The organism is Marinobacter bohaiensis (genome assembly GCF_003258515.1).
Lineage (GTDB): Bacteria > Pseudomonadota > Gammaproteobacteria > Pseudomonadales > Oleiphilaceae > Marinobacter_A > Marinobacter_A bohaiensis.
The window spans coordinates 1-57,671 of sequence record NZ_QGEH01000002.1; the positions used below are offsets into that span (position 1 = coordinate 1).

48 protein-coding genes and 1 pseudogene (1 of these 49 running past the window's edge) are annotated in these 57,671 nt (G+C 63.7%); 24 read left to right on the forward strand and 25 right to left on the reverse strand.

Annotated features, from left to right (window positions below):
- The 6 genes and pseudogenes from tssD to DKK67_RS22050 form a co-directional block, all read left to right on the forward strand.
- Nucleotides 1-227, forward strand: a 227-nt coding sequence (gene tssD, locus DKK67_RS12795) for a type VI secretion system tube protein TssD (RefSeq protein WP_162628833.1), incomplete at its 5' end; no start/stop codon positions are given.
- Between the two features lie 227 nt (nucleotides 228-454).
- A complete protein-coding gene (locus tag DKK67_RS12800; protein ID WP_111496893.1) occupies nucleotides 455-2,500 on the forward strand; it encodes a type VI secretion system Vgr family protein in 2,046 nt (681 codons plus the stop codon).
- Entirely contained in the window at nucleotides 2,493-3,269 is a 777-nt protein-coding gene (locus tag DKK67_RS12805) for a DUF4123 domain-containing protein (protein ID WP_111496894.1), read from the forward strand. Before DKK67_RS12800 ends, DKK67_RS12805 begins: the two co-directional genes overlap by 8 nt.
- 14 nt (nucleotides 3,270-3,283) lie before the next feature.
- Nucleotides 3,284-8,143 (forward strand): RHS repeat-associated core domain-containing protein, encoded by a 4,860-nt coding sequence (locus DKK67_RS12810; protein WP_162628834.1) that lies wholly within the window; start codon nucleotides 3,284-3,286, stop codon nucleotides 8,141-8,143.
- 15 nt (nucleotides 8,144-8,158) lie between these two features.
- Nucleotides 8,159-8,497: a hypothetical protein gene (locus DKK67_RS21615; protein WP_162628835.1), complete on the forward strand. Its 339-nt coding sequence runs from the start codon at nucleotides 8,159-8,161 to the stop codon at nucleotides 8,495-8,497.
- A 46-nt stretch (nucleotides 8,498-8,543) separates the two neighbouring features.
- Nucleotides 8,544-9,260 (forward strand): annotated as a pseudogene (locus DKK67_RS22050) (RHS repeat-associated core domain-containing protein); the annotation flags it as partial.
- A gap of 864 nt (nucleotides 9,261-10,124) precedes the next feature.
- Here the strand turns inward: DKK67_RS22050 and DKK67_RS12825 are convergent.
- From DKK67_RS12825 to DKK67_RS12845, 5 genes are all read right to left on the reverse strand, one after another.
- Nucleotides 10,125-12,092, reverse strand: coding sequence for a tannase/feruloyl esterase family alpha/beta hydrolase (locus DKK67_RS12825; protein WP_111496896.1), 1,968 nt, complete (start codon nucleotides 12,090-12,092; stop codon nucleotides 10,125-10,127).
- Nucleotides 12,093-12,614: 522 nt separating this feature from the next.
- On the reverse strand, nucleotides 12,615-13,229 hold the full coding sequence (locus DKK67_RS12830) for a DUF4202 domain-containing protein (protein ID WP_111496897.1): 615 nt from the start codon (nucleotides 13,227-13,229) through the stop codon (nucleotides 12,615-12,617).
- Between the two features lie 81 nt (nucleotides 13,230-13,310).
- Nucleotides 13,311-13,928 carry a glutathione S-transferase family protein gene (locus DKK67_RS12835; protein WP_111496898.1) on the reverse strand — a complete coding sequence of 206 codons (618 nt, stop codon included), beginning with the start codon at nucleotides 13,926-13,928 and terminating at the stop codon, nucleotides 13,311-13,313.
- Between the two features lie 89 nt (nucleotides 13,929-14,017).
- A complete protein-coding gene (locus DKK67_RS12840; RefSeq protein ID WP_111496899.1) occupies nucleotides 14,018-14,803 on the reverse strand; it encodes an alpha/beta fold hydrolase in 786 nt (261 codons plus the stop codon).
- A gap of 8 nt (nucleotides 14,804-14,811) precedes the next feature.
- Nucleotides 14,812-15,912, reverse strand: a complete 1,101-nt coding sequence (locus tag DKK67_RS12845; RefSeq protein ID WP_111496900.1) for a M14 family zinc carboxypeptidase — start codon at nucleotides 15,910-15,912, stop codon at nucleotides 14,812-14,814.
- A 201-nt stretch (nucleotides 15,913-16,113) separates the two neighbouring features.
- Here DKK67_RS12845 and DKK67_RS12850 point away from each other — a divergent pair, with 201 nt between their 5' ends.
- From DKK67_RS12850 to DKK67_RS12860, 3 genes are all read left to right on the forward strand, one after another.
- Complete coding sequence (locus tag DKK67_RS12850; RefSeq protein WP_111496901.1) at nucleotides 16,114-17,823, forward strand: GGDEF domain-containing protein; 1,710 nt, start codon at nucleotides 16,114-16,116, stop codon at nucleotides 17,821-17,823.
- Nucleotides 17,824-17,944: 121 nt separating this feature from the next.
- Nucleotides 17,945-18,409 (forward strand): GNAT family N-acetyltransferase, encoded by a 465-nt coding sequence (locus DKK67_RS12855; protein WP_111496902.1) that lies wholly within the window; start codon nucleotides 17,945-17,947, stop codon nucleotides 18,407-18,409.
- Between the two features lie 58 nt (nucleotides 18,410-18,467).
- On the forward strand, nucleotides 18,468-19,115 hold the full coding sequence (locus tag DKK67_RS12860; protein WP_111496903.1) for a SagB/ThcOx family dehydrogenase: 648 nt from the start codon (nucleotides 18,468-18,470) through the stop codon (nucleotides 19,113-19,115).
- A 24-nt stretch (nucleotides 19,116-19,139) separates the two neighbouring features.
- On the opposite strand, the gene DKK67_RS12865 is transcribed toward DKK67_RS12860, so the two are convergent.
- From DKK67_RS12865 to DKK67_RS12875, 3 genes are all read right to left on the reverse strand, one after another.
- Entirely contained in the window at nucleotides 19,140-19,715 is a 576-nt protein-coding gene (locus tag DKK67_RS12865) for an NnrU family protein (RefSeq protein WP_111496904.1), read from the reverse strand.
- Between the two features lie 131 nt (nucleotides 19,716-19,846).
- Nucleotides 19,847-20,563, reverse strand: a complete 717-nt coding sequence (locus DKK67_RS12870) for a YebC/PmpR family DNA-binding transcriptional regulator (protein WP_111496905.1) — start codon at nucleotides 20,561-20,563, stop codon at nucleotides 19,847-19,849.
- Nucleotides 20,564-20,715: 152 nt separating this feature from the next.
- Nucleotides 20,716-21,915, reverse strand: coding sequence for a benzoate/H(+) symporter BenE family transporter (locus DKK67_RS12875; RefSeq protein ID WP_228160630.1), 1,200 nt, complete (start codon nucleotides 21,913-21,915; stop codon nucleotides 20,716-20,718).
- A gap of 130 nt (nucleotides 21,916-22,045) precedes the next feature.
- On the opposite strand from DKK67_RS12875, the gene DKK67_RS12880 reads away from it, so the two are divergent.
- Together DKK67_RS12880 and DKK67_RS12885 are read left to right on the forward strand one after the other, a co-directional pair.
- Nucleotides 22,046-22,612, forward strand: a complete 567-nt coding sequence (locus tag DKK67_RS12880; protein ID WP_111496907.1) for a helix-turn-helix domain-containing protein — start codon at nucleotides 22,046-22,048, stop codon at nucleotides 22,610-22,612.
- Nucleotides 22,613-22,634: 22 nt separating this feature from the next.
- The gene (locus DKK67_RS12885; RefSeq protein WP_111496908.1) at nucleotides 22,635-23,699 is read left to right on the forward strand and encodes a beta-N-acetylglucosaminidase domain-containing protein; all 1,065 of its coding nucleotides are present in this window, start codon (nucleotides 22,635-22,637) and stop codon (nucleotides 23,697-23,699) included.
- Nucleotides 23,700-23,799: 100 nt separating this feature from the next.
- Here DKK67_RS12885 and crp read toward each other — a convergent pair whose 3' ends face one another.
- Nucleotides 23,800-24,441, reverse strand: a complete 642-nt coding sequence (gene crp / locus DKK67_RS12890) for a cAMP-activated global transcriptional regulator CRP (protein WP_111496909.1) — start codon at nucleotides 24,439-24,441, stop codon at nucleotides 23,800-23,802.
- A gap of 322 nt (nucleotides 24,442-24,763) precedes the next feature.
- On the opposite strand from crp, the gene DKK67_RS12895 reads away from it, so the two are divergent.
- From DKK67_RS12895 to DKK67_RS12910, 4 genes are all read left to right on the forward strand, one after another.
- Nucleotides 24,764-25,186 (forward strand): OsmC family protein, encoded by a 423-nt coding sequence (locus DKK67_RS12895; protein WP_111496910.1) that lies wholly within the window; start codon nucleotides 24,764-24,766, stop codon nucleotides 25,184-25,186.
- A 280-nt stretch (nucleotides 25,187-25,466) separates the two neighbouring features.
- Entirely contained in the window at nucleotides 25,467-26,261 is a 795-nt protein-coding gene (speD, locus tag DKK67_RS12900) for an adenosylmethionine decarboxylase (RefSeq protein WP_111496911.1), read from the forward strand.
- A 156-nt stretch (nucleotides 26,262-26,417) separates the two neighbouring features.
- Nucleotides 26,418-27,020 carry an FMN-dependent NADH-azoreductase gene (locus tag DKK67_RS12905; RefSeq protein WP_111496912.1) on the forward strand — a complete coding sequence of 201 codons (603 nt, stop codon included), beginning with the start codon at nucleotides 26,418-26,420 and terminating at the stop codon, nucleotides 27,018-27,020.
- A 41-nt stretch (nucleotides 27,021-27,061) separates the two neighbouring features.
- A complete protein-coding gene (locus tag DKK67_RS12910) occupies nucleotides 27,062-27,907 on the forward strand; it encodes a pirin family protein (protein WP_111496913.1) in 846 nt (281 codons plus the stop codon).
- Between the two features lie 722 nt (nucleotides 27,908-28,629).
- Here DKK67_RS12910 and DKK67_RS12915 read toward each other — a convergent pair.
- Nucleotides 28,630-29,496 (reverse strand): phosphoribulokinase, encoded by an 867-nt coding sequence (locus DKK67_RS12915; protein WP_111496914.1) that lies wholly within the window; start codon nucleotides 29,494-29,496, stop codon nucleotides 28,630-28,632.
- Between the two features lie 93 nt (nucleotides 29,497-29,589).
- Nucleotides 29,590-33,339, reverse strand: coding sequence for a DUF1631 family protein (locus DKK67_RS12920; protein ID WP_111496915.1), 3,750 nt, complete (start codon nucleotides 33,337-33,339; stop codon nucleotides 29,590-29,592).
- A gap of 215 nt (nucleotides 33,340-33,554) precedes the next feature.
- On the opposite strand from DKK67_RS12920, the gene DKK67_RS12925 reads away from it, so the two are divergent.
- Nucleotides 33,555-34,625, forward strand: a complete 1,071-nt coding sequence (locus DKK67_RS12925; RefSeq protein WP_111496916.1) for an aminopeptidase — start codon at nucleotides 33,555-33,557, stop codon at nucleotides 34,623-34,625.
- Here the strand turns inward: DKK67_RS12925 and argA are convergent.
- Genes argA through DKK67_RS12940 form a run of 3 tightly spaced genes read right to left on the reverse strand, consistent with a single transcriptional unit; the run spans nucleotide 34,596 to nucleotide 38,496 of the window.
- A complete protein-coding gene (gene argA, locus DKK67_RS12930) occupies nucleotides 34,596-35,906 on the reverse strand; it encodes an amino-acid N-acetyltransferase (RefSeq protein ID WP_111496917.1) in 1,311 nt (436 codons plus the stop codon). The genes DKK67_RS12925 and argA overlap by 30 nt on opposite strands.
- A gap of 33 nt (nucleotides 35,907-35,939) precedes the next feature.
- Complete coding sequence (argE, locus tag DKK67_RS12935) at nucleotides 35,940-37,112, reverse strand: acetylornithine deacetylase (RefSeq protein ID WP_111496918.1); 1,173 nt, start codon at nucleotides 37,110-37,112, stop codon at nucleotides 35,940-35,942.
- Nucleotides 37,060-38,496, reverse strand: a complete 1,437-nt coding sequence (locus DKK67_RS12940) for a hypothetical protein (protein ID WP_111496919.1) — start codon at nucleotides 38,494-38,496, stop codon at nucleotides 37,060-37,062. Before DKK67_RS12940 ends, argE begins: the two co-directional genes overlap by 53 nt.
- A 278-nt stretch (nucleotides 38,497-38,774) precedes the next feature.
- On the opposite strand from DKK67_RS12940, the gene DKK67_RS12945 reads away from it, so the two are divergent.
- Entirely contained in the window at nucleotides 38,775-39,215 is a 441-nt protein-coding gene (locus DKK67_RS12945) for a PilZ domain-containing protein (protein WP_111496920.1), read from the forward strand.
- 23 nt (nucleotides 39,216-39,238) lie between these two features.
- Here DKK67_RS12945 and argB read toward each other — a convergent pair whose 3' ends face one another.
- From argB to coaBC, 4 genes are all read right to left on the reverse strand, one after another.
- Nucleotides 39,239-40,135, reverse strand: coding sequence for an acetylglutamate kinase (gene argB / locus DKK67_RS12950; protein ID WP_111496921.1), 897 nt, complete (start codon nucleotides 40,133-40,135; stop codon nucleotides 39,239-39,241).
- Nucleotides 40,136-40,248: 113 nt separating this feature from the next.
- A complete protein-coding gene (locus DKK67_RS21955; RefSeq protein ID WP_111496922.1) occupies nucleotides 40,249-42,864 on the reverse strand; it encodes a phosphomannomutase/phosphoglucomutase in 2,616 nt (871 codons plus the stop codon).
- Between the two features lie 76 nt (nucleotides 42,865-42,940).
- Nucleotides 42,941-43,402 (reverse strand): dUTP diphosphatase, encoded by a 462-nt coding sequence (gene dut, locus DKK67_RS12960; RefSeq protein WP_111496923.1) that lies wholly within the window; start codon nucleotides 43,400-43,402, stop codon nucleotides 42,941-42,943.
- A gap of 95 nt (nucleotides 43,403-43,497) precedes the next feature.
- On the reverse strand, nucleotides 43,498-44,697 hold the full coding sequence (coaBC, locus tag DKK67_RS12965; protein WP_111496924.1) for a bifunctional phosphopantothenoylcysteine decarboxylase/phosphopantothenate--cysteine ligase CoaBC: 1,200 nt from the start codon (nucleotides 44,695-44,697) through the stop codon (nucleotides 43,498-43,500).
- 241 nt (nucleotides 44,698-44,938) lie between these two features.
- On the opposite strand from coaBC, the gene radC reads away from it, so the two are divergent.
- The 3 genes from radC (at nucleotide 44,939) to rpmG (ending at nucleotide 46,211) form a co-directional block, all read left to right on the forward strand.
- On the forward strand, nucleotides 44,939-45,622 hold the full coding sequence (gene radC / locus DKK67_RS12970) for a RadC family protein (protein WP_228160656.1): 684 nt from the start codon (nucleotides 44,939-44,941) through the stop codon (nucleotides 45,620-45,622).
- Between the two features lie 185 nt (nucleotides 45,623-45,807).
- Nucleotides 45,808-46,044: a 50S ribosomal protein L28 gene (gene rpmB, locus DKK67_RS12975; protein WP_092020087.1), complete on the forward strand. Its 237-nt coding sequence runs from the start codon at nucleotides 45,808-45,810 to the stop codon at nucleotides 46,042-46,044.
- Nucleotides 46,045-46,055: 11 nt separating this feature from the next.
- The gene (gene rpmG, locus DKK67_RS12980) at nucleotides 46,056-46,211 is read left to right on the forward strand and encodes a 50S ribosomal protein L33 (RefSeq protein ID WP_111496926.1); all 156 of its coding nucleotides are present in this window, start codon (nucleotides 46,056-46,058) and stop codon (nucleotides 46,209-46,211) included.
- 132 nt (nucleotides 46,212-46,343) lie between these two features.
- Here the strand turns inward: rpmG and DKK67_RS12985 are convergent, their stop codons facing one another.
- From DKK67_RS12985 to DKK67_RS12995, 3 genes are all read right to left on the reverse strand, one after another.
- Complete coding sequence (locus DKK67_RS12985) at nucleotides 46,344-47,201, reverse strand: endonuclease/exonuclease/phosphatase family protein (protein WP_111496927.1); 858 nt, start codon at nucleotides 47,199-47,201, stop codon at nucleotides 46,344-46,346.
- Between the two features lie 35 nt (nucleotides 47,202-47,236).
- Nucleotides 47,237-47,869 carry a thiol:disulfide interchange protein DsbA/DsbL gene (locus DKK67_RS12990; protein WP_111496928.1) on the reverse strand — a complete coding sequence of 211 codons (633 nt, stop codon included), beginning with the start codon at nucleotides 47,867-47,869 and terminating at the stop codon, nucleotides 47,237-47,239.
- A 180-nt stretch (nucleotides 47,870-48,049) separates the two neighbouring features.
- Nucleotides 48,050-48,658 (reverse strand): c-type cytochrome, encoded by a 609-nt coding sequence (locus DKK67_RS12995; protein WP_111496929.1) that lies wholly within the window; start codon nucleotides 48,656-48,658, stop codon nucleotides 48,050-48,052.
- A 212-nt stretch (nucleotides 48,659-48,870) separates the two neighbouring features.
- Between DKK67_RS12995 and yihA the strand changes: the two genes are divergently transcribed.
- The gene (yihA, locus tag DKK67_RS13000) at nucleotides 48,871-49,530 is read left to right on the forward strand and encodes a ribosome biogenesis GTP-binding protein YihA/YsxC (protein ID WP_111496930.1); all 660 of its coding nucleotides are present in this window, start codon (nucleotides 48,871-48,873) and stop codon (nucleotides 49,528-49,530) included.
- 303 nt (nucleotides 49,531-49,833) lie between these two features.
- Here yihA and DKK67_RS13005 read toward each other — a convergent pair whose 3' ends face one another.
- Nucleotides 49,834-50,538 (reverse strand): TetR/AcrR family transcriptional regulator, encoded by a 705-nt coding sequence (locus tag DKK67_RS13005; RefSeq protein WP_111496931.1) that lies wholly within the window; start codon nucleotides 50,536-50,538, stop codon nucleotides 49,834-49,836.
- A gap of 284 nt (nucleotides 50,539-50,822) precedes the next feature.
- On the opposite strand from DKK67_RS13005, the gene DKK67_RS13010 reads away from it, so the two are divergent.
- The 3 genes from DKK67_RS13010 (at nucleotide 50,823) to ggt (ending at nucleotide 54,822) form a co-directional block, all read left to right on the forward strand.
- On the forward strand, nucleotides 50,823-52,268 hold the full coding sequence (locus DKK67_RS13010) for a coniferyl aldehyde dehydrogenase (protein WP_111496932.1): 1,446 nt from the start codon (nucleotides 50,823-50,825) through the stop codon (nucleotides 52,266-52,268).
- A gap of 112 nt (nucleotides 52,269-52,380) precedes the next feature.
- Complete coding sequence (gene coaD, locus DKK67_RS13015) at nucleotides 52,381-52,863, forward strand: pantetheine-phosphate adenylyltransferase (RefSeq protein WP_111496933.1); 483 nt, start codon at nucleotides 52,381-52,383, stop codon at nucleotides 52,861-52,863.
- A 237-nt stretch (nucleotides 52,864-53,100) separates the two neighbouring features.
- Entirely contained in the window at nucleotides 53,101-54,822 is a 1,722-nt protein-coding gene (ggt, locus tag DKK67_RS13020) for a gamma-glutamyltransferase (RefSeq protein WP_111496934.1), read from the forward strand.
- A 6-nt stretch (nucleotides 54,823-54,828) separates the two neighbouring features.
- Here the strand turns inward: ggt and DKK67_RS13025 are convergent, their stop codons facing one another.
- The 3 genes in view from DKK67_RS13025 to ppk1 are tightly spaced (at most 5 nt apart) and all read right to left on the reverse strand, a layout consistent with a single transcriptional unit that may run on beyond the window.
- Nucleotides 54,829-56,121 carry a DUF945 family protein gene (locus tag DKK67_RS13025; protein ID WP_111496935.1) on the reverse strand — a complete coding sequence of 431 codons (1,293 nt, stop codon included), beginning with the start codon at nucleotides 56,119-56,121 and terminating at the stop codon, nucleotides 54,829-54,831.
- Complete coding sequence (locus DKK67_RS13030) at nucleotides 56,118-57,017, reverse strand: cobalamin-binding protein (RefSeq protein WP_162628836.1); 900 nt, start codon at nucleotides 57,015-57,017, stop codon at nucleotides 56,118-56,120. Before DKK67_RS13030 ends, DKK67_RS13025 begins: the two co-directional genes overlap by 4 nt.
- 5 nt (nucleotides 57,018-57,022) lie before the next feature.
- Nucleotides 57,023-57,671 carry the 3' portion of a polyphosphate kinase 1 gene (ppk1, locus tag DKK67_RS13035; protein ID WP_111496937.1) on the reverse strand. 1,457 nt of this gene lie beyond the right edge of the window, so the window shows 649 of its 2,106 coding nt (coding positions 1,458-2,106); the start codon falls outside the window, past its right edge; it ends in the stop codon at nucleotides 57,023-57,025.

Sequence of the window (57,671 nt, forward strand, 5' to 3'; positions counted from 1 at the left end):
GGTACCGCACCTCCGTTGAGGGCAAGCAGGAGCACTTCTTCTCCACCATCCTGGAAGACGCCACCATCATCAACATCGACTGCACCATGCCGCACTGCCAGGACGCGGCCAAGACCGAGTTCACCCAGTTGGTCGAAGTGTCCCTGGCCTACCGCAAGGTGACCTGGGAGCACGGCATCGCCGGCACCTCCGGTTCCGACGACTGGCGTTCCCCGGTCGAGGCCTAAGGCCTCGTCCCCATCCGGAGGCCGGCGCCTCCGGGTGATTCGGTTTGCCGTCCGGCCACAATCACTTACACAGCGGGGTGGCCGGATCGGTTAGACTCGATCCGACCGGGACGGATACCCGGGCATCAATCACGGTTTTCGAGAATCACGGGACAAGCCTGCATCCGCACCACGCAGAAGAACGGCTTGTCTCGTGGTTTTCCTGCGACGCTCAAGGATGAGATCCCATGCCCCAAGCCACCGGCCTGCAGTTCACGGCCCGCCTCGGCAGCCTGCCGGACGACACCTTCGCGGTGGTCGAGTTCGAGCTGACCGAGCGCCTGTCCCAGCCCTTTGTCCTGACCCTGAAGCTGGCCAGCTCGTTTGCCGACATCGAGGCCGTAGACGTGCTGGACCAGGCCGCCGACCTGGTGATCTGGCAGGACGGCGAGGCCCAGCGCGGGGTACAGGGCGTGGTCAGCGCCTTCCGCCGCGGCGCCAGCGGCCACCGCCGCACCCGCTACGAGGTGAAGATCGAACCCGCGCTGTGGCGCCTGGGGCTGATGCACAACAGCCGCATCTTCCAGCAGCAGGCCCCGGATACTATGCTCGGCACCCTGCTGGACGAACGCGGCCTGGTGGACAAGACCTTCAACCTGCAGCGCCGCCCCGCCGAGCGGGAGTACTGCGTGCAGCACCGCGAGAGCGACCTGGCCTTCCTCCAGCGCCTGGCCGCCGAAGAAGGCTGGCACTACCGCTTCGACGCCGCCACCGCCGGCCAGCCCATCGTCATCGCCGACCACCACCGGGACGCCCCGGAGCTGCCCGAGGTGGGCTACAACGCCACGTCCGGCGGCACCCACAAGACGCCCTGCGTGTTCAAGTTCGAGTACACCGAGAGCGTCGCCGTCGCCGGCGTGGCGATGAAGGACTACACCTTCCAGAACCCCGCCTACGCCTTGCAGCACGAATCCAACGCCGCGGATCTCAACAACCAGCGCACCGACTACGAACACTACGACTACCCGGGCCGCTTCAAGGCCGACCAGTCCGGCCAGGCCTACACCCAGGCAAGACTCGACGGCCTGCGCGCCGACGCCAGCGTGGGGGAAGGGGAAAGCAACCGCCCCGACTTCGCCGCCGGCTGCCGGGTCAGCCTCACCGACCACGACCAGGCCACCTACAACCGCGACTGGCTGATCACCGGGGTGACCCACACCGGCAAACAGCCCCAGGCCCTGGAAGAGGAAGGCGGCTCCGAGCCGACCACCTACAGCAACACCTTCAACGTCATTCCCGGCGACAAGACCTGGCGCCCCAAGACGCCGAACCGCCCGATCATGGACGGCCCGCAGATCGCGATCGTCACCGGCCCCGCCGGCGAAGAGATCCATTGCGACGCGCACGGCCGCGTCAAAGTCCGATTCCCCTGGGACCGCTACAGCCAAAATGACGAACACAGCAGCGCCTGGCTGCGGGTCAGCCAGGGCTGGGCCGGGGGCAACTACGGCTTCATGGCCCTGCCGCGCATCGGCCACGAAGTCATCGTCTCCTTCCTGGACGGGGACCCGGACCAGCCGATCATCACCGGGCGCACCTACCACGCCACCAACACGCCGCCCTACGCGCTGCCGGAACACAAGACAAGAACGACCCTGAAAACCCAGACCCACAAGGGCGAGGGCAGCAACGAACTGCGCTTCGAGGACGAAGCCGATAAAGAACAGATCTACGTCCACGCCCAGAAAGACCTGGACCTGCTGACCGAGAACGACCGCACCGAGGTGGTCCACAACAACAGCCACCTGACCGTCGACCAGGACCGTTACACCCAGATCCAGGCCAACGACCACAGCACGGTCACCGGCGAGAAGCGGGAGAAGGTCGGGGCCGATATGAGCCTGACAGTCGGTGGCACATTCCACCAGAAATCCGGCGCCTCCATCCTCAGCGAAGCCGGCAGCGAAGCCCATTACAAGGCCGGCGCCAAGGTCGTGCTGGACGCTGGCGCGGAACTGACCATCGCCGCCGGCGGCAGCTTCCTCAAAGTGGACGCCAGCGGCGTGACCCTGTCCGGCCCCAGCATCAAGCTGAATTCCGGTGGATCGCCAGGCAGCGGGTCCGGGCAGGCGGCTCTGGTGCCCGCTCTGCCCCAGGCCGTCGAACCCGCCGAGCACGAGGTGATCGATCCGCCCCAGTTGCCGCTGACACCGCCGCAGATCGCCAACCTCAAGGCGGACACACCTTTCTGCGAGGAATGCGTGGCCTGTCAGGACGGAGTCTGCGATGTCTGATCGTTCCGGCGTCAAGGCCGGCCTGGACGCCCTGCTGGAAACCCGCGGTCCCAGCGACAACCTGTACCTCGTGCTGAGTGGTACCAGCGAGTGCCAGCCCGTGCGGCACCACTTCAGCCAGGACGGCGCCAATGCCCTGCCCCTGTATATGGGCACGCCCTACGCGGGTTGGCAGGAAGTCATGCCCTATCTGGCGGCGATCACTCCGGACAGCCAATTCCTGGAATGGATCAAAACCGAGGCGGACGCCGACTGGGGCTGGGCGGCGCTTTCCAGCGCCTACATGGACCGCGTTTTCAGCCACCTGCGCAGCCTCACCCAGATCACCCTGGCCTCCGGCAAGGACGTCTTTTTCCGTTACTGGGACGCCCGCTTCCTCGGCCCGATCATCGACCAGCTGGATCCGAACCAGCAGGCCAGCCTGATGGGCCCAGTCACAGCCTGGGCCGATGCGCATGGCCAGTTGCGCCAGACGCCGCCGGCCCGGCTCGAAACAGAAGCCAAGCCTTTTCCCTGGTTCCATCTGCCCGCTTCGGTGGAAAAGGGCCTCGCGGCCAACAGCCGCGACCAGCTTGTGGACAACGCCCTGACGGCCCTTGAGAAGCTCGAGCCCTCACCCATCGCCCCCTATCCCAAGCCGGTGGCCCGCCAGAAGGTAGCCAGGCAGCTGCGCCGGTTGCTGGGAGACGCGCCGGTGAGCGAACTGGACAGCGCCACATTCAAGACATTGCGAGATCGCCTCCGGCACGAAGCCGGGCGACACGGATGAAGTAAGGATTCGCCATGAGCATTGCGCCAAGGATGGGACGGTCTGCTCCCAGCAACGGTCACCAGGACGTCACCAAACCCGATATCAACGCGCTGACCCGCGAGCTAAGGGAATCCGTTGTCCGCAACTACGATGACTGGAAAGACGACTGGTTCAAATCCGTATTCCTGAGCCACGAGCAGGTGCTGGAAGTGAACGGCGAAAGTACCAGCGAGGGCGCTGATGAAGACGAAGTGGTATCAGCCACCGTCGCCCCCTGTCAGGCGCAGCGCACGCTGAAAATCGCCCATTTCCACGAAAACGTAAAGAAGACACCGATTCCCAGTACTCGGTTTGAGGTTCAGGAAAAGGACGAAGGCTGGGTCTTTGACAGTTGGGAAACCGTGGCTTCCGGTACTACCGATGCCAATGGACTGGCGGAGGTCACCGTAAGCCCCGGTAAAGAATACCGCGTGGTCCTGTCCCCAGACATCTCCAGCGCCGACATGGACACGCTATACAGCAGCTACGACGGCTTCATCGAATCCTGCTGCGGTGTCCTGCAACAGGCCTGGGACGGTGGTATCAACAGCCGCTGGGAAAACTACCTAGCCCTTCCTGAAGATCAGCGCTCCGACGCCGTCTACGCCAGCGCTGTTAACGGCGTGGTGGACGGCTTCAGTGGCGTCGTCGACGATCTGAAGCGCATCTACGACGTGATCTGCGGGATGCTGGATTACGATTTCTCGGATATGCCGGACGATCTCGCATCACAGTTCGAGAAACTGAAAGAGGCCGACGACGCCTATCTCAAAGCCTGCCTGGTGGCCAACGACGAGATTTTCCTGTTCATCGTCCTGTACACCGTTCGCCAGTACTTCCGGTTGTTGACGCCCACACAGCTGGCTGAAGTGGCTGGCGAGCTGGTCGGTCAGATCCTGTTCGACGTCGTCGTGGGACTGCTCATCACCGGCGGCCTCGGCCTGGCTACCAAGTACGGTGCCCGCGTGGGCTCCAAAGCCGCCGCACGTGTTGTTGGCCGCGCCGAGTCCGATGCCGTCGACAACCTGAGTCTGGGCGACTTCATGGCCAGTCTGGCCAACGGTTTCCAGATCTACATGGACGACGTCGGCACCAACCACCGGCGCCTGCAGTTTGCCGGCGATGGTAACCTATCCCCATCGGGTACCGTCACCGGCGGCGCCTTGCAGCGCCAGCACCCAGCCTACGCCTCGGTGGCCAGTGACGACCGCGCCGCAGCGCTGGAAGCCACCCACCAACGCAGCGCCACGGTATCCGAGCGCGACACCGATTCGGCCGGCCCCAACGAAGACTCTCCGTCATCAACCGATCAGGGCGACGCCACCCAGGACATCGAATCGACCGCGCATTGCGGCGATCCGGTCAGCACCGTCACCGGCGAGGAAGTCCTGGAACTGGTGGACGCCCGCCTGGAAGGCCCGCTGCCGTTCGAGTTCAAGCGGGTCTACCGCTCCGGCTCCAGCGACCGCCAACTCCACATGGGCTACGGCTGGCGCCACAGCCTCAACCACAGCCTGACGTTCGACCGCGACGGCATCACCTGGCACGACCACGAAGGCAAGAACACCCGCCTGCCGTCGCTGGACTTGGCACCGTTCGCCAGCAACGCCCAGGCCGGCATGGCCGCCTGGCGCGACGGCAACACCATTGTCGCCTGCGCCGGCGAAAAAGCGCCGCGCTATCACTTCGAACGCCACGGCGACACCGGGCGGCTGGTGCGCATCAGCGACCGCTACGGCAACGCGCTGCGCATCGACCATGACATGCACGGCCGCGTGCAGCGGATCATCAGCGGAGCGGACCAGGCGCTGGCCTTCGAGTACCAGGACGAGCGACTGGTGCAGGTGGACCTGCTGCACCGCGAGCTGACCCACGACGGCCCGGCCTGGAGCGTGCTGCAAACGGCGCACCGATACGTCTACGACGACGCCGGCGACCTGGCGGAAGCCACCAACGCCGCCGGCGACACCGAACGCTATGCCTTCGACAACCACATGCTCACCCGGCGGACGCTGGCCAGCGGCTACAGCTTCCACCTGGTCTGGGACGAGGCCACGCCCAAGGGCCGCTGTGTGCACCAGTGGGGCGACAGCCCGGAAGTGGATACCCGCTTCGCCTGGGACGACGAGAAACACACCTGCACCGTCACCTACGCCGACGGCAGCGAAGAGCACTGGCAGTACGACGGGGCCGCCCAGTTGCAGACCAAGATCGACCCGGACGGCGCCGAGCACCTCAACGAATACGACGACCAGGGCCGCCTGACCGCCAGTATCGATCCGCTGGGCGCGAAAACCACCTACAGCTACGACGACAGCGGCCGCCTGATGAGCAAGGTGGGCCCGGACGATCAGCCGATCCAGTTCGCCTACAAACAGGGCCGGATCGCCAGCATTCACCGCCGCGGCCAGACCTGGCAGTTTGCCTACACCGCCGAAGGCGACCTGGCCCGGGAGACCGATCCCAAGGGCCGCGTCACCGCTTACCACTACAACCGGCAAGGCCAGCTCAGCCAGGTCGAATTGCCGGACGGCCGCTTCCACACCTGGCAGTGGAACGACAAGGGCCAACTGCTGGAAGAGCGCACACCCACCGGCGCCGTCGAGAAATACCGCTACGATGCCTTCGGCCGATTGCTCGCCCGCAAGGACGCCCGGGGCGCCATCACCCAGTACGTGCACGATTCGCTGGGGCGGGTGATCGAGGAACGTCTGTCCGGCAATCGTTCGCGTCGCTACGCCTACAACAGCTTCGGCAAGGTGACCCGGTTTACCGATGAGCAGGGCCGCGAGACCCGCTACGAGTACGATCGCAACCTGCACCTGCTGTCCCGTCGCATCAACCCGGACGGCAGCGAGCTCAGGTACCGCTACGATCACCACCGGTTCCTGCTGACCCAGATCGAGAACGAGCGCGGCGAAACCTACCGCATCGACTACTACCCGAACGGCCTGGTACGACAGGAAACCGCCTTCGACGGTCGCCGTACCGGCTACAGCTACGACCTCAACGGCCTCCTGCTGGAGAAGACCGAATACGGCACCGGCGACGAAGCACTGCAAACCACCGTCTACGAGCGCGACCCGCTGGGCCAGCTCAGCAAGAAGATCCTGCCAGACGGTCGCGAGATCGCCTACGCCTACAACCCCGACGGCCAGCTCACCGGCGTCGACGACGGCCACTGGCCGCTGGCGTTCCAGTACGACGAACAGGGCCTGCTGCGCACCGAACACCAGGGCTGGGCGACGTTGCAGTACCACTACGACGACGTCGACCGCCTGACCGGCCTCACCCTGCCCGACGGTCAGACGCTGGGTTACGAGCGGGATGCCGCCGGCCTGCTGGCAGGCATCAACCTGAACAGCGCCGTGCTCACGCGCCACCGCCTGTCGTCCACCGGCGAGGAAATGGAGCGCCAGCAGGGCGCCCTGTTCAGCGCTTACGAATACGACGACGAAGGCCGCCTGACCCAGCACCGCCTGCACCAGCAGAAAGCCCAGGGCATTCTCCAGCAGCGCGACTACCGCTACGACACCAGCGGCAACCTGCAGTCGATCAGCGACAGCCGCAAAGGCCTGCGGGAATACGTCTACGACCCGCGCGACCGCCTCACCGGCGTGCGCGGCGACGTCTACGAACGCCTGGTACACGACCCCGCCGGCAACCTGCTGGAACAGACGGAGAGCGCCGCCGGCCCGGCCCAGGCCAACGTGCAGGGCAACCGCCTGACCATGCATGGCGACTGCCATTACGAGTACGACGATTTCGGCAACCTGATCGCCGAACGGCGCGGCAAAGACCAGAAACTGGTCACCTCCTACCGCTACGACTGCGAACACCGGCTGGTGGAAGTCACCCGCCCGGACGGCCTCAGCTTCCGCTACGAGTACGACGCCTTCGGCCGCCGCATCGCCAAGGAAAGCGACCACCAGCGCACCGAATTCGTCTGGCAGGGCGACCGCCTGATCGCCGAGGAAACCAGCGAACACTACCGCACCTACCTGTACGAGCCGGACAGCTTCCGCCCGCTGGCCCTGTCAGAGGGCTACGGCCCGGAACACAGCCGCGTCTACTACTACCAGCTCGACCACCTGGGCACGCCCCAGGAAATGACCGACGCCAACGGCCAGCTAGTCTGGTCCGCCACCTACCGCGCCTACGGCAACGTGCTCCGACAAGACGTGACGGTGGTCGACAACCCGCTGCGCTTCCAGGGCCAGTATTACGATCCCGAAACTGGCCTGCACTACAACCGCCACCGGTATTACAATCCCGCTAACGGGCGCTTTATGACACCCGATCCGATTGGGTTGGCGGGTGGTTTGAACAACTACCAGTACGTGCCGAATCCGACCGGGTGGGTGGATCCGTTGGGGTTGGCTTGTGAGAAGGGGAGTTGTCCTGCAGGACAGCGTCCGTCACTGCCAAGAGTTGATCTCGACCATATACGTGGTGAAATCAACCAATCTAAGTGGATTCCCAAACTAAAAACCCGAATGCCCAGCGCGACAGGTGGCCACTATACAAATCCTAATCTAAGGGTCTTAGAGGAACTCACTCCCAGAAACTCCGCTGGAGTTTATGAAGCTAGGATCGAAATATTCGATCCCACGTCGCAAACTTGGGTTCCAAAGTTAAACCCTAAAGGGAAACTAGGAAAATCGACCATGTTCCCGGATGATTGGAACGAGGATCGTATCGCTACTGAGATTCAGCAGGCATATCAAAAGGCAGGGTCACCAACATCTGGAAAATGGCTTGGCCAATCCTCTTCCGGTCTAAAAATAGAGGGCTACGCTGATGATTCGAACCGTCCATTTGAAATACGTACGGCTTGGCCAGTACTTGAGTAAAGGTTATTAGATCTAGTGAACTATCGATTCTTTGTTAATCAATCAAATTACCCTGTATGTGTGGTTGAAGACTCCAAAGCATTCGGTTGGTTTTTATCTTTCGAATTCGTCCCTCGCAGACTGGAAGAGCTTGAGTCGGCCATTAAAAGAGCACAGCTTGGTCTTGAGGACGATCTGGAAGTTGAACGGAACGATGCTGTGTTGACTTTTAGACCAGACAGAATGGTAGAACTAGATTTCTTCGAAAACGAGAACGAGGGAGGAAGCGAAATAACTTCGCTCTCAGATTTCCAGCGTCTATTCAAAGACTGGGTCATCTTCCTGAAAAGTGAGTGGAAAGGACAACTCTCGTAATCCGGTTTCTTGATCAACAAGTCGATAGTTGACCCGCCCCCAGCAGGTCTGGTCCGCCACCTACCGCGCCTACGGCAACGTGCTCCGGCAGGACGTGGCGGTGGTCGACAACCCGCTGCGTTTCCAGGGCCAGTATTACGATCCCGAAACCGGCCTGCACTACAACCGCCACCGGTATTACAATCCCACTAACGGGCGCTTCATGACGCCCGACCCGATTGGGTTGGCCGGTGGTTTGAACAACTACCAGTACGTGCCGAATCCGACCGGGTGGGTGGATTCGTTGGGGTTGGCTTGTGAGAAAGGGAGCTGCCCAGGCGGTGGATCGACTGAAGTCGATAACATGCGCGCGCGAGCTCAGTCGGCAATTGCTCGTCATGGTGGTGTTGAAGTCGATGGAGGGCACATGTTTCCGTCGAAGAAAGCCGCAAGACGAGCGGCTTCCGAAGTATTGGGAGATATGGGAAGTGACGCTCGGGAACTACCAATGACTCGTTACAGAGAAATCAATGCTTTGTCTAACCCATATCGAGACAAAAAAGCAAACTCAGCTTACGGCTTGGTAAACAGAGATAGCACCAAAAGACTACGTGATGATTTCTTGGGGCATCCTGGTTTTGGAGAGAAACGAGCCCACTTTAATGTTGAGGGCTGGAGTTCTCAACCCAATAACATTGACTCTCCGGGTAAGCCAGATGTAAACCTGCATTTCTTCTATCCCCAGAGTAGCATCATGATTAAAAACACCGCAGCCAAAAGGTGATGGCAGGCTTTCATGAAGAACATATATCAGTTTGAGCTAGAGTGCTTTGATTATCATCGATGGATAACGTCTCCTACAGAGAACGAAGACCATGGATACAACTGTTGTCCAGTCTGTGGCGGTGAGCTTAGCGGTTTTGAGAAGTACCGCCTTACTCGGAAGTTCAGTTTCCTTCTAGAGCCTGCTGAAAGAGTAAACTTCAAAAACAAGGTCATAGACGAAAAAAGATACTACATTGCAGTTCAGGACCGGATGGGGAACACCGTAGCTAGACAACCTCAAACGCATACTTGGGACGACGCCGTTTCTGTGGCATCGAAGCTTAAATCGATAAATGAAGACGTACTATTAAAGCTTTTGAGAAGCAAGAATTGGTCAGTCTATACCAACTAGAGTTGTAAAACTGGCAGACAAAGGATACCGATCTGGATATCCCTTACAGAGATAAGCTCTTGTAGCAAGAAATGACCGGAAAGGAGCTTGTAAAGTGACACGGGAACCTATTTGCAAATAACCTAAAGCCTCACGTCACCTTCGATATTCTCTTGGCTCACGCTCCTCAGTCGGCGGAAGTCACGAGCCCCCGGTCCATGCTTCCGCTAGCCCTGGGGGAGAGCTTAAGTCCGTAAAGTAGCTCTACCAGCTCGACCACCTGGGCACGCCCCGGGAAATGACCGACGCGGCTCACCAGCTGATCCGTTCCACGACCTACCGTGCAACGATAAGCCGTTGGCGCAAGACCACTGACACCATCCTCTTCATCTCACTACGCCCAAAAAGCCGCTCTCCCCTTCCAGAGAGAGCGGAAACGTTCTGGCCGGTTTCTACATTCCGCGGCTGACCGGCCTTTCCTGAGTTAACGCGTTACGGCAGGTAGGCGTATTCCTCCAGTTTCTCGCAGCTGTAGTTGTCGGCGTCGGTGGTGTCGGTGCCGCTCGCGCTGGTGAAGGCCGGGTAGTACGGGAAGTGGCAGACCGGGCGGCTGCCCAGTTCGTTGCCGCTGACGTCGGTGGACACCAGGCTGTCTTTCGGGGCGATGTCCTGCTCCACCCAGTTTTCCAGGGCCGTGAGCCAGTCGACGCTGGCAGTGTAGTAGCCGTGTCCGTGGCCGAAGCCGGGGATCAGGTAGAAGCTGTAGAAGTCGTTCACCACGCCCTCGTCGATGGTGATCGACGACTCGTCGTTCTGGGACACCGCCATGTTGGTCGTGGCGTCGTCCGTGCCCCAGAAGGGATTGGTACCCAGGTAATCGGTGTTGTCCGAGAACTGGCCGATCATGCGCAGGTAGAGGTCGATGGAGTTGTACGGGGTGATCGAAACGTCGGCCGCCCCATGATAGTGGATGAGTTTGCCGCCCTGGCTGCGGAACGTCGAGTAGTCGACGCTGCTGGTGTCGATCCAGCCGGACAGTGTGGTGATGCGATCGATCCAGTTGGCCGGATCGAAGTCCTGCAGGATGTCGGAGGGCTGGGTGTAGGCGCTCTGGGTGATGATGTTGTACTGGTCCTGGGAGGGGAAACTCGCCTGGAAGGCGTCGTAAGCGTCCCACTCGGAACCGAAATCTTCCTGATTCCCCAGGTTCTTCGATTCGTCTTCGGCGATCCAGATCCCGTCCAGCATCGGCCAGTGACCGTAGCTGCGCACGCCGCCGTCAAGCACCAGGCCTGTGGGCAGGTTATAGCGCGAGGTGATCCGCGCCAGGGTCTCGATCTGGGGATCGGACAGGCACGTCTCTTCATCGGACACGGCGTGGTCCGTGCTGGTATGGGCGCCGCCGGCACAGCGCATCGGGTTGGTGGCGTCATGAGCCAGCAGATCGTAGCCCTGATCCTGCAGGAGCTGGCGGCAGGCGCCGGCGTCACTGACCATGCCGTCGGCGGCTCCGTCCAGGGCCTCACCGCCATTCGCAGCCAGGCTGTCGTTCTCGCAGGCATCGACAATGTACTGGGACAGCGCGCGGGTCTGGGTGCGGCTGATCCAGCCGTCACCGGCGTCCGCATCGTAACTGTAGCCGTTCACGCCGGCGGTCCGGGCGTTATAGAGCGTCTTGCCGTAGTCCATGGCGCCCAGGTGCATGGCTTCGGGGTTGTAGGCCGGGTAGCCGGCAATGACGCCGTCGTAGTCATCGGGGTAGAACTGGGCGGCGATCAAAGCCTCGTGCCCGCCCTGGGAGCCGCCCATGAAATAGCTGTGATCGGGCGAGGTCTGGTAATAGGCCCGCACGATGGCCGAAGCCGCATCGTGGGTTTTCTTGATCTGCTCGCGCCCGAAGTTGCGCAGCGCCTCGCTGTTCCAGAGTTCGTTGGGGTCGCCGCCAATCGCCGGGGAGGCATGGCCACTGTCGCTGCCGAGCGTCGTGTAGCCCCGGGCCAGGGCGCTCTCGATACCGTTCTCCGAAGCGCGGTCGACAGAGGGGATGGTGCCGTCAAAGCCGCCACCGCCGTATTGCAGGGTCTTGTAGTTCCAGTCCGCCGGCAGCGCGACGTTGAAGTTGATGTCAGGCGTGGCGACCTCGACTTCATCGGCCGTGCCTTCGTGGATCACTTCCGATTCCGTTTCCGGATGGATCTCGCCGACGACCAGGCAGTAGTCCACACCCGCCGAGGCGTCCGCCGCGGCCACCTGGCTGGCGGACGTAACGGTGGCGCCCCCGGTAGCCAGGCCAATGTCGGAAGCGGCGATGGTCATGCCTTCCAACGCGGCGCAATCGTTGCTCGCCTGGTCGGCGTCGGACGAGTCGTCGTCCAGTACGCAGCCACCCAGGACCAGCGATACGCCGACGAGCGGGCCCAGAATGAAACCGGCTGTTCGGTGGGAATTCATCTTGTTCATTGTTGGTTCCTCTGCTCCATGCTTTGTTCTTATTCGGTAATGGTTATTTCTTTTTTTGAATAGCTGGGCACACCTCCTTTAAGCTGTAGGATGACGACCGATTCAACTCACCTTCGGCGTATCGCTTCCCTCCAGTGCCACCCTTCCCTGTTTTCCTGACTTTTCTTCAGGCGAAAGAAGGCCCGAGCCATATCATCAACAACTTGAAAAATAGGGCTTTATCTATGGAAAGAAACGCACCTTGTGAATGAAAACAACGCTCAATCAGAATCGGGTCGGTCGATGGTTAGGTATTTTTATTATGTGATTCGAGTATAGGTTCGAGCTCTTCGGGAAAACAAACCCGAATACGGAAACCCTTCGTTTCCAATTTGGAAAACAAAATCGAATGGCCTGGAGACGGTAGCGGAAGGGACTGGGAATAGACGTGAATGGCGCCGGAGAGCGGCGAGCAACCGCCGCTAACCGCATGATGAAATGCCGTTGGCGGCGCTGTTTCAGAATCCGGTGAGCCTGTGGACGTCAGGCTCCCGGCTCCGCAAGGGCTTCCTGAAGCAGGGCCTGCAAGTGCTCCGGTAACCCACCGGCCAGCTTCAGCGCCGCCTCATGCCCCCGGGGCGACATCTTGCCCCAGGTGCGGCGCACGATGCGCAGCCACTTCTCGCGGTCGTAGTCGTCCTTTTTGTCGTAGAAATCCGCGAAGTAGCGCTCCAGGAACACCATGCAGGCCACGTCTTCCAGCAGCTGGGTGTCGGGGTCGTTGCGCAGTTCACGCTTGGTGAGGATGGTGGCAACGCGCTCGCATTCGTCGGCGGGGAAGCCGCAATCGGCCATGATCGACGCCGCGCGCTCGCCGTGGAAGCGGCCGCAGTCCTGGCGCCACTGGTAGTAGCCCTTGCGGCCTTCGGGGTAGTCGGCGCGCGGGCGGGTCCAGCGTTCAATGTGCTGGGCGCGACAGGCGATCTGCATCCGTGGCGACGGGTTTGGCTCCAGCTCGAACAGCCAGCGGGTCATGTGCTGGCTGTAGGCGTATTCCCGGGGCAGGTCCTGGTCATCGACCGTCTCCACGTTCGGGTCGGCGCGATTGGCCTGGTCGATGGCTTGCAGGGCGCAGGTCAGGGAAGCGGATTCATCCATGGGGAAACAACTCGGGTCAGCGTGTACCGCCATGGTAACCGCTGACCCGGGGACAGGCCACTTCACCGGCCCCGAACGACCTCAGGCCGCCGCCGAAGGCCGTGCCTTGATGCGGTCGTACCAGGCGCGCAGGTGCGTCTGATCCGGCTGGATGCGGATGTCGTTCACCTTGTTGAAATCGACGGTGGTGAAGGCGTTGATGTCCGCTGCGGTAAACTGGTCGCCGCAGATGTACTCACGCCCTTCCAGATGTTTGTTGAGGAAGTGGAAGAACTTGGACACGTTCCTGCCGCACTCCTCCCCCCACTCCCTGACCGGGTTCATGCGATCCTTGAAGTAGCCGGTGGTGTGCTGGAAGCACATGCCAGTGGGCAGGAAGAAAAAGAGCTCGATCCAGCGCAGCCATTGCTCCACCTGCGCCCGGCCCAGCGCGCCCTCCCCCAGCAACGGCGTGCGGTCGGGATGCAGCTCCTCGAAATAGCGGCAGATGGCCATGGTCTCGGCAATGCAGGTGCCGTCGTCCAGTTCCATGACGGGCACCTTCTTCATCGGGTTCATGGCGGCGAATTCAGGCGTCAGGTTCTCGCCCTTTTGCAGGTCGATCTGCACGAACTCGACGCCGTCCAGCAGGTCTTTCTCCGCCAGGAACATGCGAACGCGGCGCGGGTTGGGTGCCGTTCTGGTCTCGAAAATCTTCATGGTGCCTCCTCGGCTCTGTTTGTTGTTGTGGTTCGGGAACAGCGATGACAGGCAGGAACCGCCTTGCGGAACAGCCTGCCGCAAAAATCCTACCGTCCCAGAGACTGCCGCGCCCCCGGCGGAGCGTCAAGCGGCACCCACTGACTTTCCAGATAGCGTCGGATTTCCGCGATGACCCAGTCCGGATCGTCCAGCGGCAGGTCGTGCCCGGCATCCGGGTGCAGGCGCAAGCTCCAATGCCAACGCTCGGCCATGGATTCGCTGCAGTACCAGTCGACGATCCGGTCCCGCTGGCTGGCGAGCACCAGCGCATCCGGCAACGGGCGTTCACCGGCCGGCCGGAAACGGGCCGCCGCCCAGAGTTGGCGGAAGGCGTTGCCGGCGCTGACCGGGCGCTGGATCTGGATGCTGTACCAGCGCTGGACCGTAGCGGGATTGAACTGACGGTTGGAACTCAGGGCCAGGATCTGCGCCTCGCGCTCGCGCACATCACGCAGGGTCAACAGGCGCACCAGCAGGGGCCAGATTTTCGGCCGCAACCGGTGCCACGGCTTGTTGAAGCCGCTGCTGGTGTTGATCAGCACCAACTGCTGGATTTCGCCGGCGGGTGCATTCTGGGCCCAGTCCAGCGCCACCATGCCGCCCATCGACAGGGCAATCAGGCCAAACGGCGCCGGGATATGACTGCACTGGCGCTGCACCGCGCGGCGAATGGCGGGAATATCCGCCGGACTGCGCTCGCGAAAGTGCGTGCCGGTGCCGGGCAAGTCGACGGTGTGGAACTGGTGTCCGGGGAAGCTGTCCCGCAGTCGCTGGGGCAACACCCCCCAATGCGCCTGCTCCCGGGTCAGGCCCCGCAGGAGTATCCAGTGCATGCGCCTCCCTAACCGGGATCCCGGTACCAATGCATGATCGCCGCTTCCCTCAGCATGGGCTCCTCAGCGGCACTCGGCAACCAGTTGCCGTGGTTCGCCGCCGCGCGCAGCAGGAAGTCGATAAAACTCAGGTGCGAGCGCAGTACCCGCTGATGGCGATGCGGCACCATGGGGTTGAAAAAGCCCTCCAGCCGCAGCAACTGCCGCGGCCGCTTACGGATCCAGCGCCAGGACCCCATTTCCAGGGTCAGCGGGATAAAGCCGCCGGATTCGGCACGATTGAAGGTTTTGTAGAAGTAATCCCAGAGATCACCGTGGGTAAGGTAATGCCGGGACTGGGGTTCGAACGCGTAGGTGTGATTTGGATACGCCTGCTCCCACAACAGCTTCAGGGCCAGCACCGAAGCGATCTTGCGCATGGGGCGCCGGCGGTAGGCGTAGGGAAACCAGATCTGGTCCTGCCAGCCGAAGCCGGAATGGCAATCCAGCGCCAGACTGAACGGGCGTCCCGGCAACAATTCCCGGATCACCCCTTCCAGGGCCCGGTTTTCCACTTCCATCCCCTCGTCCGGCGTGCCGGTGTACCAGGGCAGACGCCGGGACAACCGCTGACCACCCAGAAACGGCGTGCTGCGCCCCTGGGCCTCGATGGGTGCGTTACGCATCAGATCGACGCCGTTGGGGTTGGAGCGCTGGTTGAGGAACATGCCGCCGGGATTGAGGATCGGCAGCAACGTCACCCGGATGCGACCGAGCAGGTCTTTCAGCTCCTGATCCCAGGTGATCCGGTTCAGCAGGCTCTGCAGCCAGGCGATGATGACCTGGCTGCCGATGCGCTCCAGGCCATGCACGCCGCCCACCAGCAACAGCGCCGGTGCGTCCGGTGACGCCGTGCCGATGTCGATCCGGTAGAGCGGCAAAGTGACGGCTTTGAGTTGGACCCGTTCCACCACCCGGGTTTCCACCCGCGCCGGCGCTTCCACCAGCAACCGTTCGAGCCCGATCAGCTCCGGCAGGTAATCGCGCAGCAGGCGGCGTTGGTGCTTGTCCCGCGACGCCTGCTCAAGCGGAATGGCAACGTGCGGCGTCAGGTCCCGCAGTTCGGTCATAGCGCTTCCCCAAGGCAGGTCTGGAGCCCAGAGGCTATCAGGCGCAGACTACAGATTGATGACGCCGGGCCTGCGTGTCGGGCCATTTAACTGTAGTCAACATTTACTGACTTACCTATTATGGCCCATAAGGATCGAACAACCATCGTCTCGGGCCATTAAGCCGTTACGCTCGCAGGCGTCTTCAGGGACAACGGGACATTGAACCTCAAGAGCCGATTTTTCCTGCTGGTCAGCGGGTTGATTATCGCTGCCTCGCTGGCGACGTGGGCGGTTTTCCAGCGTATCACCGAGGACATCATCGAACGCTGGGGCGCCAACATCGCCGAGATTCAGGTCCGTTACGACAGCTCGCGCCTGCTGCAGAACATCGAGCGGGAACTGGGCCTGGCGCGCCAGATGACCGACTCGGAAATCATCCAGCGCTGGGCGCGCTATCCGGACGACCCCTTGCTGGAACGCGCCGCCATCGAAGAGATGGAGCGCTTCCGCCAGAACTTCGCCGGACGCAACTACTTCCTCGCCCTGCGGGATTCCGGCGCCTACTACTACAACAATGCCGACAACGAGTTCGCCGACCGCCAGCTGCGCTACAACTTGAATCCGGACACCCCTACCGACGCCTGGTTCTACCAGCTCATCGCCGAAGGGCGCGAGTTCCACCTCAACGTCAATCCGGACGAGTCCCTGGGCGTCACCAAGCTGTGGGTCGATGTGCTGCTGCGGGCCAATGACCGGATCGTGGGGGTGGCCGGCACCGGTATCGACCTGGATCAGGTGCTGCAGAAAATCGTCGATCTGGAGCAACCGGGCATCAACACCCTGTTCGTCGATGCCAACGGCGCCATCCAGCTCTATCGCGACCGGCGCCTGATCGACTACGCCAGCTTCGTCAAACCCGAAGGCCAGAAGAAGACCGTCGACCTGCTGCTGGACCGCCCGGCTGACCGCGCCTGGCTGGGCAACACGCTGCGCAGCCTGAAACAGCTGGACAGCCCCGACCACGGCGTTCACACCGGGTTCGTCCAGGTCGATGGCCGCCGCCACCTGGCGGGCATCACCTACCTGCCATCCATTGGCTGGTACGAGATCACCCTGCTCGATCTGGACGTGGTGCTGCCCATGGGCAACTTCGCACCGTTGCTGCTGGTGTTTGCGCTGACCCTGCTGCTGAGCCTGGCCGCCTTCCACGTCGCCCTGCGGCGCCAGGTGATCGATCCGGTGGTGGCGCTCGAGTCGGCGATGGAGCGCCTGCGTACCGGTCAGCCCCTGCCACGCAACCTGCCCGAGCGGCCGGATGAAATGGGGCGGCTGGTGACCCACTTCGAACGCATGGCGGACAGCATCCACCGCCACACCCGCGAGTTGGAGGATACCGTGTCCGAGCGCACCGAGGCCCTGCACCGCCTGGCGCGCAAGGACGCCCTCACCGAACTGTTCAACCGACGCGGCATGAACGAGTTGCTGGACGAAGAGATGCACCGTCTGCAACGGGAGAACCGGACCTTCGGGCTCATCTGGCTCGACATCGACAACTTCAAGGGCGTCAACGACCGTCTCGGCCATGCCACCGGCGACCGGGTGCTGCAGCGGGTGGCCGCCTGTCTCAATGCCAGCATCCGCCCCTACGACCACGCCGCCCGCTGGGGCGGCGACGAGTTCCTGGTCATCCTGGCGCCCTGCGACAGCGAGTGCCTGCAAGGCATCGGCGAGCGCATTCGCCAGAGCCTGGAAGCCAGCCCCGAAGCGCCGGCCATCACCGTCAGCATCGGCGGCGCCCTGGCCCAATCCGACGACACCCTGGAAGCCATCCTGTTGCGTGCGGATGACGCCCTCTACCAGGCCAAGGAAAACGGCCGCAACCAGTTCTACGTGGCACAACAGGAAGCGCTGGTCCGGGTGGGCGGATGACAGGGTCGCAATGTCCGTCATCTTGCTGTCATACAACGGATTGGTCAGGATAGGAGCTCAACGAAAGAGCGCATCGCGCCTCGGCTAACGTGACGCGACACCTGTCAGGAGGAGCTATCCCATGCGTATTCGGCCGGCCACGATCGAGGATGCCCCGGAAATCGCCCGCCTGTCCCGGGCGCTGGGTTACGCCAGCTCGACCGAACAGATCCTGGCGCGACTCGATGGCCTGCTGGGCCAACGTGACCGGTTCATCGCCGTCGCCGACCTGGGCCAACAGGCCTTGCTGGGCTGGATTGCCGTCGAACGCCGCCTGCTGCTGGAATCCGGCGAGAAGGCCGAGATCGTGGGCTTGATCGTCAGCCAGGACCGGCATCGCCAGGGAGTGGGCAGCGCACTGGTCGACGCCGCCGAAGACTGGGCCCGGGCCCTGCACCTGCCAACCCTGGCGGTACGCTCCAACGAAGCCCGCATCGCCTCACATCCGTTCTACCAGGCGCGCGGCTTCGAACGCGCCAAGACCCAGCATGTCTACATCAGGACACTGGACCGGGAGAGCCGACACGACCACGCCATGACCCCTTAGCACCGCACGACCGCCAGCCGGTCCGCGCTCGCCTTCCACTCGCAAAAGGAACTGACGAATGATGGAAACGCCCGAGCTTGATGTACCGACCATTCCCCTGCCGCATCCGCCGCACAGCAGCCAGGTGCCCCTGGAAACCGCCATTGCGTCGCGCAGCAGTTGCCGCCATTACGCGCGCCGCATGCTGACGCTGGAGACCCTGTCCCAGCTGCTCTGGGCCGCCCAGGGCTGCGACCCGCAAACCCATCGGCGCACGGCACCATCGGCCAAACAGGCCTACCCGCTGCAACTCCACGTGCTGGCCGGCAACGTCGCTGACCTGTCCGCCGACGTCTACCGCTACGACCCGGCCCACCATCGCCTGCACGGCACCGCCATCGGCGACCTGCGCGACACCCTCCAGACCCTGGCCATCGAGGAGCAACCCTGGCTGCAGGAAGCGCCTCTGGTGATCGCCATCAGCGCCAACATGCCGTTGATGACCAGCCTGTTCGGCGAGCAGCCGCCGGCTGGCGAACGCGGCATCCGCTATGCGTATATGGAATCCGGAGCGGTGGCGGAGAATATCCAGCTGCAGGCCACCGCGCTGCAACTGGGCTCCGTCCTGGTGGGCGCCTTCAGCGACCGCGGCGTGGAACTGGCCCTGGAGCTGGACGACGGTTTCCAGCCCACGGCCCTGCTGTGCATCGGCCACCCGGCGCCATGAGCGAGGCGGGACCCGCGCTCCCGCTCACATGGCCACCGGCGGGACGCCGATCAGCACCCGATGCAGCCAGACCACAAACGCGCCGTAAACCAGCAGCCCGCCAACGACCGCGATCAGGTCATTGCGCGGGCTGGCGGGTAGCGCGGGCACGGCTCGCGGCGTGCGGCGCTTGAGGGAGATCCGCTCCGCCACGGCCCAGGCCAGGAACGCCCCGAACAGCACGACGTCCGCCAACATGCCGTTAGCCAGCAGGTGCGCCAAAGCCCAGAGTTTCACCGCAATCAGCGTGGGATGTTTCGCCGCCCGCTGGATGCGGCCGGGCAGGTAGGTGGCCAGCAGTAACGGGAACACCGGCAGCAACAGCAACAGCGCCAGATGCCGCAGCCACGCCGGCGGCAGGTACACCACCACCGGTTCCTGCCGTGCCAGGCCGTAACCCCAGATGATCAGGATCAGCCCGACCAGGGACGCCAGCGAATACAGGCCCTTGAAGGGCTGCTCGCCCAGCCGCGCCACCAGTCGGTCGCGACCGCCAGACGCTACGATCGACAGGGAATGCACGCCCAGGAAAAGGACCAGCCCGAGAATGAGTACGCCCATGAGTTCTCTCCCGTTTTTTATTGCAGGGAGCTTAGACGAGTCCGGTCGGGCGTCAATGGAAAGGAAATGGCCAAGAGAAAGAGAAGAGGCCAGGCGGTGGGGCGACGGCCGTCACCCCACCGTGGAGCGCCTTAAAGCTCGGCGTTGTGATAGACGTTCTGCACGTCGTCCACATCGTTGAGCATGTCGAGGAATTTCTCGAACATCTCCACATCATCGCCGGTCACCGGCGTGGTGGTCTGCGGCAGGAACTGGATTTCGTCGGCGTCGAAATCGATCTCGCCGAAGGCGTCGAGCAGCGCCTGACGGGTCTTCGCGTATTCGGTGTTGGGGGCGAATACGGTGATGCGGCCGTCTTCACACTCGATGTCGGTGACGTCGACATCGGCTTCCATCAGCGCTTCCAGCACCTTCTCCTCGTCATCCCCGGCAAAGGCAAAGATGGCGCAGTGATCGAACATGTGGCTGACGCTGCCCTGGGTGCCGATCTTGCACTTGGTCTTGGTAAAGCAGGCGCGCACGTCGCCGAAGGTGCGGTTGGGGTTGTCGGTCAGGCACTCGACGATGACCATCGCCTGGCCCGGGCCGAAACCTTCGTAGCGCGCCGCAGCGTAATCCTCGCCGCCGCCGCCCTTGGCCTTTTCGAGGGCCCGGTCGATCACGTGGGTCGGCACCTGGTCTTTCTTGGCGCGTTCGATCAGGCTGCGCAGGGACAGATTGGCGTCCGGATCGGGGCCGCCCTGCTTGGCACACACGTAGATTTCACGGCCGTACTTGCTGTAGACCTTGGTTTTGGCGTTGGCCGTCTTGGCCATGGATTCTTTGCGGTTTTGGTAGGCTCTGCCCATACCCTTGCCCCACTGCTGTTATTCAACGCGATTGAGGAGCCTCTGAAAAAGGTCGTCTGCCGGACGATTTTCCCGAAACCGGACCTTTCCCGAAACTTTTTCAGAGGTGCCTGAAGAGAAGCGCCGATTCTACACCCACTCCCCGGCGCATTCTATTCCCGCGCCGATTCCGGGTCGGGCCGCCGCAGGGCGCTGATCGACAGTTGCACGGCTGCGCCCACCACAATGCCCCAGAAGGCCGCGCCAATACCCCACAGGGTCAGGCCGGACGCCGTCACCAGGAACGTCATCAGCGCCGCTTCCCGGCCTTCCACATCGTCGAGCGCCGCGTGCAGACTGTTGCCGATAGTCCCCAACAGGGCGAGACCGGCGAGCGCCACCACGAACGCCTGGGGGAAGGCTGCGAAAAGCGCCACCACGGTTGCCCCGAACAGACCCACAACGGCGTAGACAACACCGGCGCACACCGCCGCAAGGTAGCGGGACGAGCGCTTCTCGCCGGCTTCTTCGCCCATGCAGATGGCGGCGGTGATTGCCGCCAGGTTATAGGCAAAGCCGCCGAACGGCGCCAGCACCAGATTGACCAGCCCGGTAAAGGTCAGTACCGGCGACAGCGGCGTCTGGTAGCCGTTGGCACGCAGTACCGCCAGACCGGGCAGGTTCTGGGACGTCATGGTCACGATGAACAGCGGCACGCCCACACCGATCAGCACGCCCGGGGAAAAGTCCGGCATCACGAACTGCGGCGAGGCCAGCGACAAACTCAGGTGCTGTCCGTGGAACTCCCCCTGCGCCACAACCACCAGCATGCCCACCGCCAGCACCAGCAGGATGGCGTAACGCGGCAGGCGTTGACGACCGACGACGTAGGTCACCAGCATCGCCGCCACCAGCAGGAAGTGATGCTCCAGGGCGGCGAAAGCCTCCAGCCCGAACTGGAACAGGATACCCGCCAGCATGGCCGCCGCCAGCGACTGGGGCAGGTGCTTGAGCAAGCGTTCGAACCAGCCCGTCCAGCCGACGATGACGGTCAGCAGGGCGGCGAACATGAAGGCGGCCGTCGCCTCGGCCAGGGAAAACCCCGACAGACTGGTGGCCAGCAGTGCCGCGCCGGGCGTGGACCAGGCCGTGAGCACCGGTTCGCGGAAGTACCAGGACAGCCCGGCGCTGGTGATGCCCATGCCCAACCCCAGGGCCCAGATCCAGGAACTGACCTGGGCCGAGTCGGCGCCGGCGGCCTGGGCCGCCTGCAGGATAATGACCACCGAGCTGCTGAAGCCGATCAGCACCGCGACGAAACCGGCGGTCAGGTGGGAGATGGACAGGTCGGAAAACGGGGAGGAATCTTTCACGGCGGGCTTCCCGGCATGGCTGGTCCAGATGGGCGTTACGTGCGCTATAGCGCACACTTGGATCGACGATAGCATTGTGCGCTATAGCGCACAACCGTAGAATGCAGGCAAAACCCAAGTGGAACGACCTATGGAAATCGCCCACCATCTCGCCGACACCCTGCGCCAGCTGCGCCGCGAACGCGGCTGGAGCCTGGACCGCACCGCCGCGGCCACCGGCGTCAGCAAAGCCATGCTGGGGCAGATCGAGCGGGGCGAATCGAGCCCGACGGTCGCCACCCTGTGGAAAATCGCCACCGGCTTCAACACCGCTTTCTCAGGGCTGATCACTCCGCCGCCGACGCCCATGGACGCACCGCTGTTCGTTACGCTGGACCAGGACCGCGCCGCCCTGCCCGCCAACGGCCTACAGGTGCGACCGCTGTTCCCGTTCGATTCCCGCTTCGGCTTCGAGCTGATGGAACTGACGCTGCCGCCAGGGACCGAGCGCCTGTCGGAGTCCCACGAGCCGGGCGTGGTCGAGCACGTCACCATCATCAGCGGAACCATGGAGCTGTTGCTGGATGAGCGCTGGCATCCGCTGGCCGCCGGTGAAGCCAGCCGTTTTGCCGCCGACCGCCCACACGGCTATCGTAATACGACCGACACGCCGGCAGTGTTCCACAACCTGATTCATTACCCGGCAGGCACTCGTTAACCACCCACAAGGATATCCGGTCATGAAGACACCCCTGGGCATCATCGAAGGCTATTTCGGCCGGCCCTGGAGTTGGACCGAGCGGGCCGACCTGGTCGCCCTGCTGGCGCGCCACGGCTATGGTTTCTATCTCTACGCGCCCAAGGCCGATCCGTTCCTGCGCCGGCGCTGGGACGAGCCCTACCCCGCCGAGGAAGCCGCCCAGCTGCGCCAGTTTGCCCGTCACTGCCGCATCCACGGTGTGCGCTTCGGCATCGGCCTGAGCCCGTTCGAGGTGTACCGGGACTTCAACGCCGCCGCGCGCCAGGCCCTGACCGAGAAACTGGCGTTCTTCGACAGCCTGGGCATCGACGACCTGGCCATCCTGTTCGACGACATGCGCGGTGACACCCCGGACCTGGCCGCCCGGCAACTGGAGATCCTGGACTGGATTCGCGGCCGCAGTGGCGCGTCACGGCTGATCGTCTGCCCTACCTATTACAGCGACGATCCGGTTCTCGACCGGGTCTTCGGCGAACGTCCGGCCCACTACCTGGAAACCCTGGGGGATGCCCTGCCCGATTCGGTGGACCTCTTCTGGACCGGTGAGGAAGTCTGCTCCCGGGAAATATCCGCCGGGCACCTGGCTCGGGTGGAAAGCCTGCTCAAGCGTAAACCGCTGCTGTGGGACAATTATCCGGTCAACGACGGCCCGCGCATGTCCGGCCACCTGCACCTGCGCGCGTTCACCGGCCGCAATGCGGCGATTGGCGAGCACCTCGCCGGCCACGCCATCAACCCCGCCCTGCAACCCATGCTGAGCGCCATCCCGGCCCTGACGCTGGCCGCCAGCTACCGCCAGGGCAACGGCTACGCCTACATGGAAGCCTTTCGCAAGGCCGCCCGGGAAGTGGCCGGGGAAGAGTTGGCGGTGCGGCTGGAGCAGGACCTGATGGCCCTGCAGGATATTGGGCTGGACCAACTCGGCGAGCGGGAGGAACGCCTACGCCGCCACTACGGCGACGTGGACCACGCCGTCGCCCGCGAAATCATCGCCTGGCTCGACGGCACCTACCGGATCAGCGGCGAGGCGGTGCAAACCCAGTAGGGGTCGATAGGGCGGGGCTTCTCCCTATGCATCACGCCGCAATGCGCGGGCACAAAAAAACGGGCCGTAGCCCGTTCTCTGCGTTCCCTGACCGGCGCGTTCAGCGCGTGCCGTAGACCACCATGGTCTTGCCTTTGACCTGCACCAGCCCCTGGTCTTCCAGGGTCTTGAGCACGCGACCGACCATTTCCCGGGAACAGCCCACGATGCGGCCGATTTCCTGGCGGGTGATCTTGATCTGCATGCCGTCCGGATGGGTCATGGCATCCGGCTCCTTGCACAGGTCCAGCAGGGTACGAGCCACACGGCCGGTGACGTCGAGGAAAGCCAGGTCGCCCACTTTACGGGTGGTCTGGCGCAGGCGCGTGGCCATCTGCTCACCGATGAAATAGAGCACGCGCGGATCCTGCTGGGCGATCTCGCGGAACTTGGTGTAGCTGATCTCGGCCACTTCGCACTCGGTTTTGGCCTTGATCCAGGCGCTGCGCGAATCCATGTTGTCGAACAGCCCCATTTCGCCAAAGAAATCCCCGGCGTTGAGGTAAGCCATGATCATCTCGCGACCGTCGTCATCCTCGATAATGACGGTGACCGATCCCTTGACGATGTGAAACAGCGAATCGCTCTTATCGCCTGCGTAAATAATGGTGCTCTTGGCGGGATAGCGGCGTCGATGGCATTGAGAGAGGAAGTAGTCGAGGTGCTTTGTTTTTTGCTCAACCGGCTTGAGAATGGTTGCCATAATACTGTTGTGCCTCCTTCGATGGCGAGTCCCGGTGTCATTGTAATACCCAGCATCCCTGTGGGCTGTTGTTGTTATGTGACGGTGCCGGCGTGCCCGAATCGCCCCTTACAGAGCGGTGTGTCTGTCGATTCGGCCGGCATACCGTAAGCGGCGAGCCACTTATATCAGGAAGCCTGTAACCCGGCAACTTGCCGCCGGCGGCTCGACTTTGGAGTATAGAACAAATGCCCGGTTTTTCCGCCACTTGCCCGAACCGGCCCGGGTCCGTCCGTGCGTTGCCCTGTGATAGCATTCACCCTTTACCTTCAGGAGACGGACTATGAAAGCAACCATCGACTGGACCGGTGCGGCCGGTTTCAAGGCGACATCCGGCAGCGGCCACAGCGTGCAGCTGGACGGTCCACCGGATCACGGCGGCACGGACCAGGGGCCGCGGCCGATGGAAATGGTCCTGATGGGGCTGGGTGGCTGTTCGTCTTTCGACGTCATGAGCATCCTGCAGAAATCCCGGCAGGACGTGACCGACTGCCGTGCCGAACTGGAAGCCGAGCGCGCCGACGCCGTCCCGGCGGTGTTCACCCGCATTCACCTGCACTTCATCGTGACCGGCCGCAACCTCAAGGAAAACCTGGTCAAGCGCGCCGTTGCCCTGTCGGCGGAGAAGTACTGTTCCGCCTCGATCATGCTGGAAAAAGGCGGCGTGGAAATCACCCACGATTACGAAATTCGCGAGGCGGAATAGGCTACTCCGGAAACGCCATCTAAACTGTCTGGCTAACGGCGAAATCCCCTGGCACCGGCCGTCCTCGCCAGCGGCCGAAACCGCCGCGCACCAGTACGGCAAACCGCTATAAAAAACGGGGGCGGGCGTCTATCCATCCACACCCCGGATAGGCATAATACGCCCCCTCTCCGCCGGTCTGCGCAAATGGTGATCAATCCTGGTCAGACACCGGTGGCGGCCTTCGCGGCACCGGCTTGTGTGTCCGCTGCAATTCATCTCCTTGATTGGGGGGGCTGTAATGGAAACCAAACTCGAACTGCATGGTTTCAATAACCTGACCAAGTCGCTGAGCTTCAATATCTACGATATCTGTTACGCGCGGACCGAAGAGCAACGCAAGGCGTACATCGACTACATCGACGAGATGTACAACGCCGAACGCCTGACCCAGATCCTGTCGGACGTGGTCAAGATCATCGGCGCCAATATCCTTAACATCGCCCGCCAGGACTACGAGCCGCACGGCGCCTCGGTCACCATGCTGATCGCGGAGCACGAACTCGGCGACGGCACCTCCACCGACAACGAAGAGTCCCCTGGCCCGCTGCCGGATGCCATCGTGGCGCACCTGGACAAGAGCCACGTGACGGTGCACACCTACCCGGAAAGCCACCCGTACGAAGGCATCAGCACGTTCCGCGCGGACATCGACGTGTCCACCTGCGGCCTGATTTCACCGCTGAAAGTGCTGAACTACCTGATCCACAGTTTCGATTCCGACGTGGTCACCGTGGATTACCGGGTGCGTGGCTTCACCCGCGACGTGGATGGCAAGAAGCACTACAACGACCACGATATCAACTCGATCCAGAACTACCTGAGCGACGACACGCGCAACGCCTATCAGATGATCGACGTGAACGTGTACCAGGAGAATCTGTTCCACACCAAGATGAAGCTCAAGGAATTCAACCTGGACAACTACGTGTTCGGCGTGAATGCCAGCGACCTGCCCAAGGACGAGGCCGATTCCATCGCCGAGCGCCTGCAGCGGGAAATGCTGGAAATCTTCTACTCGCGCAACGTCGAGTAGCCCCGCCGGGAACACCGCGAAGGCGCGCCGTCCGGGCGCGCCCGAGCTTCCTTCAAATTTTCTGATCAAACCCGCCAGATTTCTCCGTTTTCATCTTGCCCGCCGAAGCCGTTCAATAGTCTCATCACTTAACGACACCCGTCGGAGGCATTGAACATGAAGAACATCCTCGTTATCACCGCCAGCATCTTCGGTCAGGACGGTCAATCAAGCCAACTGGTCAAACGCACGCTGGATCAGCTGCGCGACACCCACGGCGAGATCCGTGAAACCCATCGCGATCTGGCCGCCGAGCCGGTTCCACACCTGGACGCCGCCCGCTTTGGCGCCTTCCTGACCGGCGACGGCGAACGCGACGCGCAACAGCAACAGGTGGTCGACTACTCCGACGCCCTGATCCGAGAAATCAAGGACGCTGACATCGTCGTGCTGGGCGTGCCCATGTACAACTTCGGCATCCCGTCCGGCCTGAAGGCGTACTTCGACCACATCGCCCGCGCGGGCATTACGTTCCGCTACACCGAGAACGGCCCGGTCGGCCTGCTGGAGGATCGTCCGGTCTACGTGCTGGCCGCCCGCGGTGGCATTTACGCCGGCACGCCGAACGACTCGCAGACTCCTTACCTGCAGGCGTTCCTGGGCTTCCTGGGCCTGAAAGACGTGCACTTCGTCTACGCCGAGGGGCTGAACATGGGCGACGAGCAGAAAGCATCTGCCCTGTCCGGCGCCGGCAAGGAAATCGAAACCCTGACCGCCTGATCCGGCGGTCACCACTCCGTGAATAACGGAAGGAGGTCACCATGACCGAACGTACTCTCAAACAGGTGATTCCGGGTGCCGAGACATCCGATGGCGCCGGCGTCCGCATCAAGCGCTCGCTGGGTCAGCATCCGTCCGTGCGGCTCGATCCCTTCCTCATGCTGGATGAGTTCGGCTCCACCCAGGCCGCCGACTACATCGCCGGGTTCCCGTCCCATCCGCATCGCGGCTTCGAGACGGTGACCTACATGATCGAGGGGCACATGCTGCACGAGGATCATCTGGGCAACCGCGGCGACCTGCGCAACGGCGGCGTGCAGTGGATGACCGCCGGACGCGGCATCATCCACTCGGAGATGCCCCAGCAGGAGCACGGGGCGATGCGCGGCTTCCAGCTGTGGCTGAACCTGCCGGCGGCGGAGAAGATGAAGGACGCCGGCTATCGCGACATCCAGCCGGAGGAGATCCCCGAGATCGCCCTCGACGGCGCCCGGCTCAAGCTGATCGCCGGCCGCATCGAACTGGACGGCTGCGAGCACACCGGTGCTATCGCCGGCGGCACCACCGCCCCGATCTACGCCGACATCCACCTGGAGCCGGCGGCAAAGGTCAGCCTGCCCCTGGCAGACAGCCACGACGGCCTGCTTTACCTGTACGACGGCGAGGCCAGCCTGGGCGACGCGCGACTGGAACGCAGCGCCGCCAGCGTTCTCAGTGACGGCGACCACATCACCGTCACCGGCGGACCGGACGGCGCACGGGTCCTGCTGATCGCGGGCAAGCCCATCGGCGAACCGATCGCCCAGTACGGCCCCTTCGTGATGAACACCCGCGAAGAGATCGAACAGGCCCTTCAGGACTACCGGGACGGTCGCCTGATCGCCTGAGTTGACTCATGGTCCATCCTCTCTCCTTTGGATGGCTGCTTGGCGCAGCGCCCGCTGCGCCTTTTTTATGCCTGCGTTTTTGCAAGCGACGGCACGGCCCTCTGTGAAATCCCCTGCGATCGCTTAATCCCAAACCTATCGAGAGGCCCGGGACCGCCTGAGGCGGCAATGGGCAAGGCGTACGCAGCGTAGTGAGCGGGGCATACCTCAGTGGTAGGTGAGTTCACGAGCAGTGCACAACCCCAGCTCTATCGCGGGGCCCGGGACCACCTGAGGCGGCAATGGGCAAGGCGTACGCAGCGCAGTGAGCGGGGCATGCCTCGGTGGTAGGTGAGTTCACGAGCAGCGCACAACCCCAGCCCTATCGCGGGGCCCGGGACCGCCTGAGGCGACGATGGGCAAGGCGCACGGAGCGCAGCGCGCGAGGCATACCTGCTTGGCAGGTGAGCGCGCGAGCACCGCGAAACCCCAGACTTATCGAGAGGCCCGGGACCGCCTGAGGCGGCGATGGGCAAAGCGTACGCAGCGTAGTGAGCGAGGCATACCTCGGTGGTAGGTGAGCTCACGAGCAGCGCACAACCCCAGACCTATCGCGAGGCCCGGGACCGCCTGAGGCGACGATGGGCAAGGCGTACGCAGCGCAGTGAGCGAGGCATACCTCGGTGGTAGGTGAGCTCACGAGCAGCGCACAACGCAGCCCATCGTCGCCTCAGGCGGTCCTTCTAGGCAAACTGCTTTTGGGCCATGAGTTCCAACACCATGGGTCTGACAATGAGATCCATGGCCAAAGACAGCTTCGTCCCCGGAATCACCAGCGTATCGTGCCGCGACATATGACTGTTGGGAATCATCTGCAGCAGGTAGGGAAAGTCGATATCGCCGTGGTCGCGGAAGCGGATGACGATGAGACTCTCGTCGTCGTTGGGCACGTCGCGTACCACGAACGGGTTGGAGGTATCGACCATGGGGACGCGCTGGAAGTTGACGTGGGTGTGGGAGAACTGGGGGACGATGTCGGTGACGTAGTCGTCCATGCGGTTGATGATGGTCTGGACGACGGCTTCCTGGGAGTAGCCGCGCTGGTTGGTGTCACGGTAGATCTTCTGCATCCACTCGAGGTTGACGATGGGGACGACACCGATGAGCAGGTCGACGTACTGGGCGATGTTGAAGTGCTCGCTGACGACACCACCGTGGAGACCTTCGTAGAACAGCAGGTCGGTGTCGGCCGGCAGCGGGGCCCAGCGTGTAAACGTACCGGGCTCGTGGCCCTGGCGCATCAGGTGGAGATCCTCGTCGTGGACGTAGTCGCGATACTGGCCGGTGCCGCTGGTGCTGTAGTCGTAGAACAGGCCTTCGAGGCGATCGATGTGGTTGGCGTCGAGGGCGAAGTGGTTGCGCTGTCCGTAGCGGCCCTTCTCCGCCAGCACCGACATCTGGCTGCGGGTATAGCGGTGGAAGCTGTCGCCGCTGACGCGGGCGGCGCGGATATTCTCGCCGGCGAAGATGCGGCTGAAGATGCGACCGGTGGTGGTGGTCCCCGCCCCGGACGATCCGGTCACGGCAATGATGGGATGACGTTTCGACATAGTAACAGCAGTCCCGGGACCGCCCTCCCTGTGAATCGGTGGTGCCTGCGTGCAGGCATCGAGAGGGCAGCATAACGGGCTTGGGTCACCGTGTCAGCTCAGAACATTGTCCAGCAGTTGCGGTTTCTCAATCACATAGCCCTGGGCGTAGTCGACGCCGAGGCTGCACAGGGTATCGAGGGTGGCGCGATCTTCCACCTGGGAGGCGATGACTTCGCGGCCGGTGTAATGGGCCATGTCGACCATGGAGCGCACCATGGCGCGGTCGGCTTCGCTGCGGGACACATTGCGGGTGAAGGCGCCGGCCAGCTTGATCAGATCCACGGGCAGGGTGCGCATGTACTCGTAGGAGGTGGGGCCGCTGCCGAAATTGCCGAGACAGAAACGACAGCCGAGCTCCTTCATTTCTTCCATGAAGTCAGCCACTTCCTGCAGGTTATGGATCGCCGCCGCTTCGGTGATCTCGAACCAGAAACGCTCGATGGGCGCGTCTTTCTCGCTGAGCTTCTCGTAGATGAACTCGAGCAGCGATTCATCGTTGAGCGAGTAGCCGGACAGGTTGATGCACACGCCGCCCAGCTTGCTGGCGCCGGACGACGTATCACGCAGGGCGTCCAGCATGTGGCCGACCACCCAGCGGTCCACCGCCTGCATGCGGTTGTAGCGCTCGGCCATGCGTACGAATTCCGCCGCGGTGATCAGGTTACCGGCATCGTCGTACATGCTGATCAGGATTTCGTACTGGGTCGGCATGCGCGTTTCCTGGTGCAGCGGAATCATCTTCTGACAACGCAGCAGAACCGGCTCCGCGTCCAGATTGCCCAGACTGGCCACTTTGGCGGCGATCTGCTCCTGCTGGGAATGGGTCCGGGCATCCAGCACGTAGGTGGCGATCTTGCCGTTGCCCTGCTGCTTGGCCCGCTTGGTGGCCTCTTCCGCCGCCCGCAGCCAGCGCTCCGCGGTCACCAGGGCCGGTAACACCGGCGCGAGACCGGCACAGGCACTGAGATGGTAGCGCCGGCCGTTGAAGGTCAGATCAAGCTGCTCGATGGCGTCGACCAGGGTCCGGGCGACGCCTTCGGCCGACTCCGTGGGGCAGAGAAAAGCGAACTGGTTGCCTTCCAGCCGGGCCAGGGGCGATTCGTCTTCCAGGTTCTGGCGCAGGCATTCGGACACTTTCGCCAGGGTATCGTCGCCGCACTTATAGCCGGCGGTGTCATTGAGCAGGCGGAACTGGCGCAGGTCGATCAGCACCAGGCTTTCGGACACCTCGCCCGGACGGGTCAGGTGCTGCTCCAACACCCGCTCGAATTCGCGCCGGGACAGCAGGCCGGTCAACTCGTCGTGGGTGGAGACCCAGGACAGCTGGTCGTACACCTGCTTGACCATGCGGTCGATGCTTTCGTCCACCAGCGGCCGCTCGTACTGGGCGTCGGGCACCAGAATGCCTTGCTGCAGCTGTCGCGCCAGGGGCTCCAGCTCCAGTTCCACGACCCGCATGCCCTGGTGATTGACGAACACGAAGCGGCTGAATTCCCGCGCCACCCACACCAGGCGGATGTAGAACGGATCGTCCGGATTCTCCTGATTGCGCAGCCAGTCCCCGGCGCGCAGACGCTGGGCACGACCGATCCAGCGTTGCAGGCTGCGGCGCTGGCGTTCGTTGGCGCTGTCCGGTGACGCCGGGGCCGGTTTGTCCTCGCGCGGGTAGTCCACCCACTCGGTAGTGGCCGGATCCCGCTTGACCAGGAATGCCTTGAGCTCGTCGCGGATCTGGGCGGACGGCATGTGATTGCTGGAGATTGACGCCAGGCCGTCCTGGATGATGCGCAGCAGCTCGGGCAGGTTGACGTTGGCGTCGGGATCCTCGCCATAGGCGACCAGGGAATCCAGCACGGCCAGGTAATCCTGCCAGAGCTGGCTTTCCGGGCCCTGGCGAATCCAGGTCAGGGACATCAGGTCTCGCCAGCCGCCGTTGAGCAGGCTGATCACCGCCCGGGGCAGGCGTCGCCCACCCAGGCGTTCGTCCAACACCTCGCGCACCGCCTGCTTGGCCAGCCCCACTTTCTGGGCGCCTTCGGCGGCTGCGGCAACCCGTTCAACATTGCGCCGGTACACCAGGTTCTGACGGTCGATCAATTGGTCCAGCTCGCCCTGGACCGATTCGAACACGCGGGTATCCTGCTCGAACCCGGTGGAGATCCGGTGGATCATCTCGTCCACCTTGCGCTGGATCACCGGATTAACGCGGCCGCCTTTCACGCCCAACTGGGCGAGGCGGTTCATCACACCGCGTACGGGGCTGGCTTCGTCGTCGAAGAAGGCCCGGTCACGCAGGACAACCTTGAGCACCGGCACTTCGAGCTGGCGCAACTGGCGGCGGGCACCATCGCTCAGACGCGGACTGCGGGTGACGCTGCGGAAGAACTGGTCGACCACATCCAGGGATTCCTGCTGCTCGTCGTTGAGGCCCACGTCGCCGCCGGTCTTGACCTGTTCCACCACCCGGTCGCGCAGGGTGGTCTCGGCCATGGTTTCGGTCGTTACCGGCACCTGCTGCAGGCTTTGCAGCTCGCGCTGGAACTCGCCGGCCGACAGCGGTCGGGCGTTGGGCGCAAACGGCCGCGGGGCGATCTCGCCCTGCTGCTGGCGGCTGGCGCTGAGCGTCGCCAGCAGGTTGCGAACGGTGGCGAAGGCGGTCTGGGCGCTGAGGGAGTAACTGCGGAAACGGTCGCTGCTGGCGCGACCCTCGTCCATGCCGGGCGGCGCGGTTTCGACGCTGGCACCGGACGCCGACGCTTCAGGTCCGGACAGGGACGGTTCCCTGGGCTTCCGGGGTTTCGGCGCCTCGCGCCGGGGCGCGCGGTCGGTGAGGTACTTGCTCAGGTCCAGGTCCGGCAGGATGCCGTGGCGGATCAGGATCTGGTTGAGAGCCTCGTAGAGCGGCCCCAGCGACTTCAGGACCACCTGCTCGAACACCCGCAGGCAGACTTTCTCCACTTCGCGGCTGGCCTTGAGGTGCTGCAGGCTGCCGTGAAAGGCTTCACAGATGAGCGCGGGGCCCAACGGATTATGGTGGCCGGTGGCGTTACCGACACCCAGCTTGTCCAGGCGCATTCGCAACTGCAGCAGGTCGCCGCGATACATCGTGTCCGCCTTGGTCACCATCACCTTGATGGTCAGCCAGTCCTCGAACTCGCTCTTATCCACCAACGACAGTTCACTGCCGGGAAAGCCCTGGCGTTCCGGTTTGAGCGGCGATTCCAGGGCCTGCATCATCTGGTGCCAGATGGCACGTTGGCGCCCCGCCAGCAGACCCGAAGCATCCATCAGTTCGTTGGCCAGCTGATCGGAAAGCGCCGACTGGGCCGCTTCCTTGAGGGCGCCGATGGTGCGCGGAAGACAGTCAGCCATCAGTGGTTCCATATGCTGGATCACTGTCTTGGCGCACTGGTGAAGGACGAACTGGACCCGCTCGCTGGGCGGCTTGAGGTGAGCCCGCTCCTGGTCCTGGCCGGCGCCACACTGACCCAGCATGGCGTCGACCGCTTCCGGATTGGAGCGGGTGAAGGCCACACCCACCGCGCCTTCAACGATACGGGCGGCACGCACGTGCAGGCTGTAAGTTGAGCGGCCGTCTGCCCCCCGGAAACGCACGACCAACTCCTGCTGCTCATCGTCGCCCAGTACCCGGCGCAACCGCTGATCGGTGTCACCGGAGAAGCGAATGAACAGCCCTTCCGCGCAGAAGTCCGTGATCTGGCAGGGCCAAACCTGGTCGTCTCCTGCCTGCAACTGCGCGGCGAGTTTAATCGGTCGGCGAAGGCTGGCGCGTCGTTCCATCGATGTCCTGGATGAAGTTCAAGTAGACCCTGCAAGCATAGTCATGGTCTACGCGACCGGATGCTGCCCTGTATGATCATGGCCCAGGCACAGCATCGGTGGCATGGGCCAGACTCTGACTCCAGTATAGTGTCTGGCTTCGGGGGTGCCGATCGCGATAACAAGCTTTTACAAACTGAATCCGTTCGGTTGTGGGCGTTCGAACAGGACACATTATGCGACAGCTTAGTCAGCTCTGTCTTTCATTACTACTGGTCTCGGCCCTGTCCGGCTGCCAGTCCGTCAACTATTACCAGCAGGCCGCCGGCGGTCAGTTATCACTGTGGTGGAACAGCCAGCCCATTGACGAGTTGCTGCAGGATCTGGAGACGCCCGAAGCGCTGCGACGCAAGCTGGAACTCGTCCAACGGTTACGCGTTTTTGCCCGGGATGAGCTGGCACTGCCGGTGGGTGATACTTTCTCCGATTTCGTCTCACTGGATCAACCTTATGTGGTCTACAACCTCATGGTGGCGCCGGAATTCTCCCTGACGCCACGCCAGTGGTGCTACCCGTTCGTGGGCTGCCAGTCATACCGTGGCTATTTTCACCTGGAGGACGCCCGCGCCGCCCGCGAGCGCTACATGGCCGACGGCGACGATACGTTCCTCGGCGGCGTGACCGCCTATTCCACCCTGGGCTGGTTCGACGACCCGGTGCATAGTGGCTTCACGCAGCTGCCGGATGATCGCATGGCGGCGCTGATGTTCCACGAGCTGGCCCACAAGCAACTGTACGTGGCCGACGACACCCGGTTCAACGAGAGCTTTGCCACGGCCGTGGAACTGGAGGGGCTCAAGCGTTGGCTTCAGGCCACCGGGCAACCGGAGCAGTACGCCCGGACCCGCGCCCGCCTGCGCCGCCGGGGCGAGACCCTGGCCCTGATCGAGCAGAGCGCGCAACAACTCGGCGCCCTCTATGCCCAGCAGGACACCCTGGACATAGCCGAGCTCCGGCGTCGCAAACAGGCGCTGCTTGATGACCTGAAAACCCGCTACCGGGAACTGGAGGCGACCTGGGGCGAACCCGGGCCCATGGCGGGTGTGATCGAGCAGGTCAACAACGCCGTGCTGGGGCTGTTCCGTCAGTACAATGGCGACGTCCCGGCGTTCCGCCAGCTGTTGGCGGACACCGGCGGGGATTTCCAGGCTTTCTACGAACAGGTGGAGCGGCTGTCCGAGGCGCCGGCGGATGTCCGCCGGCAACGGCTCGATGCCCTAGGCCAGGCGTTTGACGAAGACCTTTGAATTGCGCTGGCTGTTGTAGTTGGCCAGTTTCGGGCCGGGCAGGGCCTGCACGCTGCTGGGCTCGAAGCCCCGCTCGCGGAACCAGTGCTCGGTCTGGGTGGTGAGCACGAACAGGTTCTCCAGGCCGTGGGCGCGCGCCTGGCGCTCCACCACCGCAAGGATCTCGTCACCACGCCCGGAGCGGCGGTAGGAGGGATCCACCGCAAAACAGGACAGCTCGCCTGCCTTCTCCGCCGGATACTCGTAGAGCGCCGCACAGCCGACGATGGTGCCATCCCGCTCCACAACCGTGAAACGGTCGGTTTCGGTTTCCAGAAGTTCCCGCGAGCGACGCACCAGGATGCCTTTCTCTTCCAGCGGCTGGATCAGTTCCAGGATACCGCCGATGTCTTCCACCCGCGCGCTGCGGATCTGCTCATAGTTGTCGTTGCTGACCAGGGTGCCGGCACCGTCCCGGGTAAACAGTTCCTCCAGCAACGCGCCGTCGCGGGTGTAGCTGATGATCTGACTGCGGCGCACACCGCGCACGCAGGCCTCGCAGGCGGCGCGCAGCAGGCTGGCGGCGTCGCCCTGGAGGTCGCCGTCGGCCAGCCGTTCACGGGCCTGGCGCACGGTCAGCTCGCGGATCAGCTGTCCGCTACTGTCCACCACCCCGTCCTGGCCGGTGAACACAATCAGCTTCTCCGCCGTCAGGGCCGAGGCCACCTGGCTGGCCACGTCCTCGTAGGACAGGTTGAAGATATCCCCGGTAGGGGAATAACCCAGCGGCGGCAACAGGACGATGTGATCCAGCGCCAGCAGGGATTCGATGCCTTCCACGTCGACCCGACGCACGCGGCCGGTGTGCCCGAAATCCAGCCCATTGAGCACGCCCACCGGCTTGGCGGTGACCAAATTGCCGCTGCTGACGCGGATACGGGCGCCGTGCATGGGCGAATTGACCAGTCCCATGGACAACCGGCTCTCGAGGTGGGCCCGCAACGCGCCCACCGCTTCCATCACCTGCGGCAACTGATGTTCCGGGGTGACCCGCAGCCCGTCGTGGAACTGGGACTCGAAGCCGGACTCGTCGAAACGCTGCTGGATCTGCGGCCGGGCGCCGAACGCCACCACCAGCTTGACGCCCAGACTGCTGAGCAGGGTGATGTCGTGGATGATATTGATCAGGTTCTCGTGGGCGAGCGCTTCCCCGCCCAGGGTAAGGACAACGGTTCGGCCGCGATGGGCATTGATGTAGGGGGATGAATGGCGGAAACCGTGCAGCCAGTCATTCGATTTCAAACGCGTTGTCTCCTCATGCTTTCGGTGTGGCCGTCACGGGGACGGCGGCTTCGGGTCAACAGCGGGGCTGTCGACACAGAAATGCTGAATCAGCCGGCCCAGGATATCCACCGCCGGCTTTACCTGGGACAGGTCCAGGTATTCGTCGGGCTGGTGCGCCTGATCGATGTGGCCGGGGCCCATGACCAGGGTTTCCATGCCCAGCTTCTGCAGCCAGGGCGCCTCGGTCGCGAACGCCACCGCCTCGGCGGAGTGGCCGGTCAGGCGCTCGCAGACCCGCACCAGTTCCGCATCGGCGTCGGTCTCGAACGGCGGTACGCCGTCGAACAGCGGCTCGAAGCGCAGGCCCAGCTCGCGGCGCTCGGCCTCGGGGGCGACGCGATCCAGGATCGACTGGCGCAGCGCGTCCATGTCCATGCCCGGCAACGGACGCAGGTCGAAGTGCAGCTCGCAGTTGGCGCAGATGCGGTTGGGGTTGTCGCCACCGTGGATGCAGCCCAGGTTCATCGTCGGCACCTGCACCCGGAAGTTCGGGTTGCTGTATTGCGCCTGCCACTGATCGCGCAATTCCAAAAGGCCGCCGATGGCCGCGTGCATCCCTTCCAGGGCATTGCGGCCCAGCGACGGGTCGGACGAATGGCCGGACTGACCCTCGAACACCAGCCGCTCCATCATGATGCCCTTGTGCATGCGCACCGGTTTGAGGCCGGTGGGCTCGCCAATCACCGCGTAGCGGCCCCTGGGATGCCCGGCTTCCGCCAGCGCCCGGGCGCCGTTCATGGAGCTTTCCTCATCGGCGGTCGCGAGGATGATCAAAGGCTGCTGCAGAGGCGTGTCCAGGAACGCGCTCGCCGCTTCGATCGCCAGCGCAAAGAAGCCCTTCATGTCGCAGGTGCCCAGACCGTACCAGCGATCGTCGCGTTCGGTCAGGGTAAAGGGGTCGCTTTGCCAGCGGGACTCATCGAACGGCACGGTGTCGGTATGGCCCGACAGCACCAGACCGCCAGGTCCCTGGCCCAGGGTCGCCACCAGGTTATACTTGCCCGGCATCCCCGGCACCGGCAGCGTCTCCACGGCGAACCCCATGGGTTCGAGCCACTCCGCCAGGGTCTGGATCACCGCCTCGTTGCTGTGGTCCCAGTCCGGCGATGCACTACTGATCGACGGCTGAGAGATCAGCCGCGCCAGCATCTGCTGAACGCCCATCGCGGGCTTCTCCCGCTTCTGTGCCTGCTGTGTCATCCGGCGCCTCTCTCGATTCCTGTTCACTCGATTTCGGTCTATTCGATCCAATGTCAGGGGTTTCCGGTTCGCGGCCGGTGTCGTTCTGTCTGCGCCTTACTTCGAACAGTGTAATGGCTGAACGGGCCAGAGGATAGGCGACGGCGCCGCCATCCACGATGCGTGTGACCTCCAGGCGTCGATCGTCGATGCCGGACAGACGGCCGTCTACCACCCGGCCGCTTTGCAGGGTGGCGCGCACATCACGCCCCAGCCAGCGTTCGGCCTGCTCCGGCGCGGTTGGCCGGTAGGTCACCGCATCGTCCGGCACCGCCGGAGCCTCCTCGGCGGGCGCGGCCACAACAGACTCCGGGGCCGGCGGTTGGTGACTGACGAACAGGTCCGGTACCCGGGCACCGTTGTAGAACACGTCGAAACTCCGCTCCGGCGCTTCCACCTCAACACCGTCCCCGGTGACCGGCTCACCGCGACGGGGCAGGCCCAGCAGAGGCGAGCCGGGCCAGAGCGTGGCCTTGAGTTCGCCGCCGTCACGCAGCCAGACCTTGTACAGGGCCCGCAGCTGATCGCTCATTTGGTGATGGCTGGCCTGCAGACGCCCGGCAAAATCCGCCGTCGCCCGGCTCGCCCACTGTTCCGGGGACTGGTTGCCTTCACGGGCGCAGTAGGCCGCCAACCGGCGCATGAAACCACCGTCCCGCAGGACCGCCACCACCGGCCCGGGCAACTCCCGCCAGGCGGCGTCTTCCAGCTGTGCCTGGCGCAGGTGCAGGGCCGGCAGCTGCAGTTCCATGCTGCCCAGCTTGCCCGCCTGCAGGTCCACCTGCAGGCCGCCGTGGTCGCCGTCCTGGGCCGGCGGAGTCTGTTGGATGCGCAGGTCGCCGGCGATCCGGTCAACGCCCAGGGCCATCAGGCTGGCCAGGTCGAGCTGGCCGTTGCCGCAGGGAATAACGACCGCTCGGTTGACCGCCGCCGCATGCCCGGGCGCCACCCAGTCGGTCAGCAACGGGCTGGCCAGAGCCATGTTCAGGTTCTCGACGTGCAGCTGCCAATGCGACGGCAACGGGCCGCCGGCGAGGGATTCAAGCAGGGCCGAGGTGCCGCCGGTCTCGAACGTCAGGCGGGTGGCCCGCACCGGTTCGCTGATGGCGAAGTGGCGATATTCCACGTCGTATATGGAAATCTGTCCGGACAGGCTTGATCCGATGCGCCCCCAGCTCAGGGAACCTTGCGACGCCAGTTCCGTCTGCAGGTGCGTCAGCCCCCGGTTGACCTGGAACCAGGCCGCACCCTTGAAGCCGACGTAGGCCAACAGGAGAAGACCGAGAAGGGACAAAAACAGCTTTTTCATGCCGACTACTCTTTTTGGACGGACCCGTTTCCCGACGGCCCCGGGTTCCGCCAACTACGTTGTGTTCCATGGAGATCATGCCTGCCATGGCGGGGTGACCCGGTCTTTGAGGGCACGATTCCCTGTGCCGCCCATTTCGACATATTCGTGATGCGATCCGTGGGTCAGACTGACCCTGGCCGGCTCCACGTGTCGACCGGTTCTATACTGTAGCAGGACAACTGCATCTTGCGATGTGACCAGACCTCATTTCCAGCACGGCACACGAGCGGGGCTCTATGATCCATCAGCACGAACGCGCCTACATCCGTCATCCCGCCGACATCCCCCTGGACGTAGAACCCACCCGCGACTGTGGCTGCACCGGCGCTGTCCGCAACCTCAGCCGCGGTGGCCTGGCGTTTTCATCGCCACAACCCTACCTGCCGGGGGATAGCATCGATCTGATCATCCGCTGCTGCCCCGATCCGCTCAACGTGCGCGGCGAAGTGGTCTGGTGCGAGGGGCACGACAGTCAGTACGTGGTGGGCGTCGCCTTTTTCAGTGCCGGCGACGCCTATCAGGTGAGGATGGTGGAACAGATCTGCCAGATCGAGCAGTACCGACGCGACGTGCGCCACCGGCAGAAGCGAGAGTTAACGCTGGAAGAAGCGGCCCGCGAGTGGATCGAGCGTTACGCGGGCAGCTTCGCCCAGTCCGGCTGGTCCGACGATCAGTAGCCCGGACCCGCGGGAGCGGCGAATCAGTCGCGGGAAATCAGCGTGCCGACGCCTTCGTCGGTGAAGATTTCCAGCAGGGTGGCGTGGGCCACGCGTCCGTCGATGATGTGGGAGGTGGCGACGCCGTTTTCCACCGCGTTCAGGGCACAGCGGATCTTGGGCAGCATGCCGCCGTGGATGGTGCCATCCTCGATCAGGTCATTGACCTGATGCGCCTTGAGACCGGTCAGCACGTCGCCCTGCTTGCTCTTGAGGCCGGACACGTTGGTCAGCAGGATCAGCTTCTCCGCCTTCACCGCCTCGGCCACCTTGCCGGCCACCAGGTCGGCGTTGATGTTGTAGGAGGCGCCGTCGACGCCCACGCCAATCGGTGCAATCACGGGAATCACGTTGCTGCGGGTCAGCAGGTCGATCACCTCTGTGTTAACCGACTCCACCTCGCCCACGTGGCCGATATCGACAATCTCGCTGCGCGTCACTTCCGGGGAGCGGTTGACCACTTCCAGCTTGCGCGCGCGGATCAGGTTCGCGTCCTTGCCGGTCAGCCCCACCGCGGTGCCGCCATGCTGGTTGATCAGGGACACGATTTCCTTGTTCACCTGGCCGCCCAGGACCATTTCCACCACGTCCATGGTCTCGCTGTCGGTCACGCGCATGCCGTTGACGAAGCGGGAGTTGATGTTCAGGCGCTCAAGCAGGTCGCCGATCTGGGGGCCGCCGCCGTGCACCACGATGGGATTGATGCCCACCGTCTTCATCAGCACCATGTCGCGGGCGAAGCTGCTCTTGAGGTCGTCGTTCTCCATGGCGTTGCCGCCGTACTTGACGACGACCGTCTTGCCGGTAAACCGCTGGATGTAAGGCAGGCCCTTGCTGAGAACAGACGCCACCTGCATTGCGTTGTCACGATCCATAGCCATGGAAACAACCTTTCAGATCAGGTGGGCCGGCCGGCTCGATGCCGCACCGGCCCGTTGGATTCGGGGAAGGGATATTGTATAGCGGGGCGCCGGCGACGCAACGCCCCGCTCGATCAGAAGTCCGTTGTGACGCTGGGTGCCACGCGCGCCAGCTGATCGCGGAAAATGCACTTGATACGCTCCAGGGCTTCGTCGGTTTCCGCTTCGAAACGCAGCACCAGCACCGGCGTGGTGTTGGAGGCCCGGCACAGACCCCAGCCGTCCGGGTAGTCGACCCGCACGCCGTCGATGTCGGACACGTTGCCGTCGCCGAAGTCACCCTCCTCGCTGAGCTTGTCGACGATGTCGAACTTGGTCTCGTCGGTGACCGTCACGTTCAGTTCCGGCGTGCTGATGTCCTCCGGGAACTCGGCGAAGACGTCCTCGCTGTCCCGGTCCTCGACACCGAGGATTTCCAGCAGCCGCGCCGCCGAATAAAGGCCGTCGTCGAAGCCGTACCAGCGCTCCTTGAAGAAGACGTGACCGGACATCTCCCCGGCCAGCAGCGCGCCGGTTTCCTTCATCTTGGCCTTCATCAGGGAATGGCCGGTTTTCCACATGATGGGGCGGCCACCGGCCTCGTTGACCACGTTGGCCAGGCGGCGACTGCACTTCACGTCGTAGAGAATGTCGGAGCCCGGGTTGCGCGAGACCACGTCCCGGGCAAACAGCATCAGCAACCGGTCGGGCCAGATGATCTTGCCGGTGTTGGTGACCACGCCCAGGCGATCGCCGTCGCCGTCGAACGCCAGGCCGATGTCGGCGCTCTCGGCCTTCACTTTCTCGATCAGCGCCTGCAGGTTCTCGGGCTTGCCCGGGTCCGGGTGGTGGTTCGGGAAGCGACCGTCCACCTCGCAGAACAGGGGCACCACTTCACAGCCCAGCTCTTCCACCAGGATCGGCGCCAGTTCGCCGGCAATGCCGTTACCGGCGTCGAGCACCACCTTGAGCGGCGCGGCCACGGCGATATCACCGACGATCCGGTCCAGGTAGGCGCGACGCACATCCTGCTCGGAATAATCGCCCTGCCCCTGGGTCAGGTCAGCGCTCTGGATGCGGCCCAGCAGTTTCTGGATCGCATCGCCGGACAGGGTTTCCCCGCCCAGCATCATTTTCAGGCCGTTGTAGTTGGCCGGGTTGTGGCTGCCGGTGACCATCACGCCGGAACCGGTGCCCAGCTCGTGGGTGGCGAAGTACAGAACCGGGGTCGGTACGGCGCCGACGTTGATGACGTTGCAGCCGGTGCTCATCAGGCCCCGGCTCAGTGCATCGGCCAGCTCCGGGCTGGAGTGGCGGCCATCGTAGCCGACGCAGATGTCGGTCAACTGGCGACTCTGCGCCTCGCTGCCGATGGCCCGGCCAATCTCGTGCACCACCTCGGCGGTCAGGGTCTCGCCCACCACGCCGCGAATGTCGTAGGCGCGGAAGATCGAGGGCGAGACGTCGGCCACGGCGGGCGCTTCCTCGACGCCGAAACCGTCATCGCCACCGGATGCGCCGAAACCCAGTACGTCCTCATCGCTGTCCAGCATGTCGATGTCGAGCATGTCGTTTTCCTGGAACAGCGGCTCCTCCGCCGGAACACTGCCACCGCCCTTGGCCGGGGCCGGTGTGGCTTTGGCCGCTTTCTTAGCCGCTTCCTCGGCCTTGCCGACCCGCTTGTCCACCGCCTGGGACAGGCGATTCAGCACTTCACCGATCGACGCCACCAGATCCCATTTGAAAGCCGGCTGCTTCTGGCGCTCGCCGGCAAACGCCTTGTGCGCCCACTGGATCAGACCGGACGCGTCCCGGCGCAGGTCCGACTGCGCCCCCTTGAGCAGGAACCAGATCAGCGCCATGGCCACCAGGGCCGGCACCAGGATAACCAGCATCGCCAGCACCGGGTTCACCAGCGGCGCCGATGCCGGTTGGGACTGGTAGGTCACCGACCAGTTGGGCGCCGACAGCGCGCGGGTCAGGGTCTCGCCCTGGCCGTTGCCCCGCGCCAGGATGGTCTGCTCGCTGCCGGAGACGGTCTGCACCAGCGCCCGGCGGCCGCCGTCCGTACCCAGCGCCGGCGCGATCACCGACGGGTCGAACACCACCAGCAGGGTGCCCCGCACCGCCTGGCTGGTCGGATCGCTGATCGGGGTAGCGAACTGCACATACCATTTGTTGTCCCGAGGGAAAGCATCAGGATGCACCGCGCGACCGGACTCCGCCTTCTTGGCGAGGTCCAGGTTGACGAAGCTCAGCTCAAAGCCGGTACCGGCCTGACGCCCCACCTGGCCATACGGGAACAGGAACACCGCCTGGGTGCCGGGCAGCATCTGCCTGAGGTCGCGGGTCAGGCGGGCACGTCGATCCGCATCGTCGATCGCCTCCGCCACGTGACGCTGCTGACTGTAGCCCTTGACCACCGCCCGCAGCAGCTCCAGCCGCTGCTCCAGCCGTGCCTTGGCGCTGTCCGCCGCGAGCACCGCCTGCTGGGTCTCGCGCTGCGCCTGGGCCGGCTGCAGTACGAGGAACCACATCAGCGCCGCCGCGGCAATGCCGCTGAGCAGCACCACCGCGGCCTGCTGCCCCCCAATCCCTGCCAGCTTCTTCAGACCCTTGCGCTTGTCGGCGCCGCCTTTGGAAGCTTTCTTCGGCTTCTCTGATTTCTCCCCCGCCGGGGCGTCCGCTGCCTTTTTCTTGCCGAGTTTCATAGCGATCCCGTTATTCTTCTTGAATCCTGATGTTGCCAGTATAGTTCCCCCGCGCCGGGCCCGGTCGGGCCCGCCGTCACGCCTTGCCGGTGGAGCCGAAGCCGCCCTCGCCCCGCGCGCTGTTGTCGAAGCTGTCGACGATCTCGAAGTCGCCCTGCACCACCGGCACCAGCACCAGTTGCGCGATGCGCTCCCCCGGCTCGATGGTGAATGTGGTCTGGCCACGGTTCCAGCAGGACACCATCAGCTCGCCCTGATAATCCGAGTCGATCAGGCCCACCAGATTGCCCAGCACGATGCCATGCTTATGGCCCAGCCCGGAGCGCGGCAGGATCATCGCCGCCAGGGAAGGATCGCCGATGTGCAGCGCCAGGCCGGTGGGCAGCAGCTCCGTCTGGCCCGGCTCCAGCGTCAGCGGGCCGTCCAGGCAGGCGCGCAGGTCGAGGCCGGCGGATCCTTCCGTGGCGTAGGTGGGCATCGGGATGTCGGTGCCGATGCGGTCGTTGAGGATGCGTACCTGGAAGGTCTGTCGAGTCATTCAGTACACCTTGGCTCTGTGTCTTTCTTGAATAGGTTGAAATAAGGTCCGTGTTGAATCGTGCCGCTCGTGATCTACGGCCGTCGTTCATCGAATCAGTGAGAGCCCACCCGTTCGGCGATCAGGGCCACCAGTTCGCGAGCCAGCCCCAGCTTATCGGCCGGCGGGAAGGCCAGGCTGTCATTGCCCCAATAGACGGTCACCGCGTTGCTGTCGCTGTTGAATCCCAGCCCTGGCGTGGACACATCATTGGCGACAATCATGTCGAGATGTTTACGGGCCATCTTGTCCCGGGCGTAGTGCTCCACATCCCGGGTCTCGGCAGCGAATCCCACAGTGAAAGGTTTGTCGCGGCGACCGGCAATGCGGGCGAGAATGTCCTCGTTACGCACCAGCGCCACACTCATCTCGGCGTCGGATTTCTTGATCTTGTCACCGGCGCAGTCCGCCGGCCGGTAATCCGCCACGGCGGCGGTGGCGATGAACAGGTCGCAGCCATCATTGACCGCCGTTTCGGTGGCCGCCAGCATCTCCGCCGCGGTGGTGACCGACTCGCGCCGCACGCCGGCCGGGCATTCCAGCGTCACCGGGCCACTCACCAGCAGCACCTCGGCGCCGGCGTCCCGGGCAGCCATGGCCAGGGCGTAGCCCATCTTGCCGGAGCTGTGGTTGGTGATGTAGCGCACCGGATCCAGCGGCTCGCGGGTGGGGCCGGCGGTGATCACCACCCGCTTACCGGCGAGCGGTCTGGGCCCGTCAAGGCGATCCAGCAGGCGGCCGGCCAGGGCATCGGGCTCGACCATACGCCCCGGGCCCACGTCGCCGCAGGCCTGATCGCCGGCGTCCGGCCCCCAGAGTTCCACCTGGGGATCGTCCGCCAGCAGGCGGGCGTTGCGTTGGGTGCGGGCGTTGCTCCACATGGCCTGATTCATCGCCGGGGCGAGGATGATGGGCGCGGTGGTGGCGCTGCACACCGTGGTCAACAGATCGTCGGCCATGCCGTTGGCGAGCCGCGCCATGAAGTCGGCCGAGGCCGGAGCCACCAGGACCACATCGGCCCAGCGGGCCAGCTCGATGTGCCCCATGCCCATTTCGGCGTCGGGGTCGAGCAGCGAGGTGCGCACGGCTTCGCCGCTGAGGGCCTGGAAGGTCATGGCGGTGACGAAGGCTTCAGCGCCGGGGGTCATGACCACCCGCACCTGGTGGCCGGCCTTTTTCAGCAACCTCACCAGCTCCGCGCTCTTGTAGGCCGCAATGCCACCGGTGATGCCCAGGAGAATCTGTTTTTGCGCCATGTCGGCTCCGTTATCCAACCGCAGATAGAGACCGTTGATAAACGCACTAAGATAGCATCGACCGGGCGCTGCCGACAGTCCGGAAGACGTGTTAACCTGTTGCTGGCGCAGGATGCGCCGTTACCGTCTGTAACAGGGAGACCCGCCCAGCCACACGCATAAGGCCCGGCCACTCGCTGTATAAGGAAGACACACCAGGAAAGACACAGCGGCTGGTTTTCGACCGGTCGCCCCGGAGGGAATCGGGATGCCAGATACCACACCGTGGCCGACGGACGAGCGGCCCCGCGAACGCCTGCTGAAACATGGCGCGGACAGCCTGACCGACGCCGAACTGCTGGCCATTTTCCTGCGTACCGGCACCGCCGGCCAACCGGTGATGGCGCTGTCGCGCTCGCTGATCGAGGAGTTCGGCAGCCTGCGCGCGATGATGACAGCCTCGGCGGAGCGCTTCTGCGCCATTCGCGGCCTGGGCACCGCCAAGTACGCCCAGCTGCAGGCCGCGCAGGAAATGGCCCGGCGCGTGTTCGACCACGCCCTGGATCAGGGCGAGCCCCTCACCTCGCCCGACGACACCCGCCGCTACCTGGCCAGCCGCCTGGCCCACTACCCGCATGAGGTGTTCGCCGCCCTGTTCCTGGACAACCGCCATCGCATCCTGCGCTACACCGAACTGTTCCGCGGCACCATCGACGGGGCGGCGGTTTATCCCCGGGAGGTGGTGCGACAGGCGCTGGAGCACAATGCGGCGGCGGTGATTTTCGCCCACAACCACCCGTCCGGTGTGGCGGAGCCCAGCCAGGCGGACATCAGCCTGACCCGGCGTCTGTCCGACGCCCTGACGCTGGTGGATATCCGCGTCCTGGATCACATGGTGGTCGGCCACGGCGAGGTGGTTTCGCTGGCCGAACGCGGGCTATTATGAGCGGCTCGAACCACGCGACATGCGTAGTGACCGAAAGAACTGATCAAATTCCCAACATTTTTTTGCGTTGGGTTTTGCATTCTGGTATAAAAGCGTCCCTTTCTGGCGGCGTCTGGCGAGCACCCAGAGGCGCGAAATAAAGAATTCCGTATTTCAGGACTTAAGAGCTCAGGTCGGAGGCAAACATGTCCAGAGTCTGTCAGGTTACCGGTAAGCGACCGGTCACCGGTAATAACGTTTCTCACGCGATGAACCACACCAAGCGTCGTTTTCTGCCGAATCTGCAGAACCATCGCTTTTGGGTAGAGTCTGAAAAGCGCTTTGTTAAGCTGCGCGTTTCTACCAAGGGTATGCGTATCATCGATAAAAAAGGCATTGACGCTGTGCTGGCCGACCTTCGTGCCCGCGGCGAGAAAGTGTAAGGAGCCGCATCATGCGCGAGAAGATTAGACTGGTATCATCAGCAGGAACGGGTCACTTCTACACGACCCACAAGAACAAGCGCAACACGCCTGAAAAGATCGAGATCAAGAAGTACGATCCGGTCGTTCGCAAGCACGTTGCCTACAAGGAAGCCAAGATCAAGTAATTGGTCTGCTTCTGGAAAAGCCGGCGCTCACTCAGGTGACCGCCGGTTTTTTTGTGCCCGCTATTCCAAGTCTCCCGAGCGACGCCCAGGGTCCGGCTTTCCCCGAAAAGACGTCAGATTCCCGAGAAAACGTCAGAATTTTTCGACGTAGCCCGATGGCAGGGCGATGTCCATGGCAATCGGCAGGTGATCGGACACCGGATGGTTTACCACCTCGGCGCGACGGATCTCCAGCGACGGGCTGACCAGGATGTGGTCCAGCGCCCGCTCCGGCCGCCAGCTGGGGAAACTGTGGGCGGTCTCCGGCAGCGGCACCAGGTCGGTCTCGGACAGCGGGGTGCGGTTAAGCAGCTGGTCAGCGTGATTGTTCATGTCCCCCATCAGCACCACATGCCGGTAGTCGCCGATCAGGTCGCGGATGAAACCAAGCTGACGATGCTGGGCCTGGGCGCTGAGTGACAGGTGCATGATGACCAGCACCAGCGGATCCGCCGGATCGCCGTAACGGGCAACGATGGCGCCACGCCCCGGAATCAGGGCCGGCAGTTTGTGTTCGGTCACGTCCAGCGGGCGATAGCGGCTCAGCAGCCCGTTACTGTGCTGGGCCAGGCGCCCCAGATTGCGATTGAGCTGCTGGTACCAGTAGGGAATCTGGGCGGCTTCGGCCAGGTACTGCACCTGGTTGATAAAGCCGCTGCGCAGGCTGCCGCCATCACACTCCTGCAGCGCCACCACATCGTAGTTGCGCAGCAGGGTGGAGATCTTGTCCAGGTTGTCGTTACGGCGGCGATGGGGCAGCACGTGCTGCCAGCTGCGAGTGAGGTAATGGTGGTAGGAGGAGGTGCTGATGCCCACCTGGATGTTGTAGGTGAGCAGCCGGATATGCCGCTGGGGCTCGAACTCCGGCACGTGTTCCATGCCGGAGCAGGCCCCTTTTGCGTTTTCCTGGCCTACCAGACCGGTAAGCTGCCTGCGGATCCGCTCGTACATACCCTGCTAACCCTTCAGCCCCTTGATCGGCGGCCTCAGTTTGCGTTGCGCTCCTTCTCGACCAGGTAATCGATTACCTTGATCATGTTCTCGTGGCTCCCGGCCATGGAAGCGGTGACCTTGTATTTACCATTAACAATCATAGTCGGAACCCCGGTGATGCGGGCCGCGCGGACAAAGGATTGGGCCTGCTGCATCTTGGCGTTGACGCCGAAGCTGTTGAACGTCTTCACGAAACGGTCCTTGTCCACACCGTAATCGGTCAGGAACTCGCCAATGTCTTCAGCCGAGGTCAGGCGTTTGTGATCCCGCGCCAGGGCGTCAAACATCGCGTCGTGCGTCTTGCTCAACACGTCCAGGGCCTGGGTGGTGTAGAACGCCCGGGCATGAACTTCCCACAGGCGCCCCAGGGCGGCCGGCACCAGCACAAAATCCACGTCGCTGGGCTTCTGGGCCGCCCAGTTTTCGATCAGCGGTTTGAACGCGTAGCAATGGGGGCAGCCGTACCAGAAAACTTCGGTGACTTCGATGTGGTCAGGGTTGCGGGTGGGGATGGGGCTATCCAGACGTTGATAATCCTTGCCTTCCTGCCATTCCGCCGCCTGCACCGTTGCCGCCAGGGGCAGGAGCAGCAGCGCACAAAGCCAGCCTTTCCAGAATTTCGACATTATTTACTCCTGAGTAGATTTTCGCAGGACCTGTGACCCCGGACCTGCGCGAAAGTTCGAGCCACGTCGGTCGGCGGCCTTCGCAAACCCGCATTATTGCGACTCGATCCGGCCCACGCAACGTCGCCACCAACAAAAAACCCTCGCCAAAGCGAGGGTTTCCATGATGCCCGGGACCGGTCAGTGCAGGCCTGAAACGTAGCTGGCCACCGCCCTGATTTCGTCATCGGTCAGACGCGAGGCCACGTCCACCATGATCTGACTCATACTGCCGGTGTTACGCTCGCCGCCACGATAGGCCTCGAGCTGCTGGATCACGTATTCCGGGTGCTGGCCGCTGAGGCGCGGGAAACCGCCCGGCTCGTTGCCCATGCCCTGCGGGCTGTGACAGCCGGCACACGCGGGAACCCCGCTGGCCAGGTTGCCGCCGCGGTAAAGCTGCTCACCGCGCGCCACCAGTTCGGGATCGGCCTTGCCAATGGGCGTCTGCTGCTGATCGTAATACGCGGCCAGATCCTGCAGATCCTGCTCGGACATGCCATCCAGCAGGCCGGTCATCTCAGCGATTGGACGATCGCCGGACTTGATGTGTTGCAACTGTCGATAGAGGTAAGCTTCGCCCAGCCCCGAAAGCTTGGGGTAAGCCGGCTGGATCGGCGCCGCTCCGGACTGGCCGTGGCAACTGGCGCATACGGCCGCCTTGGATTCACCGGCCTGCGGATCACCATCGGCGTATGCCGACGCCACCAGGCCCCATCCCAGAAAAACCGCCGCGATCCATTGTTTCATGCTCGCCCCGCTCTCAATCAGATTATTCGGATTCTTATCGTGGCCCGGTCGTCGGATGGCCCGCCGTTACCGGCCCTTGGCCCGCTTTTGCTGTGGTACTATACATTAGTTCCTAGGCAGGCTCTGTTCAATTCCCTAGTTATTCTAGTGACTTTGCGCGAGTTTGCCCGTCCGTACCCGCCCACATTCATCCACAGGGAAGCCGTTAGACCGTGCCCGAGTCGACCGCCGGCGATGCCGCAGCCAAACCGATTGCCTACAACAGCGCCCGATTCCTGACCAGCGCCTCAAAGGTGGCCGAGTGCCCCGCCGATGAGGGCAGCGAGGTGGCGTTCGCCGGCCGTTCCAACGCCGGCAAGTCCAGCGCCATCAACGCCATTACGGTCAACAGCAAGCTGGCCCGCACCAGTAAGACCCCTGGCCGCACCCGACTGATCAACTTTTTCACGCTGAACCGCCCCGGCTGCCGGCTGGTGGACCTGCCGGGCTACGGCTACGCCAAGGTGGCCAAGGACATGCAGGATGACTGGCAGCAGCATCTGGACGATTACCTGTCCCGCCGCGAATGCCTGCGCGGCCTGGTGCTGGTGATGGACATCCGCCACCCGCTGCAGGATTTCGACCGCATGATGATCGAGTGGTGCGAACACAGCGGGCTGCCGCTGATGATCCTCGCCACCAAAGCGGACAAGCTGAAATCCGGGCAGGCCAAACAGGCCATGCTCAGGATCCGCAAGGCGCTGGAAGGACTTGAGTGCGTGGAGCACCTGATCCAGTTTTCCGCCCTCAAGAAGCAGGGCCTGGACACGGCCCGCGACGCCCTGACCGGCTGGCTGGAGTCGGAGCCGCACGAGATTACGGTGGCGCCCTGAGGCCGCCCCGGCAAAACGGCCTGAATATCGTTGCCATGGTCTGGAAGATGGGTAGACGGGCACCTGACGGCGCCTCCGAAGCTGAAGCTTCGGCTACATTTTTGGGGAATGCATCGGGGAAAGGGGTATTACCCAGACACTTCAAGGCCGGAAAAAAAGCTCCCGGCTTGCAGGAGCCGGGAGAACGTCAGGGTTTTGCTTTCAGCTAAAACCTGAGCTTGGCGCTCAGGAAGACGCAACCAGTAATCCGTTCTGGTCCACGCCTACCCTATACGACACCCCTTCCATCCTTGAGTTCCTGAATTATTCGCTCGCTTGCGTCCGTAATAACCCCGACATGAGACCGTCGCCCGGCACGGCACTCAGCAGGGCCGGCCGGTAGCGTTCGCGGATGGCCATGACATCCCGGTAGTAAGGCTCACGCAGGTAGGGCATTTCCAGGGTCAGCACCTGGTAGATGCCCTGCTTGAGCTGATCGCGGGTGATGCTGTCGTAGGCTTCGCTGGCGTGCGCGGTTTTCAGGAACGCCATCCAACTGGTGATTACCAGCCAGACATTCAGGGCCATGGCCTCTTTCAGCGCTTCGGTCTGCACTTCGAACAGACCGCCGTCGGTCAGGCCCGAGAAGATACGGCGAATAGCGTCCAGACAGCGGGTGGTGAAATCCCGGTAGTCCTCCCGCAGGCGTTCGTCGTTGTCCAGCAGGAATTCCAGGTCACGGTGCAGGAATCGGTAGCTCCAGAGACCGTCGAACACCGACTCCAGGTAGAACATCATGTCGTCCAGGCCCAACGGCCGGTCGTCGGGAATCTCCAGGTAATAGTTCACCAGCTTTTCGTACTCCTGGAAGATCTCGTAGATGATGTCCGACTTGTTGCGGAAGTGGTAATAGAGGTTGCCCGGCGATATGCCCAGGTGGGCGGCGATGTGGTTGGTCGTGACGTTGCGTTCGCCACGCTCGTTGAACAGTTCCAGACTGGTCAGCAGGATCTTGTCGCGTGTTTTCATACAGCAGGCTTTTTGTCTTATGTAACAGGCCGTTGGCGAATGTCGGCCGACCGGGAAATCCACCCCGTCAAACCCCAGCCAGGCAGTCTGGCCCGAACGGCCAGCCACCACCCTTGACTCCCTAGAGTATATACTCTAATAATAACCCCAACCACAAATCGAATAATTTTTGAACACCCAACCATGGCCGCTTCGGCTGCCCTGACAACGCCGTCACACCCGTCTCCAGGCTTCAAGGGGAACGTGCAATCGGCAACGGGCCGGAGTCGTGCGAGGAGACAACCATGACTGCGAACGTCGTTCACCTGACCGAAAGCAAGAAGCAGATCCAGCAGACGGCGCGAATTTTCGAGGAGCAGCGCCAGGCGTTTCGCCGTAATCCCGATCCGTCCCTGACCGAGCGCCGCGAAAACCTCAAGCGTCTCAAGCGCCTGCTGCTGGACAACGAAGACCGCCTGATCGAGGCCGTGGACCGCGACTTCAGCTGCCGCTCCGCCGACGAAACCCGGATTGCCGAGCAGATGCCGAGCGTGCAGGGCATCAACTACGCCCTCAAACATCTGGCGGAGTGGATGAAGCCCTCCCGCCGCAGCGTTTCCATGCTGTTCCAGCCGGCCAGCAACAAGGTGCACTACCAGCCGGTTGGTGTGGTGGGCATCATCGTGCCCTGGAACTACCCGCTGATGCTATCCATGGGACCGCTCACCGCCGCCCTGGCCGCCGGCAACCGGGCGATGATCAAGATGTCCGAGTTCACGCCGCATTTCTCGGCCCTGATCAAGGAGCTGATCGAGGACCGCTTTCCCCAGGATCTGGTCAGCGTGATCAACGGCGACGCCGACGTGGCCGCCGACTTCACTACCCGCCCTTTCGATCATCTGCTGTTCACCGGTTCCACCGCGGTGGGCCGCCACGTGATGCGGGCGGCGGCGGAGAACCTGACGCCGGTCACCCTGGAGCTGGGCGGCAAGTCGCCGGCGATCGTTTCCGACGACGTCCCCATGCGCGACGCCACCGAGCGGCTGGCCTTCGGCAAGGCGGTCAACGCCGGCCAGACCTGCGTGGCCCCGGATTACGTGCTGTGCCCGGCGGACCGGCTGCAGACCTTCATCGACGAGTTCCGTACCCGGCTGGCCAGCATGTACCCGACGCTGCGGGACAATAACGACTACACCGCCATCATCAACGAGCGTCACTACCAGCGCCTCAACGGCCTGCTGGAGGACGGCCGCAGCAAAGGGGCGAAAATCGTCGAGATCAACCCCGCGGCGGAGAACCTGGGGGACGGCGGCCGCAAGATGGCCATGCACCTGGTGCTGAACCCGACCGAAGACATGCGGGTGATGCAGGAGGAGATCTTCGGCCCGATCCTGCCGGTGGTCACCTACGCCAGCCTCGACCAGGCCCTGGACTACATCAACGACCGCCCACGCCCACTGGCCCTGTATTACTTCGGCTACGAAAAGGATGCCCAGGACTACGTGACCCGCAACACCCACGCCGGCGGCATGTGCATCAACGACACCCTGATGCACGTGGCCCAGGACGACCTGCCCTTCGGCGGGGTCGGCGAATCCGGCATGGGCCACTACCACGGCAAGGAAGGCTTCCTGACCTTCTCCCACGCCAAGTCGGTATACAGCCGCCAGCGCATCAACAGCGGCCGTTTCGTGTACCCGCCCTACAACACGCCGTTCCACAAGATGGTGTACCGGATGTTCATCCGCTGATAGCGGTAGCCGGATCGGGGCTGCGCCACCATGGCGCAGCCTGCACCTGATTTGAACAGCCCTGTAAAGTCAGGCTACTATCGCGCTGCATCCATGTCAGCGAGGGCTCCCCATGAACACAGTTGTCTACCCCGGCACCTTTGATCCGGTGACCAACGGCCATGTCGACCTGATTGCCCGGGCTTCCCGGCTGTTCGATACCGTGATCGTCGCCGTGGCGGCCAGCACCAAGAAAAACCCGTTGCTCTCGCTCGACGAACGCATTCACCTGATCGAGGCGTCCACCGCGGACATGTCGAACGTCAAAGTGGTGGGCTTCAGCAAGCTGCTGGCCGACTTCGTCCAGGAACAGGGCGCCAACATCCTGATCCGCGGCCTGCGGGCGGTGTCCGACTTCGAGTACGAGTTCCAGCTGGCCGACATGAACCGGCGCCTGGCTCCGGGTGTGGAGAGTATCTTCCTGACGCCGGCCAACCACCTGTCCTATATTTCCTCCAGCCTGATTCGCGAGATTGCTTCCCTGGGCGGCGATGTCACGGAATTCGTACCGCCGGTGGTGGCACAGGCCCTGCACGACAAATTCGACCGGGACTGATGCGTCAGGCGCCGGGCTGACTCACCGTCTCCCGGGCGTTTGGGTAAAATGACGCCATTACGCCGGGCGACGGGATCTGCGTCATCCATCCCGGCAAGTGCACCGAGTGCGTCGGTCACCATGATGAACCACACTGTCAGCAGGTGTTTCCGGTGAACGGCATTCCGCTCGACCTGGCGCACCAGGAATCCCAATCGGAACGGATGGACTCAACCATCGACTGACAGGAGCCTGATCATGATGGCACGGACGCCCGGAACCCCCTTTCTTCTCACGGTATTGCTGCTTCTGGGTGGCTGCGCCACCACCTTCCCGCCCGGCGCCAGTGATACCGACACCCGTGCCGTTGCCAGCGCCCATCCCCTGGCCACCGAGGCCGGCCTGGACGCTCTCCGCAACGGGGGCAACGCCTTTGATGCGGCGGTGGCCACCGCCGCGGTGCTGGCTGTCGTGGAACCCTACAGCGCGGGCATGGGCGGCGGCGGTTTCTGGCTCCTACAGGAGGGCGACGGCACCACCCGCTTCGTCGACGCCCGGGAGAAAGCCCCCGCCGCCAGCACCCGCACCATGTACCTGGACACCGACGGCAACGTCCACCCCGACAAGCTGTCCATCAACGGCCCCATGGCCGCCGGCATCCCCGGCCAGCCCGGTGCCTTCGTCCACATCAGCGAACGCTACGGCCAGCGGCCATTACAGGCCAACCTGCAGGCCGCCATCGACCTGGCCCGCAATGGTTTCCCGGTGGACGAGCGCTACCAGGACCTGGCCCGCTGGCGCCTCGACATCATGCAGCGCTATGCCGCCACCCGGGACACCTTCCTGCAGAACGGCCAGGTCCCGGCACTGGGCACGCTGATCCGCCAGCCGGCCCTGGCCAACACCCTGCAGACCCTCGCCGACCGGGGTTGGGACGGCTTCTACGACGGCCCCGTGGCGCGCCGGCTGGTGGACGATGTACGCGCGGCCGGCGGCATCTGGCAGTTGCAGGATCTGCGCGACTACACCGTCGAGGAACGCGAGCCGGTGGTGATCCACTACGGCGACGCCACCGTCTGGAGCGCGCCGCCGCCCTCCTCCGGCGGCATCGCCCTGGCCCAGATGTTCGGCATGATGACCCAGCGCCCGTTCGGGGACGTGTTCAGCACGGACGATGCGCTGTCCCGCGTCCAGTACCGTGTGGAGGTGATGCGCCGGGCCTACCGCGACCGCGCGGTCTACCTGGGGGACCCGGATTACACCGACATCCCGGTCGACCACCTGCTCGACCCGGCCTACCTGAATCGGCTCATGGCCGGCGTCGATCCCGACCGGGCCACTCCCAGCACCGCCCTCGACGGCGTCCCCAGCGCCGGCACCCACACCACGCACCTGTCGGTAATGGACGCCGCCGGCCGTAAGGTCAGCGCCACCCTGAGCATCAACCTGCCGTTCGGCTCCGGCTTCCTGTCCGGCGCCACCGGTGTGCTGCTCAACAATGAGATGGACGATTTTGCCATGAAACCCGGCGTGCCTAACGCCTACGGTCTGGTGGGCGGCGAGGCCAACAGCATTGAGCCCGGCAAACGACCGCTGTCGAGCATGACGCCGAGTATCCTGCAGTCCGGCGACCGTACCGCCATCATCGGCACGCCGGGCGGCAGCCGCATCATCACCATGGTGTACCTGGGCCTGCTGGACGTGATGGCCGGCCGCGACGCCGACGCCATCGTGGGCGCGCCGCGCTATCACCACCAATACCTGCCGGACGTCATCCAGCACGAACCGGATACGTTTACCGCGGACCAGAAGGCGGCCCTGACGGCCAAGGGTTATGAGCTCAAGGATGTGGGGCGCCGCTACGGCAATATGCAGCTGATCCTGCGGGATCGGGAGAGCGGAGAGGTCAGCGCCGCGGCCGACCCCAGGGGGATCGGCGCGGCCAGGGTGGAAGCCGCCGATACGGAGACCGGCGGCTAGCCGCCATCAGAGCAGCGGCGGAATCGGCATTTCCCGGCCGTTCAGGTTGACGGCCATGTCCGCCACCTCGGCCTCGATACGATAACGGTCGCCATCCCGGGTCAGGATACCCTGTTGAACCAGGTTCTCCAGGTTGGCGGCCATTTCCGGCTCCGACTGGAACAGCGCCACCGGGGCGGACAGGTCGAGTTCGCCGGTCAGCTGCTGCACGATCAGCGGCATGTCCGCGCGCTGGTCGGCCGGCACGGCCGGATGAGACAGCTTCCAGTGGCCGGTGATGTCGCCGTCCGCCGATTTCAGGTCGATGGTCGGCATGCCGATGGTCAGACCGGCCGCGGCGACGCCCTTGGCGGCCTGACTGAACTTCTGCATCAGCATCATCTGCTGTTGGAACAGGGCTTGCTGGGTCATGTTGGGATCCGGCTGCGCCTGCAGCATCTGGATTTCCGTAGCCACCGACTGGAACCGGGTCCAGGCCGCCACGTCCAGGTTGTCCAGCGCAATATCCACGCGATGCGGGCCGTAGCTGTCGTCGCCGACGCTCACCTCGTCCAGCAGGAACGACGCCTCCGACGACAGCTTGGTGTCATCCTTCTCGGGACGGGTGTCGCTGGTCACGGTCAGCCCTTCCAGGTGCACCGGTGCCTGGTCCCCGTCCACCAGATCCATACTGGCGATGGTCATCTCCACGTCGCCGGACCACAGGCTGTCCGCCACACGCTGGGCTTCCTGGGTCAGCTCGAAGTCATCCAGGCTGGCGCGCATCCCGCCGCTGCGCAGGATCACGCCCGGCCAGCGCACGTTGGCCTCCACGTGATCGCCGGCGTCGGTGATCTTGGCCCAGCCGTACGCTTCGGTGGTGTTGAGGGTCTCGCCGGTGGCGTCGTCCACCAGATCAATGGCCGGCACGTTGAAGTCCGCCTCCAGGGTGCCCCACAGCCAGCTCTTGATGCGCAGATTGGGCAACTCATCCGGGAACAGGGCGGTCAGGGTTTCGCCTTCGCGGACCGGCTCCAGGTTCACGCTGCTGCTGAGCACGCCGTGAGTGGCCTCGCCGTTGAACGCCAGACGGTGAACCTCACCGGTGTCCGGGTCAGTGACCTCCGCGTAGCCGGCCAGGTCGGCGCCGAAGTAGTGGCGCTCATAAGTCTCTGTCACCACCGTGGCAATGGGCTGATCGCTGTTAAAGCGGGCGACCGCGTTCTGCCACTGCTGTTCAGTGGCCACGCCGACACCGTAGGGCGCTGCGAGAATAACGACGACCAGCACCACGGCCCCGGCCAAAATCCATTTTTTCATGTACTGCTATCTCCTGATTCATGAATGGCCTGCCGGGCCCCCTCGATCGCCTCGCACAGATGATGCAGGCCGTCGACCAGGCGCAGTGTGGGACGCACCAGGGTATCCGGGGGAAGCAGGACGAGCTGATCGTAGTCTACCGCCGGCGTCGCGCCAAGCGCACGCCAGCGTGCGAACACCGTTTCATCAGCATCGCCGTCCGCAGCCACGATGAGCTCGGGCTGTCGTTCGATCACCGCTTCTTCGCTGACCGTCGCGGTTTTTCCCGGCAGGTCCGCAAAGATATTGATTCCGCCACAACGTTCAATGGCGTCCGTCACATATTGGTCAGACGCCAGGGTCATCAGCGGCTGATTCCACACCTGGTAGAACACCCGAATCGTTTGCCGGGTACCGTAGCGGCGGGTCAGATCCGCCAGGCGTTCACGATAGACACGGGCCTCGCCGGCGGCGATGGAGGCACGACCGGTCAACTGGCCCAGTCGCTCCAGGACGTCGGGCACCGCCGTCAGGCTGGCCGATTCCAGCACGAACACGGTCAGGCCCAGCGCCCGCAACCGGGCGATGGTCTGCGGCCCGTTGCCGCTGCGCCAGGCCACCACCAGGTCCGGCCGCAGGGCCAGGATGCGCTCCACGTCGACGCGATCGTGGCTGCCAACGCGCGGCAGCGACCGGGCGGCGGGCGGATAGTCGCTGTAGGCACTGGCGCCGACGATACGATCCCCCAACTGGAGGGAATACAGCAGTTCGGTGATGTGCGGAGCCAGGCTGACGATGCGCTGCGGCGGAGACGGCAGCGAAACGGCATCGCCGCTGTCGTCGACGGCCTCCAGGGCACTGCAGCTCAGCGCCCAGCACGCCAGCAGCAGCCCCGCCAGCCCCCGTGTGATCAGCACCCACCTCACTTGCCGGTCAGTCGCTCCAGCAGGAGCAATTGCGACGCCAGGCGCTCCTCGCCTTCAGCGGGGGTGTTGCGCCGGTAGTTGCCGTCGGACTGCAGTTCCCAGCTCTGGCAGTTGTCCGCCAGGTAGGTTTCCAGCTCCGAGCGCACCCGATCGGCCAGGTCGCGGTCTTCCACCGGGAAGGCCACTTCCACCCGGTTGATGAGGTTGCGCACCATGCCGTCGGCGCTGGAGCAGTACACCTCGAACTTGCCACCGTGGCCGAAGTAGTAGACCCGGGTGTGCTCCAGGAAACGGCCGATGATCGAGCGCACGTGGATGTTCTCGGACAGACCCGGCACGCCCGGGCGCAGGCAGCAGATGCCGCGGATGATCAGGTCCACACGCACCCCGGCGCGGGACGCCCGGTACAGCGCCTGCATCACTTCCGGTTCGGTCAGGGCATTGATCTTCATGATGATGTGGCCGCGCTCGCCCAGCTGCGCCTCTCGGTCGATCAACTCGATCAGGCGCTTGTGCAGGGTGAACGGGGCGTGGAACAGCTTCTTGATCTTGAGCGCCTTGCCCATCCCGGTCAGCTGCTGGAACAGCTTGTTGACGTCGTCGCCCAGGGCATCGTCCGCCGACAGCAGGCTGTAATCGGTGTAC

Coding starts and splice junctions, on each gene's coding strand:
- DKK67_RS13005 (WP_111496931.1), bottom strand. CDS start 50,538: ATGAAAACACGCGACAAGATCCTGCTGACCAGTCTGGAACTGTTCAAC.
- argE (WP_111496918.1), bottom strand. CDS start 37,112: ATGGGCGTTCAGCAGATGCTGGCGCGGCTGATCTCTCAGCCGTCGATC.
- DKK67_RS13010 (WP_111496932.1), top strand. CDS start 50,823: ATGACTGCGAACGTCGTTCACCTGACCGAAAGCAAGAAGCAGATCCAG.
- DKK67_RS12920 (WP_111496915.1), bottom strand. CDS start 33,339: ATGGAACGACGCGCCAGCCTTCGCCGACCGATTAAACTCGCCGCGCAG.
- rpmB (WP_092020087.1), top strand. CDS start 45,808: ATGTCCAGAGTCTGTCAGGTTACCGGTAAGCGACCGGTCACCGGTAAT.
- DKK67_RS12860 (WP_111496903.1), top strand. CDS start 18,468: ATGATGGAAACGCCCGAGCTTGATGTACCGACCATTCCCCTGCCGCAT.
- dut (WP_111496923.1), bottom strand. CDS start 43,402: ATGACTCGACAGACCTTCCAGGTACGCATCCTCAACGACCGCATCGGC.
- DKK67_RS12885 (WP_111496908.1), top strand. CDS start 22,635: ATGAAGACACCCCTGGGCATCATCGAAGGCTATTTCGGCCGGCCCTGG.
- DKK67_RS12865 (WP_111496904.1), bottom strand. CDS start 19,715: ATGGGCGTACTCATTCTCGGGCTGGTCCTTTTCCTGGGCGTGCATTCC.
- DKK67_RS12810 (WP_162628834.1), top strand. CDS start 3,284: ATGAGCATTGCGCCAAGGATGGGACGGTCTGCTCCCAGCAACGGTCAC.
- DKK67_RS12995 (WP_111496929.1), bottom strand. CDS start 48,658: ATGAAACAATGGATCGCGGCGGTTTTTCTGGGATGGGGCCTGGTGGCG.
- DKK67_RS21955 (WP_111496922.1), bottom strand. CDS start 42,864: ATGAAACTCGGCAAGAAAAAGGCAGCGGACGCCCCGGCGGGGGAGAAA.
- DKK67_RS12805 (WP_111496894.1), top strand. CDS start 2,493: ATGTCTGATCGTTCCGGCGTCAAGGCCGGCCTGGACGCCCTGCTGGAA.
- speD (WP_111496911.1), top strand. CDS start 25,467: ATGGAAACCAAACTCGAACTGCATGGTTTCAATAACCTGACCAAGTCG.
- DKK67_RS12880 (WP_111496907.1), top strand. CDS start 22,046: ATGGAAATCGCCCACCATCTCGCCGACACCCTGCGCCAGCTGCGCCGC.
- DKK67_RS12940 (WP_111496919.1), bottom strand. CDS start 38,496: ATGAAAAAGCTGTTTTTGTCCCTTCTCGGTCTTCTCCTGTTGGCCTAC.
- DKK67_RS12830 (WP_111496897.1), bottom strand. CDS start 13,229: ATGGATGAATCCGCTTCCCTGACCTGCGCCCTGCAAGCCATCGACCAG.
- DKK67_RS12915 (WP_111496914.1), bottom strand. CDS start 29,496: ATGTCGAAACGTCATCCCATCATTGCCGTGACCGGATCGTCCGGGGCG.
- DKK67_RS12990 (WP_111496928.1), bottom strand. CDS start 47,869: ATGTCGAAATTCTGGAAAGGCTGGCTTTGTGCGCTGCTGCTCCTGCCC.
- argB (WP_111496921.1), bottom strand. CDS start 40,135: ATGGCTATGGATCGTGACAACGCAATGCAGGTGGCGTCTGTTCTCAGC.
- DKK67_RS13025 (WP_111496935.1), bottom strand. CDS start 56,121: ATGAAAAAATGGATTTTGGCCGGGGCCGTGGTGCTGGTCGTCGTTATT.
- DKK67_RS12855 (WP_111496902.1), top strand. CDS start 17,945: ATGCGTATTCGGCCGGCCACGATCGAGGATGCCCCGGAAATCGCCCGC.
- coaD (WP_111496933.1), top strand. CDS start 52,381: ATGAACACAGTTGTCTACCCCGGCACCTTTGATCCGGTGACCAACGGC.
- DKK67_RS12870 (WP_111496905.1), bottom strand. CDS start 20,563: ATGGGCAGAGCCTACCAAAACCGCAAAGAATCCATGGCCAAGACGGCC.
- DKK67_RS12800 (WP_111496893.1), top strand. CDS start 455: ATGCCCCAAGCCACCGGCCTGCAGTTCACGGCCCGCCTCGGCAGCCTG.
- DKK67_RS12910 (WP_111496913.1), top strand. CDS start 27,062: ATGACCGAACGTACTCTCAAACAGGTGATTCCGGGTGCCGAGACATCC.
- DKK67_RS12835 (WP_111496898.1), bottom strand. CDS start 13,928: ATGAAGATTTTCGAGACCAGAACGGCACCCAACCCGCGCCGCGTTCGC.
- DKK67_RS12925 (WP_111496916.1), top strand. CDS start 33,555: ATGCGACAGCTTAGTCAGCTCTGTCTTTCATTACTACTGGTCTCGGCC.
- DKK67_RS12905 (WP_111496912.1), top strand. CDS start 26,418: ATGAAGAACATCCTCGTTATCACCGCCAGCATCTTCGGTCAGGACGGT.
- rpmG (WP_111496926.1), top strand. CDS start 46,056: ATGCGCGAGAAGATTAGACTGGTATCATCAGCAGGAACGGGTCACTTC.
- DKK67_RS12840 (WP_111496899.1), bottom strand. CDS start 14,803: ATGCACTGGATACTCCTGCGGGGCCTGACCCGGGAGCAGGCGCATTGG.
- DKK67_RS12985 (WP_111496927.1), bottom strand. CDS start 47,201: ATGTACGAGCGGATCCGCAGGCAGCTTACCGGTCTGGTAGGCCAGGAA.
- DKK67_RS12825 (WP_111496896.1), bottom strand. CDS start 12,092: ATGAACAAGATGAATTCCCACCGAACAGCCGGTTTCATTCTGGGCCCG.
- DKK67_RS12845 (WP_111496900.1), bottom strand. CDS start 15,912: ATGACCGAACTGCGGGACCTGACGCCGCACGTTGCCATTCCGCTTGAG.
- DKK67_RS12895 (WP_111496910.1), top strand. CDS start 24,764: ATGAAAGCAACCATCGACTGGACCGGTGCGGCCGGTTTCAAGGCGACA.
- ggt (WP_111496934.1), top strand. CDS start 53,101: ATGATGGCACGGACGCCCGGAACCCCCTTTCTTCTCACGGTATTGCTG.
- crp (WP_111496909.1), bottom strand. CDS start 24,441: ATGGCAACCATTCTCAAGCCGGTTGAGCAAAAAACAAAGCACCTCGAC.
- coaBC (WP_111496924.1), bottom strand. CDS start 44,697: ATGGCGCAAAAACAGATTCTCCTGGGCATCACCGGTGGCATTGCGGCC.
- DKK67_RS12945 (WP_111496920.1), top strand. CDS start 38,775: ATGATCCATCAGCACGAACGCGCCTACATCCGTCATCCCGCCGACATC.